The organism is Microbacterium natoriense (assembly GCF_030816295.1).
GTDB lineage: Bacteria > Actinomycetota > Actinomycetes > Actinomycetales > Microbacteriaceae > Microbacterium > Microbacterium natoriense_A.
Window position 1 is genome coordinate 903,648 of record NZ_JAUSXV010000001.1, and the last position, 56,850, is coordinate 960,497.

Annotated in this window: 48 protein-coding genes and 2 pseudogenes (2 of these 50 running past the window's edge); 29 read left to right on the top strand and 21 right to left on the bottom strand. The window is 68.2% G+C overall.

Annotation, left to right across the window (positions count from 1 at the left end; genetic code table 11):
• The 3 genes and pseudogenes from QFZ53_RS04320 to QFZ53_RS04330 form a co-directional block, all read left to right on the top strand.
• Window positions 1–814: the 3' portion of a FecCD family ABC transporter permease gene (locus tag QFZ53_RS04320; protein WP_373426316.1), read on the top strand. The gene continues 233 nt to the left of window position 1, outside the view; the window shows 814 of its 1,047 coding nt (coding positions 234–1,047); the start codon falls outside the window, past its left edge; it ends in the stop codon at window positions 812–814.
• Window positions 811–1,612: pseudogene (locus QFZ53_RS04325) on the top strand (ABC transporter ATP-binding protein). The gene QFZ53_RS04320 and the pseudogene QFZ53_RS04325 overlap by 4 nt, the downstream one beginning before the upstream one ends.
• Complete coding sequence (locus QFZ53_RS04330) at window positions 1,602–2,555, top strand: siderophore-interacting protein (RefSeq protein ID WP_307293949.1); 954 nt, start codon at window positions 1,602–1,604, stop codon at window positions 2,553–2,555. The pseudogene QFZ53_RS04325 and the gene QFZ53_RS04330 overlap by 11 nt, the downstream one beginning before the upstream one ends.
• 79 nt (window positions 2,556–2,634) lie before the next feature.
• Here QFZ53_RS04330 and QFZ53_RS04335 read toward each other — a convergent pair whose 3' ends face one another.
• Window positions 2,635–3,135, bottom strand: a complete 501-nt coding sequence (locus tag QFZ53_RS04335) for a MarR family winged helix-turn-helix transcriptional regulator (RefSeq protein ID WP_307293951.1) — start codon at window positions 3,133–3,135, stop codon at window positions 2,635–2,637.
• A 116-nt stretch (window positions 3,136–3,251) separates the two neighbouring features.
• On the opposite strand from QFZ53_RS04335, the gene QFZ53_RS04340 reads away from it, so the two are divergent.
• The gene (locus QFZ53_RS04340; protein ID WP_307293953.1) at window positions 3,252–4,043 is read left to right on the top strand and encodes an SDR family NAD(P)-dependent oxidoreductase; all 792 of its coding nucleotides are present in this window, start codon (window positions 3,252–3,254) and stop codon (window positions 4,041–4,043) included.
• 45 nt (window positions 4,044–4,088) lie between these two features.
• Here the strand turns inward: QFZ53_RS04340 and QFZ53_RS04345 are convergent, their stop codons facing one another.
• Window positions 4,089–5,096 (bottom strand): LacI family DNA-binding transcriptional regulator, encoded by a 1,008-nt coding sequence (locus tag QFZ53_RS04345; protein ID WP_307293955.1) that lies wholly within the window; start codon window positions 5,094–5,096, stop codon window positions 4,089–4,091.
• A gap of 201 nt (window positions 5,097–5,297) precedes the next feature.
• Between QFZ53_RS04345 and QFZ53_RS04350 the strand changes: the two genes are divergently transcribed.
• From QFZ53_RS04350 to QFZ53_RS04370, 5 genes are all read left to right on the top strand, one after another.
• Window positions 5,298–7,298, top strand: a complete 2,001-nt coding sequence (locus QFZ53_RS04350; RefSeq protein ID WP_307293958.1) for a beta-galactosidase — start codon at window positions 5,298–5,300, stop codon at window positions 7,296–7,298.
• A gap of 33 nt (window positions 7,299–7,331) precedes the next feature.
• Complete coding sequence (locus QFZ53_RS04355) at window positions 7,332–8,558, top strand: sugar ABC transporter substrate-binding protein (protein ID WP_307293960.1); 1,227 nt, start codon at window positions 7,332–7,334, stop codon at window positions 8,556–8,558.
• Window positions 8,559–8,688: 130 nt separating this feature from the next.
• Window positions 8,689–10,293, top strand: a complete 1,605-nt coding sequence (locus QFZ53_RS04360) for an ABC transporter permease subunit (RefSeq protein ID WP_307293963.1) — start codon at window positions 8,689–8,691, stop codon at window positions 10,291–10,293.
• On the top strand, window positions 10,293–11,198 hold the full coding sequence (locus QFZ53_RS04365) for a sugar ABC transporter permease (RefSeq protein WP_307293965.1): 906 nt from the start codon (window positions 10,293–10,295) through the stop codon (window positions 11,196–11,198). Before QFZ53_RS04360 ends, QFZ53_RS04365 begins: the two co-directional genes overlap by 1 nt.
• A gap of 100 nt (window positions 11,199–11,298) precedes the next feature.
• Window positions 11,299–13,611 (top strand): glycosyl hydrolase 53 family protein, encoded by a 2,313-nt coding sequence (locus QFZ53_RS04370; protein ID WP_307293967.1) that lies wholly within the window; start codon window positions 11,299–11,301, stop codon window positions 13,609–13,611.
• A 129-nt stretch (window positions 13,612–13,740) separates the two neighbouring features.
• Here QFZ53_RS04370 and QFZ53_RS04375 read toward each other — a convergent pair whose 3' ends face one another.
• Window positions 13,741–14,583, bottom strand: coding sequence for an alpha/beta fold hydrolase (locus QFZ53_RS04375; protein ID WP_307293969.1), 843 nt, complete (start codon window positions 14,581–14,583; stop codon window positions 13,741–13,743).
• Between the two features lie 96 nt (window positions 14,584–14,679).
• Here QFZ53_RS04375 and QFZ53_RS04380 point away from each other — a divergent pair, with 96 nt between their 5' ends.
• Entirely contained in the window at window positions 14,680–15,240 is a 561-nt protein-coding gene (locus QFZ53_RS04380) for a TetR/AcrR family transcriptional regulator (protein WP_307293970.1), read from the top strand.
• Between the two features lie 135 nt (window positions 15,241–15,375).
• On the opposite strand, the gene QFZ53_RS04385 is transcribed toward QFZ53_RS04380, so the two are convergent.
• The 9 genes and pseudogenes from QFZ53_RS04385 to QFZ53_RS04425 form a co-directional block, all read right to left on the bottom strand.
• Window positions 15,376–16,047 (bottom strand): response regulator, encoded by a 672-nt coding sequence (locus tag QFZ53_RS04385; protein WP_307293972.1) that lies wholly within the window; start codon window positions 16,045–16,047, stop codon window positions 15,376–15,378.
• Window positions 16,044–18,617: an ATP-binding protein gene (locus tag QFZ53_RS04390; RefSeq protein ID WP_307293974.1), complete on the bottom strand. Its 2,574-nt coding sequence runs from the start codon at window positions 18,615–18,617 to the stop codon at window positions 16,044–16,046. The genes QFZ53_RS04385 and QFZ53_RS04390 overlap by 4 nt, the downstream gene beginning before the upstream one ends.
• Complete coding sequence (gene kdpC, locus QFZ53_RS04395) at window positions 18,614–19,216, bottom strand: potassium-transporting ATPase subunit KdpC (RefSeq protein ID WP_307293975.1); 603 nt, start codon at window positions 19,214–19,216, stop codon at window positions 18,614–18,616. The genes QFZ53_RS04390 and kdpC overlap by 4 nt, the downstream gene beginning before the upstream one ends.
• A gap of 39 nt (window positions 19,217–19,255) precedes the next feature.
• Window positions 19,256–21,409: a potassium-transporting ATPase subunit KdpB gene (gene kdpB, locus QFZ53_RS04400; RefSeq protein ID WP_307293976.1), complete on the bottom strand. Its 2,154-nt coding sequence runs from the start codon at window positions 21,407–21,409 to the stop codon at window positions 19,256–19,258.
• Window position 21,410: 1 nt separating this feature from the next.
• Window positions 21,411–23,091 (bottom strand): annotated as a pseudogene (kdpA, locus tag QFZ53_RS04405) (potassium-transporting ATPase subunit KdpA).
• A complete protein-coding gene (locus tag QFZ53_RS04410) occupies window positions 23,091–23,177 on the bottom strand; it encodes a potassium-transporting ATPase subunit F (protein ID WP_292910737.1) in 87 nt (28 codons plus the stop codon). Before QFZ53_RS04410 ends, kdpA begins: the two are co-directional and overlap by 1 nt.
• Window positions 23,178–23,436: 259 nt before the next feature.
• The gene (locus QFZ53_RS04415; protein ID WP_292910673.1) at window positions 23,437–23,604 is read right to left on the bottom strand and encodes a hypothetical protein; all 168 of its coding nucleotides are present in this window, start codon (window positions 23,602–23,604) and stop codon (window positions 23,437–23,439) included.
• A 56-nt stretch (window positions 23,605–23,660) separates the two neighbouring features.
• A complete protein-coding gene (locus QFZ53_RS04420) occupies window positions 23,661–24,260 on the bottom strand; it encodes an FMN-binding negative transcriptional regulator (protein ID WP_307293979.1) in 600 nt (199 codons plus the stop codon).
• On the bottom strand, window positions 24,260–25,225 hold the full coding sequence (locus QFZ53_RS04425; protein ID WP_307293981.1) for a DMT family transporter: 966 nt from the start codon (window positions 25,223–25,225) through the stop codon (window positions 24,260–24,262). The genes QFZ53_RS04420 and QFZ53_RS04425 overlap by 1 nt, the downstream gene beginning before the upstream one ends.
• On the opposite strand from QFZ53_RS04425, the gene QFZ53_RS04430 reads away from it, so the two are divergent.
• Entirely contained in the window at window positions 25,224–26,630 is a 1,407-nt protein-coding gene (locus QFZ53_RS04430) for an aminotransferase-like domain-containing protein (RefSeq protein WP_307293983.1), read from the top strand. The genes QFZ53_RS04425 and QFZ53_RS04430 overlap by 2 nt on opposite strands.
• 98 nt (window positions 26,631–26,728) lie before the next feature.
• Here QFZ53_RS04430 and QFZ53_RS04435 read toward each other — a convergent pair whose 3' ends face one another.
• Complete coding sequence (locus QFZ53_RS04435; RefSeq protein WP_307299356.1) at window positions 26,729–28,696, bottom strand: APC family permease; 1,968 nt, start codon at window positions 28,694–28,696, stop codon at window positions 26,729–26,731.
• Between the two features lie 229 nt (window positions 28,697–28,925).
• Between QFZ53_RS04435 and QFZ53_RS04440 the strand changes: the two genes are divergently transcribed.
• Together QFZ53_RS04440 and QFZ53_RS04445 are read left to right on the top strand one after the other, a co-directional pair.
• Complete coding sequence (locus tag QFZ53_RS04440) at window positions 28,926–30,062, top strand: VanZ family protein (protein WP_307293985.1); 1,137 nt, start codon at window positions 28,926–28,928, stop codon at window positions 30,060–30,062.
• On the top strand, window positions 30,059–30,763 hold the full coding sequence (locus QFZ53_RS04445; RefSeq protein ID WP_307293988.1) for a GTP pyrophosphokinase: 705 nt from the start codon (window positions 30,059–30,061) through the stop codon (window positions 30,761–30,763). The genes QFZ53_RS04440 and QFZ53_RS04445 overlap by 4 nt, the downstream gene beginning before the upstream one ends.
• 19 nt (window positions 30,764–30,782) lie before the next feature.
• Here the strand turns inward: QFZ53_RS04445 and QFZ53_RS04450 are convergent, their stop codons facing one another.
• Complete coding sequence (locus QFZ53_RS04450; protein WP_307293989.1) at window positions 30,783–32,645, bottom strand: glycoside hydrolase family 2 TIM barrel-domain containing protein; 1,863 nt, start codon at window positions 32,643–32,645, stop codon at window positions 30,783–30,785.
• Between the two features lie 79 nt (window positions 32,646–32,724).
• A complete protein-coding gene (locus QFZ53_RS04455; protein ID WP_307293992.1) occupies window positions 32,725–33,759 on the bottom strand; it encodes a LacI family DNA-binding transcriptional regulator in 1,035 nt (344 codons plus the stop codon).
• Window positions 33,760–33,920: 161 nt separating this feature from the next.
• Here QFZ53_RS04455 and QFZ53_RS04460 point away from each other — a divergent pair, with 161 nt between their 5' ends.
• From QFZ53_RS04460 to QFZ53_RS04485, 6 genes are all read left to right on the top strand, one after another.
• Window positions 33,921–35,234 carry an ABC transporter substrate-binding protein gene (locus tag QFZ53_RS04460; RefSeq protein ID WP_307293995.1) on the top strand — a complete coding sequence of 438 codons (1,314 nt, stop codon included), beginning with the start codon at window positions 33,921–33,923 and terminating at the stop codon, window positions 35,232–35,234.
• A 69-nt stretch (window positions 35,235–35,303) separates the two neighbouring features.
• Window positions 35,304–36,209 carry a carbohydrate ABC transporter permease gene (locus QFZ53_RS04465; protein WP_307293998.1) on the top strand — a complete coding sequence of 302 codons (906 nt, stop codon included), beginning with the start codon at window positions 35,304–35,306 and terminating at the stop codon, window positions 36,207–36,209.
• Window positions 36,210–36,215: 6 nt separating this feature from the next.
• On the top strand, window positions 36,216–37,067 hold the full coding sequence (locus QFZ53_RS04470; RefSeq protein WP_307294002.1) for a carbohydrate ABC transporter permease: 852 nt from the start codon (window positions 36,216–36,218) through the stop codon (window positions 37,065–37,067).
• Entirely contained in the window at window positions 37,064–39,217 is a 2,154-nt protein-coding gene (locus QFZ53_RS04475; RefSeq protein ID WP_307294005.1) for a glycoside hydrolase family 43 protein, read from the top strand. Before QFZ53_RS04470 ends, QFZ53_RS04475 begins: the two co-directional genes overlap by 4 nt.
• Before the next feature lie 46 nt (window positions 39,218–39,263).
• A complete protein-coding gene (locus QFZ53_RS04480) occupies window positions 39,264–41,648 on the top strand; it encodes a family 16 glycoside hydrolase (protein ID WP_307294007.1) in 2,385 nt (794 codons plus the stop codon).
• A 215-nt stretch (window positions 41,649–41,863) separates the two neighbouring features.
• The gene (locus QFZ53_RS04485) at window positions 41,864–42,319 is read left to right on the top strand and encodes an RICIN domain-containing protein (protein ID WP_307294010.1); all 456 of its coding nucleotides are present in this window, start codon (window positions 41,864–41,866) and stop codon (window positions 42,317–42,319) included.
• A gap of 69 nt (window positions 42,320–42,388) precedes the next feature.
• Here QFZ53_RS04485 and QFZ53_RS04490 read toward each other — a convergent pair whose 3' ends face one another.
• Complete coding sequence (locus QFZ53_RS04490) at window positions 42,389–43,621, bottom strand: amidohydrolase (protein WP_307294011.1); 1,233 nt, start codon at window positions 43,619–43,621, stop codon at window positions 42,389–42,391.
• 33 nt (window positions 43,622–43,654) lie between these two features.
• Window positions 43,655–44,314 carry a TetR/AcrR family transcriptional regulator gene (locus QFZ53_RS04495; RefSeq protein ID WP_292910687.1) on the bottom strand — a complete coding sequence of 220 codons (660 nt, stop codon included), beginning with the start codon at window positions 44,312–44,314 and terminating at the stop codon, window positions 43,655–43,657.
• A gap of 142 nt (window positions 44,315–44,456) precedes the next feature.
• Here QFZ53_RS04495 and QFZ53_RS04500 point away from each other — a divergent pair, with 142 nt between their 5' ends.
• From QFZ53_RS04500 to QFZ53_RS04525, 6 genes are all read left to right on the top strand, one after another.
• A complete protein-coding gene (locus QFZ53_RS04500) occupies window positions 44,457–46,118 on the top strand; it encodes an ABC transporter substrate-binding protein (protein ID WP_292910689.1) in 1,662 nt (553 codons plus the stop codon).
• Between the two features lie 117 nt (window positions 46,119–46,235).
• On the top strand, window positions 46,236–47,060 hold the full coding sequence (locus QFZ53_RS04505; RefSeq protein ID WP_307294015.1) for an ABC transporter ATP-binding protein: 825 nt from the start codon (window positions 46,236–46,238) through the stop codon (window positions 47,058–47,060).
• Window positions 47,057–47,908 (top strand): ABC transporter ATP-binding protein, encoded by an 852-nt coding sequence (locus QFZ53_RS04510; protein WP_307294017.1) that lies wholly within the window; start codon window positions 47,057–47,059, stop codon window positions 47,906–47,908. Before QFZ53_RS04505 ends, QFZ53_RS04510 begins: the two co-directional genes overlap by 4 nt.
• A 5-nt stretch (window positions 47,909–47,913) precedes the next feature.
• The gene (locus QFZ53_RS04515; RefSeq protein ID WP_373426317.1) at window positions 47,914–48,984 is read left to right on the top strand and encodes an ABC transporter permease; all 1,071 of its coding nucleotides are present in this window, start codon (window positions 47,914–47,916) and stop codon (window positions 48,982–48,984) included.
• Between the two features lie 2 nt (window positions 48,985–48,986).
• Window positions 48,987–50,060 (top strand): ABC transporter permease, encoded by a 1,074-nt coding sequence (locus tag QFZ53_RS04520; protein ID WP_373426231.1) that lies wholly within the window; start codon window positions 48,987–48,989, stop codon window positions 50,058–50,060.
• On the top strand, window positions 50,057–52,285 hold the full coding sequence (locus QFZ53_RS04525; RefSeq protein ID WP_307294022.1) for an exo-beta-d-1,3/1,6-glucosidase: 2,229 nt from the start codon (window positions 50,057–50,059) through the stop codon (window positions 52,283–52,285). The genes QFZ53_RS04520 and QFZ53_RS04525 overlap by 4 nt, the downstream gene beginning before the upstream one ends.
• Before the next feature lie 28 nt (window positions 52,286–52,313).
• Here the strand turns inward: QFZ53_RS04525 and soxR are convergent, their stop codons facing one another.
• Complete coding sequence (gene soxR / locus QFZ53_RS04530) at window positions 52,314–52,784, bottom strand: redox-sensitive transcriptional activator SoxR (RefSeq protein ID WP_307294025.1); 471 nt, start codon at window positions 52,782–52,784, stop codon at window positions 52,314–52,316.
• A 120-nt stretch (window positions 52,785–52,904) separates the two neighbouring features.
• Here soxR and fdxA point away from each other — a divergent pair, with 120 nt between their 5' ends.
• The 3 genes from fdxA to QFZ53_RS04545 are packed head-to-tail and all read left to right on the top strand — an operon-like array spanning window position 52,905 to window position 54,397.
• Window positions 52,905–53,231 (top strand): ferredoxin, encoded by a 327-nt coding sequence (gene fdxA, locus QFZ53_RS04535; RefSeq protein WP_307294027.1) that lies wholly within the window; start codon window positions 52,905–52,907, stop codon window positions 53,229–53,231.
• Window positions 53,228–53,755, top strand: coding sequence for a flavin reductase family protein (locus QFZ53_RS04540; protein ID WP_307294028.1), 528 nt, complete (start codon window positions 53,228–53,230; stop codon window positions 53,753–53,755). The genes fdxA and QFZ53_RS04540 overlap by 4 nt, the downstream gene beginning before the upstream one ends.
• 12 nt (window positions 53,756–53,767) lie before the next feature.
• A complete protein-coding gene (locus tag QFZ53_RS04545; RefSeq protein WP_307294030.1) occupies window positions 53,768–54,397 on the top strand; it encodes a superoxide dismutase in 630 nt (209 codons plus the stop codon).
• 155 nt (window positions 54,398–54,552) lie between these two features.
• Here QFZ53_RS04545 and QFZ53_RS04550 read toward each other — a convergent pair whose 3' ends face one another.
• Complete coding sequence (locus QFZ53_RS04550; protein ID WP_307294031.1) at window positions 54,553–54,963, bottom strand: arsenate reductase ArsC; 411 nt, start codon at window positions 54,961–54,963, stop codon at window positions 54,553–54,555.
• Window positions 54,960–56,291, bottom strand: a complete 1,332-nt coding sequence (locus tag QFZ53_RS04555) for an FAD-dependent oxidoreductase (protein ID WP_307294034.1) — start codon at window positions 56,289–56,291, stop codon at window positions 54,960–54,962. The genes QFZ53_RS04550 and QFZ53_RS04555 overlap by 4 nt, the downstream gene beginning before the upstream one ends.
• An 83-nt stretch (window positions 56,292–56,374) precedes the next feature.
• On the opposite strand from QFZ53_RS04555, the gene QFZ53_RS04560 reads away from it, so the two are divergent.
• Window positions 56,375–56,722 carry an ArsR/SmtB family transcription factor gene (locus QFZ53_RS04560; RefSeq protein WP_307294035.1) on the top strand — a complete coding sequence of 116 codons (348 nt, stop codon included), beginning with the start codon at window positions 56,375–56,377 and terminating at the stop codon, window positions 56,720–56,722.
• 71 nt (window positions 56,723–56,793) lie between these two features.
• On the opposite strand, the gene QFZ53_RS04565 is transcribed toward QFZ53_RS04560, so the two are convergent.
• Window positions 56,794–56,850: the 3' end of a LacI family DNA-binding transcriptional regulator gene (locus tag QFZ53_RS04565; RefSeq protein WP_307294037.1), read on the bottom strand. It continues 951 nt past the right edge of the window; the window shows 57 of its 1,008 coding nt (coding positions 952–1,008); its start codon lies beyond the right edge, outside the window; the stop codon is at window positions 56,794–56,796.

The window sequence follows — 56,850 nt, forward strand, 5'->3', positions numbered from 1 at the left end:
AGCCGTGCTCGCCGTGCTCGCAGGCCTCGCGTTCGGCATCGCGGGTGTCTGCTTCCAGACGCTGCTGCGCAACCCGCTGGCCTCGCCTGACATCATCGGGATCTCCGACGGCGCGGGCGCCGCGGCCGTGATCGGCATCGTCGTGCTGTCGCTGAACGGCCCCGTCGTCTCTGCGCTCGCCCTGGTCGGCGCCCTGGTGACGGCCGCCCTCATCTACATCCTCTCGAGCAAGAACGGTTTCGCCGGCACGCGTCTGATCCTGATCGGCATCGGGATCGCGGCGATGCTGCAGAGCGTGATCTCCTACGTGCTCTCCCGCGCCGCGAACTGGGACATCCAGACGGCGATGCAGTGGCTCACCGGAAGCCTCAACAACGCGTCATGGGAGCGGGTGATCCCTCTCGCGATCGCGGCCGGGGTCGTCGTGCCCGTGATGCTGCTGCAGGGGCGAGGGCTCGGAGCCATGCAGCTCGGCGACGACTCGGCATCCGGTCTCGGGGTGCGGGTGAACCTCACCCGCATCCTGTTCATCCTGGGCGCCGTCGCGCTGCTCGCCTTCGCGACCGCCGCGACCGGACCGATCGCGTTCGTCGCCTTCATGGCGGGGCCCATCGCCGCCCGCCTCACCGGCCCCGGCGCGAACCTGCTGCTGCCGAGCGCCCTCGTCGGCGCGGTGCTCGTGCTCGGGGGCGACCTGATCGGCCAGTTCGCGTTCGGCGAGCGCTACCCGGTCGGCGTCATCACCGGCGTGCTCGGCGCTCCGTATCTCATCTACCTGCTCATCCGCACCAATCGCTCGGGAGGCTCTCTGTGACCGAGGCGCATACTCTGACGGCCGAGGCCGTCACTCTCGCCTACGGCGACGCGTACGGTCATCGACGGGCTCGACCTGAAGATCGCGCCCGGCCGCATCACGACGATCGTGGGTGCGAACGGGTGCGGCAAGTCGACGCTGCTGAGGTCGCTGGCTCGACTGCTGTCGCCGACCGCCGGTCAGATCGTGCTCGACGGCAAGTCGGTGCATGCGCGTCCGAGCAAGGAGGTCGCGCGCGTGCTCGGCCTGCTGCCGCAGTCGCCGGTCGCCCCGGAGGGCATCGCGGTCGCCGATCTGGTGGGCCGGGGGCGGCATCCGCACCAGAAGATGCTCTCGCGCTGGACGGCGCACGACTACGAGGTGGTCGCCGACGCACTCGCCGCGACCGGCACGACGGATCTGGCCGATCGCAGCGTCGACGAGCTCTCGGGAGGGCAGCGTCAGCGCGTCTGGATCGCGATGGCCCTGGCGCAGGAGACCGACATCCTGCTGCTCGACGAACCGACCACGTTCCTCGACGTCGCACACCAGGTCGAGGTCCTCGATCTTCTCACCGACCTCAGCGTCGCCCGCGGCACCACGATCGTGATGGTGCTGCACGATCTGAACCTGGCCGCGCGCTATGCCGACGAGATCGTCGCGATGAAGAACGGCCGGGTGCACGCCGCCGGCGCCCCGAGCGACGTCGTCACCGCAGAACTGGTCGAGGAGGTCTTCGGCCTCGCCAACCACGTCACCACAGACCCGGTCTCAGGAAAGCCGCTGGTCACACCTATCGGGAGGCACCATGTCCGCTGAGACCACCACCAAGGCCCGCCCGACCTACGTGCTCGCGCTCACCGAGGTCCGGGCCGTCGAGAGGCTGTCGCCGAACTTCGTCCGCGTCACTTTCGGCGGAGAAGACCTCGACGAGTTCGGCACTGTCGGCGACGTCTTCGATGCCCGCATCAAGATCGTCTTCCCGCCCGAGCCCTACGCGATCCCCGCGATCGACCGGGAGTCCGACGACTGGTGGGGCTCGTATCTCGCGGTGCCCGAGGAGGAGCGCGGATCGATGCGCACCTACTCGGTGCGCGAGCTCAGAACGGCGGATGCCGGCACCGAACTGGTCGTCGACTTCGTGCTGCACCTGCAGCCGGGCCTCACCGGACCCGCGTCGCTGTGGGCGAGCACCGCGCAGGTCGGCCAGCCCGTGTTCATCGTGGGACCTCGCCGAGGAGTCCCCGCCGCTGAGCACGGAGGCGCCGAGTACGCACCGGGCGCGGCCCGATCGGTGCTGCTCGCAGGAGACGAGACGGCGGCTCCGGCCATCGCCCGCATCCTCGAAGATGCTCCGCGTGACCTGCGCGGCACCGCGTTCATCGAGGTGCCGACAGCATCCGACGTCCTCGACATCGAGGCGCCCGCCGGGGTCGAGGTGACCTGGCTGCCGCGCCTCGCCGATGCCCCGCACGGCTCCGCCCTCATCCCGGCCGTGCTCGCCTACCTCGGTGACGTCGATGCGGCGATCGAGGTGCGCGATCTCGAGGGCGAGGATCTGCTCTGGGAGACTCCCGACTACTCGGGACTCGGCGAGGAGATCGCGCCCGCATCGGCGTCGGTGGAGCGGTACTTCTGGATCGCGGGGGAGAGCGGCGTCGTGACGACTCTGCGTCGGCACCTCGTGAAGGATCTCGGCATCGACCGCGCGCAGGTCGCGTTCATGGGGTACTGGCGCCGCGGCGTCGCCATGCGCGGCTGATCGCTCTGCGGTCGGGCGGGGGCTCTCACCTCGTGCCCGCATCGGCAGCAGGAGCTCCGTCAGCCGGCTCCCTTGACGATCAGTCCGTGGGCTGCGTCGCGGGTGCCCATCCCTCGTCCGCGCTGATCCTCGCTGAGATCCTCCGGCTGATGGTGGAGAGCTGGCGCGCCTGGGCGGTCGTCACGCTGCTGAAGACCAACTGGCGCACGAGTGCATGGTGTGCGGGCGTCGATTCCACGATCTTGTCGTGTCCGGCCGGAGTGAGCTCGCCCAAGGTGAATCGACCGTCGGTCGGATCGGTCCTCCGCTGCACCCATCCTTTCGCCTCGAGCCGGGAGACGGCACGCGACAGCCTGGAGAGAGTGCAGCTGGCATAGCCCGCGAGGATGCTGAGACGCAGGGAGCGATGCGGGGCAGAGTCGAGCGCGAACATGATGCCGTGCTCGAAATGGGTGAGTCCACTGTCGCGCTGCAATTGGGCGTCCAGCGCGGTCGGGAGCCGTTCGAGCAGCGTCGCCACCGAAGCCCACGTCTCCAGCTCGTCGGGGCTCAGAGGCTCGTCGATCGCGGACTCGGGCATGCCACCACTCTACCTCACGTCGCACGAACTTGACTTGCTCAGGAAAGTTGAATCTCGTAGTGTGACTTGCCTAAGCAAGTGAAACTGCGCTGAACAGGCGCCGGCGAGGAGTAGTAGTGGATCTGCAGTTGCAGGACAAGAGGGCGTTCATCAGCGGCTCGACTCAGGGAATCGGATACGCCATCGCGGCAGCGCTCGCCGCGGAGGGGGCGGCGGTGACGCTCAACGGGCGTGATGCGCGACGAGTCGAGGGTGCCGTCGAGCGCCTGCGATCGGAGTGCCCCGACGCTCGCGTATCGGGGTGCGCCGCCGACTTCTCGAAGGCAGCCGACGTCGAGGTCCTCGCGGAGGCGATCGGAGACATCGACATCCTCGTGAACAATGTCGGCCTCTTCGGTCTCGCCGAATTCGAATCGATCACGGATGACGACTGGGCGCGATACTTCGAGGTCAACGTGATGAGCGGTGTCCGCCTGTCCCGCGCGGTACTGACCGCGATGCGGGAGCGCGGCTGGGGCCGCATCGTCTTCATCAGCAGCGAGTCCGGCGTCAACGTGCCGGCAGACATGATCCACTACGGCATGACGAAGGCGGCGATGCTCGCGGTCGGCAACGGCTTGGCGAAGCTCACGCGGGGCACGGCGGTCACTGTCAACACTGTGCTCGGCGGGCCCACGTACTCGGACGGAGTGGCGGCTTCGATCGCCGCAGTCGCCGAATCTCAGTCCCTGCCTGCGGAGGCGATGAAGCAGGCCATCATCGGTCAGAACCAGACCACGTTGCTTGAGCGATTCATCGATCCGACCGAGATCGCCCACCTCGTCACGTACCTGGCGAGTCCGCTCTCCTCGGCGACGAACGGCGCTGCACTGCGCGCAGACGGGGGAGTGCTCACCGCGATCCTGTGAGTGCCGTGGGTGGCGGCGCCAGGTTCTCGGCGTGCACAGCGAGCGCTATGCGCTGTCGCGCACCACCAACTCGGTATCGAGGATGACCGAGCGAGGGGCGGCGCCGGCGATGACCTCGAGCAGCACCTCGACCATCTGCGCGCTGATCTGCTCCCAGGGCTGACGCATCGTCGTGATCGGCGGTTCGTGGGTCGCGGCGAGACCGGAGTCGTCGAAGCCGGCAACGGCGATGTCATCGGGCACGCGCAGTCCTGCGCGCCGCACGGCGGCGATCGCGCCGGCCGCCATCCGGTCGTTCGCGGCGAAGACCGCGTCGACGTCGTGACCCAGCATCCGCGTCATGGCCGCCTGGCCCGATTCGAAGGAGTAATCCCCGACTTCGACCAGTGACGGGTCGAACGATGAACCGAGCGCCTCGCGGAACCCGATCAGGCGGTATCGACCGCCCGGGGTGTCGTCGGGTCCGGTGATCATCCCGATTCGTTCGTGCCCCTGATCACGGAGATAGGCGGCGATCGAGCGCGCCGAGACGATCTCGTCGACGGAGATCGTCGACACCTCGCCTTCGTGCCCGAGCGGGATGCCGCAGCTCACGGTGGGGATTCCGGCATCGATCAACTGAGTGAGCAGAGGGTCCGCCTCGTGCGAGGAGATCAGCATCACTCCGTCGACGTGGCCTGCACTGAGGAAGTGCGTGACGCTCTCGCGTTCGGCCGGCGTGCTGGCGACGAGCAGCACGAGCGTCATCGACCGCTGGGCCAGCACGGCGGCGGCACCGCGCAGCAGCAGAGCGAACGTCGGGTCGTCGAAGAGGAGCTGGTGCGGCTCGGTGAGCAGGAAGGCAAGGGAGCCCGCCCGCCCGGTCGCGAGGCTGCGCGCGTGGTGGTTCGCGGTGTAGCCGCTGGCGGCGATCGCGTCCTCCACCGCCTTGCGGGCGTCAGGGGAGACCCAGTGCCCGCCGTTGATCACTCGCGAGACCGTGCTGCGGGATACGCCCGAGAGCGCGGCGATCTGGCGGATCGTCGGCTTGCGCTTCGCGGTGGCATCACTCATCGGAGCGACTCTACTCGACAGCGTCCGCTCAATGCATCAATAGCTGGGACCGGTCTCAGTTCGGTAACGGAGATTGCGTGGCCAGGAGTCTCTGAGGTAGAACTGAGACCGGTCCCAGGGTGTGTCAGAAAGCCCTGTTAAGACCGGTCCCAGTGCGAATGCGGCGAGGGACTGCACGATTCGACCCGATGGAGTGACGAGATGACGAACGCCTGGCCCGACCTCGAGGGCATCGCCTACGGCGGCGACTACAACCCCGAGCAGTGGTCGCGCGAGACCTGGCGCGAGGACGTCGCGCTGATGCGCGAGGCCGGCGTGAACCTCGTCAGCGTCGGCATCTTCTCGTGGGCGCTCATCGAGGTCGCCGAGGGCGAGTTCGACTTCTCCTGGCTCGACGAGCTGCTCGACCTGCTGAACGAGAACGGCATCCACGTCGACCTCGGCACTCCGACCGCATCGCCGCCCGCCTGGTTCTTCGCCGCCTACCCCGAGTCGCGCGTCATCGACCGCGAGGGCCGTGTGATGGGCTTCGGTTCGCGTGGCATGGTCTCGCACTCCTCGCCCGCATACCGGGAGGCGATCGTGCGGATCGCGGATGCTCTCGCGACCCGCTATGCGTCGCACCCCGCCGTGGTTCTCTGGCACATCCACAACGAGTACGGCGTGCCCGTGGGCGAGGACTACTCTCCGGCATCCGTCGCCGCCTTCCGCGACTGGCTTCAGGAGAAGTACGCGACCCTCGATGCGCTCAATGCCGCCTGGGGCACGGCCTTCTGGGGGCAGCACTACACCGCGTGGGAGCACATCGACGCCCCCGCGATCGCACCGAGCGTCGTGAACCCGGCGCAGCGTCTCGACTTCGCGCGCTTCACCGATCACCAGCTGCGCGAGTGCTTCATCGCCGAGCGCGAGGCCATCCGCGCGCATGCTGCGCAGCCCATCACCACGAACTTCATGGCGAACCAGAGCTGGACCACCGATCTGTGGGCCTGGGGCCGCGAGGTCGACATCGTCTCCGATGATCACTACCTGTGGGCCGCCGACGAGGACGCGCACATCGGGCTCGCGATCGCCGCCGACCTCAGTCGCTCGGTCGGCGGGGGCAAGCCGTGGATCCTCATGGAGCACTCCACGTCGGCCGTGAACTGGCAGCCTCGCAACATCGCCAAGCGCCGCGGCGAGATGAAGCGCAACTCGCTCACCCACCTCGGCCGTGGCGCCGACGGCATCCTGTTCTTCCAGTGGCGGGCCGGGCGCTCGGGCGCCGAGAAGTTCCACTCCGCGATGCTGCCGCACGCCGGCCGCGACTCCCGGGTGTTCCGAGAGGTCACCGCGCTCGGCGCCGACCTCTCGGCCCTCGCCGAAGTACAGGGCTCGACGGTCGAGGCCGAGGTCGCCGTGCTGTGGGACTTCGAGTCGTTCTGGGCGCAGGATCTCGAGTGGCGGCCCTCTGAGGACGTCTCGCACGCCGCTCAAGTCCGGCGCTTCTACGAGCAGCTCTGGCGCGACGGCATCACGGTGGACTTCGCACTCCCCGGCCACGACCTCTCGAAGTACAAGCTCGTGGTCGCTCCTGCGCAGTATCTGCTCACTCAGGCGGATGCCGCCAATCTCACCGCCTACGTCGAGAACGGCGGCACCCTGCTCGTCTCGTTCTTCTCGGCGATCGTCGATGAGAACGACGCCGTGCACGCGGGCGGATTCGCGGCTCCCCTGCGCGATGCGCTCGGCCTGACGGTCGAGGAGTTCCTGCCGCTGCGTGAGGGGGAGAGCCACAGGCTCGACTGGGACGGCCACGACGACGTCGTCAGCGACGTCTGGCAGGAGGACATCGCGCTCGCCGGAGCCGAGGTCGTCGCGAACTTCGGCGGAGGTCCCGGAGAGCGCGGGCCCGCCATCACCCGCCACCGCCACGGGGCCGGCACCGGCTGGTACGTCGGCACGCGACTGGATGCCGCTGGCATGCGCGGGCTGTTCCGCGAGGTCTACGCCGGCGCCGGCCTCACTGCATCCGGACTCCCCGAGGGCCTCGAGGTCATCACCCGCAAGGGTGACGGTGCGGTCTACCGCATCGCCGTCAACCACGGGACGGATGCTGTCGCCCTCCCCGCCGTCGGCACCGAACTGCTCTCCGGGGCGGCGGTCGACGGATCGTTCACCATCGCGGCTGGCGGCGTCGCCGTCATCCGCTCCACCGACTGACCCACCCCTCACCCCCAACAGAGAAGGAAACGCATGCGCAAGCACATCGGAGTCGGCGCACTCGCACTGACGGCAGCCGTCGTCCTGGCGGGCTGCTCCGCAGGCACCACTGAGAACGACAAGTCCGACGAGTCGGGCAGTGGTGCCGAACTCGTCATCTGGACCGACGCGGAACGCGAAGGCGCGATCACCGACGCGGCGGAGGCCTTCGAGGAGGAGACCGGCGCCAAGGTCACCCTCGTGCAGAAGAACTTCGAAGACCTGCGCAACGACTTCATCGCCCAGGTGCCCACAGGTGAGGGCCCCGACATCACCGTCGGCGCGCACGACTGGCTGGGAGCCCTCGTCGCCGCCGGCGTGGTCGACACGATCGACCTCGGCGACAAGGCGAGCGAGTTCGAGCAGGTCGCCCTCGACGCCATGACCTACGACGGCCAGCTGTACGCACTGCCGTACTCGCTCGAGACCATCGCGCTCGTGCAGAACGTCGACCTCGTCGGCGCCGAGGCGCCTGCGACGTGGGACGACATGATCGCCAAGGGTCTGGCTGCCGGCACCGAGCGCCCGTTCGTCATCAACACCGCCGGTGAGACCGGAGACGGGTACACGATGTACGGCCTGCAGACGTCGTTCGGCGCGCCGGTCTTCGTGCAGGACGACAGCGGTTCGTACACGACCGAGGTCGGCATGGGCGGGGCTGCAGGCGAGGCGTTCGCGAGCTGGCTCGGTGCGAACGGCGCCAACGGCACCGGCTACATCTCGACCACGATCGACTACGACATCAACAACGAGCTGTTCGCCTCGGGCAAGGCGCCGTACACGATCCAGGGGCCGTGGGCGATCAGCTCCTTCGAGGGCGTGAACGTCGCGGTCAACCCGATTCCGTCCGCCGGTGGTGAGACTGCGGCGCCGTTCGTGGGCGTGCAGGGCTTCTACCTCTCGAGCAAGAGCAAGAACGCACTGCTCGCGCAGGAGTTCCTGACGAACTACCTCGGCACGGAAGACGCGCAGCGCGCCCTCTACGAGGCCGACCCTCGCATTCCCGCGTGGAAGACGCTCGCCGAAGACGTCTCCTCAGACCCGGTCACCGCCGGTTTCGTCGCCTCGGCCAAGAACGGCGTGCCTATGCCGTCGATCCCCGAGATGGGTTCGGTGTGGGATCTGTGGAACGCCGCCCAGGCCCAGATCATCAGCGGCGCGGACCCGGTGTCGACATGGAACACCATGGTGGCCGACCTCGAGAAGACGCTCCAGGGCTGAGCCGACCTCGCACACCCGGCCGCCCCGCCACGGAAAGAAGCGACCGAGACGAAACGCGCACGCGCACGCGTTTCGTCTCGCTCGCTCAACGACCGCCGTTCGCTCAACGATCGGAACAGACAGGACTGAGATGTCGACGACAGCACCACCGGCGAAGAAGCCGACTCGGGAATCCCACGCCCGCAGCATCCGCGGGCTGGGCGGCGGATTCCTCCTCAAGCTCGCCCTGATGGCACTCGTGAACGCCTTCGGCATCATGACCGTGATCTCGGCGTGGAGCGCTCAGTCGTGGATTGTTCTCGGCGTCGTGGTGCTGCTGATCGTCATCGCCGACTGGGTGTACTTCACCCGCAGGGCGCTGCCGCTGAAGTACCTCCTTCCGGGGCTGATCTTCCTGCTCGTCTTCCAGGTGTTCATCTTCGGATACACCGCCTACATCGCTTTCACGAACTACGGCACCGGCCACGTCGGCACGCAGGAGCAGGCGGTCGAAGCCGCTCTGATCCAGGGCGAGCGGCGCATCGACGACTCGCCGGACTACCCGCTGGCGGTGGTCGAACGCGGCGACGAGCTCGGCTTCGCGATCGTCGACGAAGACGGCGATGTGCGAGTCGGATCCGCCACGCAGCCCCTGGCTCCGGCATCCGGCGCCGAAGTCGGCACGACGGGCGCTCCCAGCGAGGTGCCGGGGTGGACCGTCATCCCGCGCGCGACCGTGCTCACCGACGCCGCTCTCGGCGAGGAGATCAAGCAGCTGCGGGTGCCGGTCTCGGACGATCCGAACGACGGTTCGATCCGCACGCGCGAGGGGTCGACGGGCGCGGTCTACGAGCCGACTCTTGTGTGGGATGCCGAGGCGCAGACCATCACCGATACGCAGACCGGCATGGTCTACACCGCGACCGACCTCGGCGCGTTCGTCGCCGAGGACGGTACGGCGCTACCCACCGGCTGGGCGGTCAACGTCGGCTTCGCGAACTTCCTGAAGCTGTTCACCGACTCTTCGCTCGCAGGAACCCTGCTGAGTGTGACGGTCTGGACGTTCGCCTTCGCGATCCTGTCAGTCGTGCTGAGCTTCGCCGCGGGGCTCGGGCTCGCGATCGTCTACAACGATCCTCGGGTCAAGGGACGCCGCATCCTCCGGGCTCTGTTCATCCTGCCGTACGCCTTCCCGGCGTTCATGGCTGCCCTGCTGTTCCGCGGCATGTTCAACGCCGAGTTCGGGGTCATCAACGATCTCCTCTTCTTCGGGGCGCACGTGAACTGGCTCGGCGACCCGTGGCTGACCCGCGCGGCGGTGATCCTCGTCAACGTGTGGCTCAGCTACCCGTACTGGTGCCTGGTGTGCACGGGCGCACTGCAGTCGCTCCCGGGCGAGACCCTCGAGGCGGCCGAGATCGACGGCGCGAACAAATGGCAGCGCTTCCGTTCGATCTCGCTGCCCCTGCTGCTCGTATCGACCGCGCCGCTGCTGATCTCGTCGTTCGCGGTCGCGTTCAACAATTTCACCGTGATCTACACCTTCAACAACGGCGGCCCCGCGATCCAGGGTGCGCCCTATGCGCTGGGCTCGACCGACATCCTCGTGTCGGCGATCTACGACGTGTCGGGTGTCTCGGGAGGTGCGGCCGACTACGGCCTCGCCAGCGCGCTGTCGATCATCGCCTTCATCGTCGTCGGAGTCATCTCAGCGCTGAGCTTCCGACAGACCCGCAAGCTCGAGGAGTACCAGTGATGAGTGAGACCAGAGCAGTCGTGACGGCATCCGCCCCCGATCGTTCGCGGGCCGGCGCGCGCCGCCGTCGCTGGTGGGCCGATGTCGGCTGGAAGTACATCCTCGCGGTGGCCGTGCTATTCTTCGCGGCCTTCCCGCTCGTCTACGTTCTTTCGGCGTCGCTGAACCCGAACGGCAGCCTCGCGGCGTCCAACACTCTCTTCGGCGCGCTGGACCCGGCGAACTACATCGCGCTGGGCGAATCGCGCTACTGGGTGTGGTTCGGCAACACGTTGCTGATCGGCGGGGTCACTGCGATCGGCTCCGTGCTCATGGGCGCCTGTGGCGCCTACGCGTTCTCGCGGTTCCGCTTCACCGGGCGGCGGGCGAGTCTCACGACCCTGCTCGTGCTGCAGATGTTCCCGCAGGCGCTCGCCTTCATCGCGATCTTCCTCATGCTGCAGACGATCGGCGAGGTGGTGCCCGCGCTCGGCATCAACTCGAAGATCGCGCTGATCTGCGTGTATCTCGGCGGAGCGCTCGGGGCGAACACCTTCCTGATGTACGGCTTCTTCAACACGATCCCGGTCGAGATCGACGAGTCGGCGAAGATCGACGGCGCCACGCACGCGCAGATCTTCTGGCGGCTGATCATGCCCCTGGTCGTGCCGATCCTCGCGGTCGTCGCGTTGCTCGCGTTCCTCGCGGCCTTCGGCGACTTCATCCTGTCGAAGATCATCCTCACCAGCGAGGACAACTGGACCCTCGCGGTCGGCATGTATCAGTGGGTGTCGAACCAGCTCACGTCACGCTGGGGGCTCTTCGCGGCAGGCGTGGTCGTCGCCGCGATTCCCGTGCTCGCGCTGTTCTTCTTGCTGCAGAAGTACATCGTCGGCGGCCTCACCCAGGGCTCCGTCAAGGGTTGATCACTCTCTTTCGAATCGCGCAGATGACTTGCTCCTCAACGTGGGGCGGGTCAGTTGCGCGATTCGAAAGGGGATTCGTTCTGAAACAAGAAAGGCTGTCATGCACCGTCGCACACGCCCCATCCTGACCACAGCCCTCGCTGCAGCTCTCGCGCTGATCGCCGCGGCTCCGGCATCCGCCTTCGCCGTGCCGGCCGCAGCATCCGACCCTGTCGCCGCGACGATCACCGTGCCCCGAGTCAAGAACCTGCCCGACGACTTCATCGGCGGAGTCGACGTCTCCTCGGTGCTGTCCCTCGAAGCGTCGGGCGTCGTCTTCCGCCACGCCGACGGAACGCCGGACGACCTGTTCGCGATCCTCGCCGGGTCGGGTGTCACCGATGTGCGCGTACGCGTCTGGAACAACCCGTTCGACGCGAACGGCAACGGATACGGGGGCGGCGATGTCGATGTCTCTCGCGCGATCGAGATCGCGAAGAGGGCGACGGATGCCGGGCTCGGCGTTCTCGTCGACTTCCAGTACTCCGACTTCTGGGCCGACCCCGCGAAGCAGCAGGCACCCAAGGCCTGGGCCGGTCTGACCGCCGACGAGACGGCCGCGATCGCAGGCGAGTTCACACGCGACGCCGTGCATCGGCTCGTGGAGGCAGGCGTCGACCTGAAGATGGTGCAGATCGGCAACGAGACCAACAACGGCATCGCCGGAGTCACCGGGTGGGAGGACATGGCGAAGGTCTTCTCCGCGGGATCCGCCGCGGTGCGCGCCGAGTCGCCGGGAACCCTCGTGGCGGTTCACTTCACGAACCCCGAGCGGGCCGGCTTCTACGCGGACGTCGCCGCGCAGCTGAACACCCGCGGTGTGGACTACGACGTGTTCGCCTCGTCGTACTACCCGTTCTGGCACGGCACGCCCGCGAACCTCACGAACGTGCTCTCGCAGATCGCGGAGACCTATGGCAAGAAGGTGATGGTCGCCGAGACCTCGTGGGCCTACACGCTGGAGGATGGCGACGGGCATGGCAACGTGATCGACCTGCCGGGCGAGGCGACGCAGTACCCGGTCAGCGTGCAGGGGCAGGCCAGCGCTGTGCGCGACGTCGTGCAGGCGGTGGCGGACGTGGGGGATGCGGGTATAGGCGTGTTCTACTGGGAGCCGGCCTGGCTGCCGGTCGGTGCCCCGACCCAGATCGAGCAGAACAAGCTGCTGTGGGAGCGCGATGGTTCCGGCTGGGCATCGAGTTTCGCGGGCGAGTACGACCCGGACGACGCCGGACGGTGGTTCGGTGGCTCGGCGTGGGACAACCAGGCGTTGTTCTCCTTTGACGGCACCGCCTCAGCCGCGCTGAACATCTTCCGCTACGTGCACACCGGCGCGATCGCTCCCCGCGAGGTCGAGGCGGTTCAGCCGGTCACGCTGCAGCTCGTCGAGGGTGATGCGGTGAAGCTGCCCTCCGAGGTCACGGTGAGCTACACCGACGGAACTTCCGAGCAGCAGGTGGTCACCTGGTCGGAGGCCGCGCAGTACATCGATGGCATCGGGGTGTACTCGGTGCCGGGAATCACGAGCGCTGGGCTCACGGCATCCGCCAGCGTCACGATCACCGCGCGCAACTTCCTGCAGAACCCCGGATTCGAGTCCGCTGACACGAGCTTCTGGTCCGGCGTCGGCACCGGTCTGACGCTGCGCGCGTGGGACGATCCGCGCAGCGGCTCGAACTCCGCGCACTTCTATGCGGCGTCCGCGTTCTCGTTCTCGCTGTCGCAGACCGTGACCGGCCTGCCAGCCGGGTCATATGCGGCCCGAGGCGCACTGCAGGGCGACGGCGAGGGTACGGGTGGTGCGGTGACTCTGGCGCTCTCCGGCGGCGATCCGGTCGCGTTCGCTCTCGATGGATGGCGGGCCTGGTCGATGCCGACGACCGCTCCCATCGAGGTCGATGCAGGAGAGTCGCTCACGTTGACCGTGACGGCCGCGTTGCCAGGCGGGGCGTGGGGAACGCTGGACGACTTCGAGCTGGTGCGGGTGGCGGATGCCGGTGTCGACACCGCCGCCCTGCGGATGTTGCGCGATCAGGCGGCCGCGGTCGATCAGTCGCTGTACGCGCCCGCGTCTCTCGGCGGTCTCGCTCCCGCGATCGCCAGGGCCGACATCGTGCTGCAGGCGGCGGCCCCCGCAGCGGATGCCGTTGACGGCGCCCTGTCGCAGCTGACCGACGCGCTCGACTCGCTCGTGCTGCTGACCGCTTCGGTGATCGAGCCCGCCGTCGCGACCGGGGGTGGGGCCACGGAGGCCGGATCCGCCGGGCTCCTCGCCACGACGGGCGCCCAGGGAGCACCGGTCGCGATGCTCGCAGCACTGCTCTGCGCGCTCGGTGCCGCCCTCGTCGCTCTCCGTCGCCCCGCCGAGCGGTAGCGGCCGGGAGCCGCCCTACGGCATCCGCTCTACCTGAGAACAGGTCAACCGCACGAGATCAGGACGGAATCCGCAGATTCATCCTGATCTCGCGCGGTTGACCTGTTCTCGCGACGTGATGTCAGCGTGTCAGCGGGCGAGGAACCCCGTCAGCGCGGCGTTGACCTCGTCGGCGTGCGTCCAGAGGAGACCGTGCGGCGCGCCCTCGACCTCGACGTACTCGGCATCCGGAACCGCCTGGTGGAACCGGCGGGCGGTCGCGTCGATCGGCAGGATGTTGTCCTTCGTGCCGTGCAGGATGAGGGTCGGCTTGCCGGCGGCGCGCACGGCCTCGACGTCGCCGCGGAAGTCTTCGATCCAGGAGGGGACGACGGCGTAGGCGGCGACCGGCGCGCTGGTGACCGAGAGGTTCCAGTTCGCGGCGACGACCTCCGGGCTGATGCGCGTTCCGAGGTTCTCGTCGAGGTTGTAGAAGTCCTTGTAGAACTGCGTGAACCAGGCGTAGCGATCGCCCTTCGCGGCTGCTTCGATGCCGTCGAAGACCTCCTGGGGCACCCCCTCGGGGTTGTCGTCGCGCTGCACGAGGAACGGCTCGAGCGACGCGAGGAACGCGAGCTTCGCAACCCGGTCGTGGCCGTAGCGGGCGACGTAGCGGGCGAGCTCGCCCGTGCCCATCGAGAATCCGACGAGCACGACGTCGCGCAGGTCGAGCGTCTCGAGCACCGTGTTCAGGTCGGCGGCGAAGGTGTCGTAGTCGTATCCGCCGTTCACCTTCGAGGACTGGCCGAACCCGCGGCGGTCGTACGTGATGACGCGATAACCCTGGGCGAGCAGCTCGCGGGTCTGGCGCTCCCAGCTGTGGCCGTTGAGCGGGTAGCCGTGGATCAGCACGACGGGCTGGCCGGCGCCCTGGTCTTCGTAGTACAGCTCGATGGCGGTGCTGTTCTCGTTTCCGACGGTGATGTAACCCATGATCCCGATCCTCTCGATTCGGCGAGAACGATCGTTCTCGCTGCGATGGATCCCAATCTAGAGAACGATCGTTCTCATGTCAAGTACACTGATGACATGACCGAGGAAGATGCACGGGAGCGGGTGCTCGCCGCCGCCGAGGAGCTCTACTACCGCAAGGGTTTCGCGGCCGTGGGCATGGATGAGCTGCGGACGGCCGCCGGCGTGTCGCTGCGCAGGCTGTACGCCCTGTTCCCCGCGAAGAACGACATCGTGGCCGCCGTGCTGCAGCGCAGGCACCAGCAGTGGGAGTCTGCACTGTCGGCAGCGGTGGCGGATGCCGGAGCCGATCCCCGCGACCGGCTGCTGGCCGTGTACCGCTACCTCGAGGACTGGTTCTGCGCCGGCGACTTCCGCGGCTGCGCCTTCATCAACGCGTTCGGCGAGCTCGGCGGCACGAACCCCGAGGTCGCGGCGATCGTGCGCGAGCACAAGGCGTCTTTCCAGAAGTACATGGCGGTCCTCGTCGCCGAGATCGGAGCGCCGGCGTCGCTCGCCGCGCAGCTCTCGATCCTCGCGGAGGGAGCGCAGAGCACAGCAGCCATCTCCGCCGACCCGCAGGTCGCGGTGCAGGCGCGCAGCGCCGCCGAGGTGCTCATCGACGCTGCGATGGCGTAGCCGAGGCATCCGCTCGCGGCATCCGCCCCGCTCCCTCTCAGCGCGAGAACAGGTCAACCGCGCCAGGTCAGGACGATTCGGCGGGTTCCCTCCTGCTCTCGCGTGGTTGACCTATCGCGAGGAGGGCGGAACGGCTCAGAGGACGAGCCGGTAACCCATCCCCGACTCGGTGAGCAGGTGAACCGGTTCGCTCGGCGACTGTTCGAGCTTCTTCCGCAGCTGCGACATGTACAGCCGCAGGTAACCCGAGTCCGACACCTGCTCGCTGCCCCAGATCTCCTTCAGCAGGTCCTGCCGGGTGACCAGGGCGCCGGGATGCCGTGAGAGATGCTCGAGCATGCGCCACTCCGTCGGAGTCAGATGAACCCGTGATCCGCCGCGCGTCACGGTCTTCGCGGCCAGATCGACGAGCACGTCGCCGAAGGCGACGGTCGACTCTCCTCCCACCGGCACGGAACGACGCGACAGGGCGCGGAGGCGTGCGAGCAGCTCGTCGACCTGGAAGGGCTTCGTGACGAAGTCGTCGGCGCCGGCATCCAGCGCTTCGACCTTGTCTGCCGACCCCGTGCGACCGGAGACCACGATGATCGGCACGGTGGTCCATCCGCGCAGGGCCTGGATCACCTCGATGCCGTCGAGTCGGGGCATTCCGAGGTCGAGCATGATGATGTCGGGATGGGTCTGCGCGGCTGTCGCGATGGCCGCCGCGCCATCCGGCGCGACCACGACGTCGTAGCCGTGCGCCGACAGGGTGATGCGCAGGGCGCGCACCATCTGAGGATCGTCGTCGGCGATCAGGAGCTTCATTCCGCCTCCGGCTCGGTGGACCCTGTGGCAAGGGGCAGGGATATGACCATCGTGAGTCCGCCGCCAGGCGTGTCCTCGGGTGTCAGGCTACCGCCCATGCCGACGGTGAACCCGCGCGACAGAGCCAGCCCCAGTCCCAGACCGGTCGTGTTGTCGGTGTCGCCGTACCGCTGGAAGGGCTGGAACATCTCGTCGTGCCGCTCCACAGGAACGCCTTCGCCTCGGTCGATGATCCTGATCTCCGCGTGGTCGCCGAGCGCGCTCGTCGAGATGATCACGCGCGATCCTTCAGGCGCGTGCCGGTGGGCGTTGGCCAGCACGTTCACGATCACCCGCTGCAGCAGGACCGGGTCGGCGTGGACGGAGGGCAGATCGGGATCGAACACGAGATCGACGTCCGCCGGGCCGAGACCCAGCTCGTCGACGGCTGCGAGGATCGTGCCCGCGGCATCCATCCGCACGGCCGACACCGCGAGCACGCCGGCCTGCACGCGACTGACGTCGAGCAGATCCGTGACCAGGGTCGACAGGGTGGCCAGGCTCTCGTCGGCGGTCGCGAGGAGTTCGTCGCGGTCGGATGCCGACAGCCCGTGCGCGGCGCGCAGCCCGCCGATCGCCGCGACGGCCGAGGCCAGAGGGCGACGCAGGTCGTGACTGACAGCCGAGAGGAGGGCGCTGCGCACCTGATCGGTCTCGGCCAGCGCTTCGGCTTCGAGCGCCGTCGCGCGCAGATCGGTGTGCTCCAGCGCGGCGGAGAGCTGCGCGACGATCGCGTCGAGCAGGCGGCGTTCCGGGCCGTCGAGAGGTTCGCCGTTCAGCTCGAGCAGGGCGCGGGGAGCGCCGGTGAGCGAGACGCCGACCGGCACAGTGGTGGCGCGCCCGTCGGCGACGGGTTCGCCGTCGCTCGCGAGCAGCTCTCCTTCCGGCGACAGCAGGCGAACGCCGCTGAGGCCGAACGCCTCGCGCGTGCGACTGACCAGGGCCAGCACGGCGTTGTCGCCTCGCAGAACGTTGCCGGCCACCGCGGCCAGCAGCTCGGCCTCCGCCGCCGCTCTCTGCGCTGTGCGGGCCCTGCGGGCCGCCTGGTCGACGATGAGGCTCACGAGGATCGCGATGACGACGTAGAGCGCGAGCGCGAGGGCGTGCAGCGGGTGAGCCACGGTGATCGTGAACAGCGGAGCGACGAAGAGGAAATCCAGCGTGATGCCCGAGAGCACCGCGGCGAACACGGCAGGGCGCAGTCCGCCGACCAGCGACACGACGACCACGAGCAGCTGGTACGCGAGCACCTCTGCGGTGATGGACTCCGGACTGCGGTATGTGAACATCAGCCACGACAGGAGCGGCCCGAAGATCAGCGCGGTCGCGAACCCGAGGACTTCGCGCCGCCATCCGAGCGCGCCCCCCTTGAGGCGGGGCAGGACGACGCGTCCGCCTGCGGCCGCGTGCGTCACGATGTGCACGTCGATGTCGCCAGAGCGTCGGATGATCTCCGAGCCGATGCCGGGACCGGTGAGGGCGGCGGTGAGGCGGCTGCGGCGGCTCACTCCGATCACGAGCTGGGTGGCGTCTGCCCCCTGCGCGAATTCGACCAGGGTGCCCGGGATGTCGTCGCCGATGATCTGGTGGAAACTGCCGCCGAGCGACTCTACGAGCGATCGCTGAGCCGCGAGGGCTCCCGGTGTCTCATCGCGCAGACCGTCCTGCGCGCTGACGTGCACGGCGAGCAGTTCGCCGCCCGCCGATCGGGCGGCGATCCGCGCTCCGCGGCGCAGCAGCGTCTCGCCCTCCGGACCGCCGGTGAGCGCGACGACCACGCGCTCGCGCGCCTGCCAGGTTCCTTCGATGCCCTGTTCCGCCCGGTAGGTGCGCAGGGCGCTGTCGACCTCGTCGGCGAGCCAGAGCAGGGCGAGCTCGCGGAGGGCGGTGAGGTTTCCCAGACGGAAGTAGTTCGACAGCGCCGCGTCGATGCGCTCGGCCGGGTACACGAGACCCGCGGAGAGGCGGTCTCTGAGCGACTGCGGAGCGAGATCGACCACCTCGATCTCGTCGGCGCCTCTGACCACGGCATCCGGCAGCGTCTCCTGCTGTGCGATGCCGGTGATCTTCTCGACGACGGCGTGCAGCGACTCGATGTGCTGCACGTTCACGGTCGTGATGACGTCGATGCCCGCCTCGAGGAGCTCGTCGACGTCCTGCCAGCGCTTCGGATGCCGTGAGCCGGGGATGTTGGTGTGGGCGAGCTCGTCGACGAGGGCGATCTCGGGCGATCGCTCGAGCACGGCGTCCGGGTCGAGCTCGCTCAACTCGACGCCCCTGTGCACGGAGAGGCGTCGAGGGACCTCGGGAATGCCGATCGTCTCAGCCAGGGTCGCGGCGCGGCCGTGCGTCTCGACGACGGCGATCACGACGTCGCGGCCCTCCTGCAGCAGTCGGCGGCCCTCTGCGAGCATCTCGAAGGTCTTGCCGACTCCCGGCGCCGCCCCGAGCAGCACACGCAGGCGCCCGCGGCGCCTGGGTCCCTGAGCCGATCGAAGGGTCTGCTCCTGGCCCGTCCGCTCTGGGGTCATTCGCCCTCCCGGTCATCGAGTGCGAGGTTGAGCTCGGCGACGTTGATGCGCTCCTCGCCGAGGAATCCCAGATCCCGCCCTTGAATCCTAGACTCCACCAGGTCGCGCACCTCCTGCTCCGGCAGGCCTCGGGCCTCGGCGACGCGCGGCACCTGCAGCAGCGCGTAGGCGACGCTGATGTGCGGGTCGAGGCCGGAGGCGGATGCCGTCACGGCATCGGCAGGCACCTGCGAGGGGTCGACGCCCTCTCGCTCGGCGATGGCCGTCTTGCGCTCCTGGATCGCGGTGATGAGGTCAGGGTTCTCGGGACCCAGGTTGCTGCCGCCCGAGCTCGTACCGTCGTAGCCGTCTCCGGCCGCCGACGGGCGGGACTGGAAGTACTGCGGCAACGCGTTCCCGTCGGCATCCGTGAACGACTGCCCGATAAGAGAGCTTCCCTTCTCGTCGGCCAGAGGCGATCCGTTCGCCTGCCACGGCAGCAGCAGCTGGCCGATGCCGGTGACGAGCAGCGTGTAGCCGACCCCCAGGACGAGCGTGAGCACGAGCATCGCGCGGATCGCGACACCCGTGGTGCGAAGTGTGGTGCGGGTGGAGGACATCGTGATTCTTCTTTCTGGGTCGCTGAGCTCGTCGAAGCGTCAGAAGCCCGGGATGAGGGTGACGACGAGATCGATGATCTTGATGCCGATGAACGGCGCGATCACTCCGCCGAGACCGTAGATCAGCAGGTTGCGCTGCAATATCTGCGACGCGCTCGCCGGCCGGTACGTCACGCCGCGGAGGGCGAGCGGGATGAGGAACACGATCACGATGGCGTTGAACACGATCGCGCTGGTCACGGCCGAGGCCGGCGAGTGCAGCTGCATGACGTTGAGGACCGCGAGTCCGGGGAAGACGCCCATGAACATCGCCGGAATGATGGCGAAGTACTTCGCGATGTCGTTCGCGAGCGAGAAGGTCGTGAGCGCTCCTCGAGTGATGAGCAGCTGCTTGCCGATGCGCACGATGTCGATGAGCTTGGTCGGATCCGAGTCGAGGTCGACCATGTTGCCGGCCTCCTTCGCGGCCGACGTGCCCGTGTTCATCGCGACGCCGACGTCCGCCTGTGCGAGCGCCGGAGCATCGTTGGTGCCGTCGCCGGTCATGGCGACGAGGCGTCCGCCCTCCTGCTCCTTGCGGATGAGTTCGAGCTTGTCCTCGGGCGTGGCCTCGGCGAGGAAATCGTCGACGCCCGCCTCCTTCGCGATGGCCGCCGCGGTGAGCGGGTTGTCTCCGGTGATCATGACCGTGCGGATTCCCATGCTGCGCAGTTCGTCGAAGCGCTCGCGGAGTCCGTCCTTCACGATGTCCTTCAGATGCACGACGCCGAGGATGCGGCCGGCGCCGTCGGCGTCCTTGATCGCGACCACGAGGGGCGTGCCGCCGCTGCGGGCGACCGCGTCCGTGCGGGTGGTGAGTTCGGCATCCGAGGGTCCGAGCGCGAGCCACGCGCTCACGGCGGAGCCCGCTCCCTTGCGGATCTGCGAGCCGTCGGCGAGGTCGAGCCCCGACATGCGCGTCTGCGCCGTGAACGGCACGACCACGGCATCCGCCGGTTCCGCGACGCGGATGCCGGCCGAAGCCGCCAGCTCGACGATCGATGCGCCCTCGGGTGTGGGGTCGGCGAGAGAGGAGAGCGCCGCGATGCGCAGCAGCTCGTCGCCGTCGACACCCGGCAGAGGCAGCACTTCGTGCGCACGGCGGTTGCCGTAGGTGATGGTGCCGGTCTTGTCGAGCAGCAGGGTCGTGACGTCTCCGGCGGCCTCGACCGCGCGCCCCGACATCGCCAGCACGTTTCGCTGCACCAGGCGGTCCATGCCCGCGATGCCGATCGCCGAGAGCAGGGCGCCGATCGTGGTCGGGATGAGGCAGACCAGCAGGGCGATCAGCACCGGGATGCTGACGGGCGACGCCGCGTACGAGGCGATCGGGTTGAGCGCCAGCACGACCACGACGAACACGATCGACAGGCTCGCGAGCAGGATGTTCAGGGCGATCTCGTTGGGCGTGCGCTGGCGGCTGGCGCCCTCGACGAGCGCGATCATGCGGTCGACGAAGGTCTCGCCCGGCTTCGACGTGATGCGCACCACGATGCGGTCCGAGAGCACGCGCGTGCCGCCGGTGACGGCGCTGCGGTCGCCCCCCGATTCGCGGATGACGGGGGCGCTCTCACCGGTGATGGCCGACTCGTCCACGGTCGCGATGCCGGCGACGATGTCTCCGTCGCCGGGGATGAGCTCTCCGGCCGTGACGATGACGACGTCGTCGCGCTGCAGCCCGGCAGACGACACGTCGACGGTCTCGGCGCGCTCGGCCGCGGCATCCGCCGTCTGGTCGTAGCCGACCACCTTGCGGGCCATCGTGCTCGTGCGGGTCTTGCGCAGGCTGGCGGCCTGTGCCTTGCCGCGTCCCTCCGCGATCGATTCCGCGACGTTCGCGAAAAGCACGGTGAACCACAGCCAGATGGCGATGCCCCACGTGAAGATCGGCGGGACAGCCGTGCCGCCGGACTCGGCGGGGCCGCCGAGGAACGGCTCGGCGATCGCCAGCGCGGTCGTGAACGCCGCGCCGACCCAGACGAGCAGCATCACGGGATTGCGGACGAGGGTCGCGGGGTTCAGCTTGCGCAGAGCGCCCGGCATCGCCTCCACGAGCTGCGACCAGCCGAAGGAACGCGGCGACGGAGACACCGAGGACCCTTCGACGGGCTCGGGGACCGAGGGGTCAGAAGTGCGAGTGGTCGTGATGGTCATGTCAGAAGAGTCCTTCGGCGAGCGGGCCCAGGGTGAGCACCGGGAAGTAGGTGAGCGCGGTGACGACGACCGTCACGGCGATGAGGAGGCCGACGAACTGCGGACGGTGGGTGGGCAGGGTGCCCGAGGTCTGCGGTACGTGCTGCTGCGCGGCGAACGAACCGGCCAGAGCCAGCACGAGCACGATCGGCAGGAACCGGCCGAGCAGCATCGCGATGCCCAGTGCGGTGTTGAACCATGGGGTGTTCGCGGTGAGTCCGGCGAACGCCGAGCCGTTGTTGTTCGCGGCCGAAGTGAAGGCGTAGAGCACCTCGCTCATGCCGTGCACACCGGGGTTCAGGATGCTGGTCGACTCCACGTCCTCGCGCACGCCGGGGATCGCGAAGCTCAGAGCCGTGCCGGTCAGCACCAGGATCGGGGTGACCAGGATGTACAGGCTGGCGAGCTTGATCTCCCCTGGGGCCGATCCGCTTGCCGAGGTACTCCGGGGTGCGGCCGACGAGCAGGCCGCCGACGAACACGGCGATGATGGCGAGCACGAGCATTCCGTACAATCCGGAGCCGACCCCGCCTGGTGCGACCTCGCCCAGCATCATGTTGAGCATCGGCATCATGCCGCCGAGAGCCGTGTACGAGTCGTGCATCGAATTGACGGCGCCGGTCGACGTGAGGGTGCTCGAGGTTGCGAACAAGGTGGATCCGAGGATGCCGAACCGCTGCTCCTTGCCCTCCATGGCGCCGCCCGCGAGCTGTGGCGCCGTGCCCCGGCCGGCCAGCTCCAGTGCCGAGAGAGCGAGGAGCGAGACGAGGAAGATCGTGCCCATGACGGCGACGATCGCGTAGCCCTGGCGATCGTCGCCGACGAGCCGGCCGAAGGTGCGGGGAAGGGCGAACGGGATGGCGAGGATGAGCAGGATCTGCAGCAGATTCGTCCATCCGGTCGGGTTCTCGAACGGGTGCGCGGAGTTCGCGTTGAAGAAGCCGCCGCCGTTCGTTCCGAGGAGCTTGATCGCCTCCTGCGAGGCGACGGGGCCGCCCGGGATCGACTGGGTGCCGCCCGCCACGGTGGTGATGTCGGTGAAGCCGGCGAAGTTCTGAATGACGCCGCCGGCGATCAGGGCGATAGCGCTGAGCACGGCGATCGGCAGCAGGATGCGGCCGAGCCCGCGGATCAGGTCGACCCAGAAGTTGCCGAGCGTCGTCGATCCGCGGCGCGCGAAGCCGCGGATGAGGGCGACGGCCACGGCGAGACCGACCGCTGCGGAGACGAAGTTCTGCACGGTGAGGCCGGCGAGCTGCACGATGTAGCCCATGGTCTGCTCGGGCGAGTACGACTGCCAGTTCGTGTTCGCCACGAACGAGGCGGCGGTGTTGAACGCCAGGCCCTCCGGGACCGCGGGCAGGCCGAGCGACTCGGGCAGGAAAGCCTGCAGGCGCTGCAGGCCGTAGACGAGCAGGAGCCCGACGACCGAGAACGCGAGGATGCTGCGGGCGTAGGCGCGTGAAGTCTGCTCGGATGCGGGGTCGACCCCGATGACGCGGTAGAGGGCGCGTTCGGCGCGCAGGTCCTTGGGCGTGCTGAACACGTGCGCCATGTAGTCGCCGAGCGGTCGGTACACGAGCACGAGGACGACGATCACGGCGACCGCCTGCAGGACGCCGAACCAGATCTCGGCGCCCATCAGAACTTCTCCGGGGCGACGAGGGCGACGACGAGGTAGACGACGGCCGCCACGGCGAGAGCTGCGGCGGCGATCTCGAAGACCATCAAAGCCGTTCCACCCCCTTGGCCACGAAGGAGACCAGGGCGAAGAGCGCGAGAGTCAGCGCGATGTAGATGATGTCGAGCACGGAGTCGATCAAACTCCGGTCATCACCGTCCGATGGTGATCCTCACGGTTCCCCTACGGCGGGGACCGCGACACATGCGCGATGCTCACGGACGCGGACCGAGGAGGCGTTCTCGTACGGATCCGCACCGGACCGGTGCGGATCCGATCGCGAGGCCGCTGCGTCCGGCCTACGGTTCACACATGCCGCAGTGCCTTCGGCGTGAAGTAGGTCACCTCGCCGTCCGCGTCTTCGACACCGAAGATGAACTGCCCCGAGGGCGTGGCGGCGATGTCGATGATCACCCCGCGGGTGCGGGTGGTCTGGACTTCGTCGCCGGGCCTGAACGTCTCCTTCTTCACCATGGCCAGAACGTACACCCTCGAAGAGGCCTCCTGAAGCGTGGCGGTGGGGGCGCGCCTCATCCCTCTACGCGGCGCATCTCCTCGGCCAGCGGCGCGTTGGTCTGCGCGAACCGGTGCGTGATCGCCTCGCGCACCTCGGGCGTCTTGTTCTGGCTGAGCTTCGCTCTGGCGTCGAAGCGGGCGATGCGGATGCGCAGGCCGATCGTCCCCTTCGCGGCGCGACGGGTGCCCTCCTCGTCTTCTGCGAGGCTGCGCCCGTGCTCCTGATGCGCTTCGAAGTGGTCGGTGAGTCGCGAGAGCATGGCGTAGTTCTCCTGCTCGTCGAGTATCTCGGGGGTGCCGTACAGGTGAGCCGTGACGTGGTTCCAGGTCGGCACGAGATCGCCGGGCGCGTACAGCGACGGCGAGACGTAGTCGTGCGGGCCCTGGACGATCACGAGGACCTCATGAGCGCCGAGTTCGTGCAGCTGCTCGTCGGGTCTGCCGAAGTGGCTCACGATGACGATGCCGTCGTCGTCCTCCTCGAGCAACACCGGATAGTGCGAGGCGACGAGCCCCGTGCTCGCGGGGGACACGAACGTCGCCCAGGGGTTCTGCCGGATGAGGCGCTTGACCTCGTCGGCGTCGGTCATCAGGTAACGGGGCGTGTGTCGCATCAGGGCTCCTCGGGGGTGCGGATGGGGGTCGTGGTCTTCGGGGCGGTGGTCGTGCGGGTCAGGCGAGTGCGTACGGCGAGGGCCGCGAAGGCGATCACGGCGAGGCCGCCGAGAACGGTCGGGACCCCGATCTGCTCGTGCAGCAGGAGGCTGGCCCAGAGGATCGTGATCACCGGCTGCACGAGCTGGACCTGACTGACCTGGGCCATCGGGCCGATGGCGAGTCCTCGATACCAGGCGAAGAAGCCGAGGAACATGCTGACCACGGCGAGGTAGCCGAAGGCCAGCCACTCGACGGGCGACGCCGCGGGCGGCTCGATCGACACCGACACCAGGGTCAGCGCGAGCATGACGGGGGCCGCGACGACAAGTGCCCACGAGACGGTCTGCCATGCTCCGAGCTCGCGTGCGAGCAGTCCTCCCTCGGCATAGCCGGCGGCTGCGGCGAGCACGGCGCAGAACAGCAGCAGATCTGACCAGTGCAGCGTGGCGAGGCCGCCGTTCTGCAGCGCCGCGAACATGATCGCCGCGGCGGCTCCGAGACCAGCGAACACCCAGAACGATGCCGCGGGCCTCTCCCTCGTGCGCAGGACGACCGCGACGGCGGTCGCTGCGGGGAGCAGCCCGATCACGACCGCGCTGTGCCCGGCGGGCGCCGTGGTCAGTGCGAAGGAGGTGAGCAGGGGGAAGCCGGCGACGACACCGGCGGCGACGACCGCCAGGCGGACCCACTGCGCGCGGGAGGGCGGATGCTGGCGGGTCGCCGTGAGGGCGATTGTCGCGAGTGCCGCGGCGATGACCGCGCGCCCGGCGCCGATGAAGAGAGGCGAGAGTCCGCTGACCGCGATACGGGTGAACGGAACCGTGAACGAGAATGCGACGATGCCCAGCAGGCCCCACCAGAGCCCCGCACGAGGGGATAGCGCTTTCGATCCTTCGAGGATAACGCTACTCTGTTCTTTCATGAGTCAGGATAGCACTGAGCGGATCATCGCGGGACTGCGCGGGTGGATCGCATCCGCTCCTGCCGGAGCCCGCGTGCCCTCGAATCGCGCGCTGACCGCTGAGTACGGCGCGAGTCCGGTCACCGTGCAGAAGGCCATGCGCCGACTCGTCGCCTTGGGCCTCATCGAGTCCCGCCCCGGAGTCGGCACGTTCGTCCGCGCCGTGCGCGTGGCCGGCCCCGTCGACTACGGATGGCAGACCGGGGCGCTGGGGGCGCCGCCGACCCGCACCTCGGTGCTCTCCTCGACTCAGCGCACCGTGGCGCCCGACGCCATCGGACTGCACTCCGGCTATCCCGCCGTCGAGATGCTGCCCGAGCGGCTCGTGCGGCAGGCGCTCGCTCGCGCCGCCCGCACGGAGATCGCGTTGACCAGGGCGCCGGCGGCGGGGATGCCGGAGCTGCAGGCCTGGTTCGCCGCCGAGCTCGGTGCGTCATCCCCTGCCGGCGTGGTTCCCGCGAGCGCGAGGGACGCCCTGATCATCTCCGGAAGTCAGAGCGGGCTGAGCTCGATCTTCCGCGCCGTCGTCGGGCAGGGGCGTCCGCTGCTCATCGAGTCGCCGACCTACTGGGGTGCGATGCTGGCCGCGGAGCAAGCGGGGGTCGTGCTCGTGCCGATCCCCTCGGGCTCGCGAGGCCCCGACCCCGACGATGTCGAGCGCGCCTTCGCGCAGACCGGAGCCCGCGCGTTCTACGCGCAGCCGACCTTCGCGAACCCGACTGGGGCGCAGTGGCCCGCATCCACCTCGCACGCCGTACTCGAGACCGTGCGCCGCCACGGCGCCTTCCTGATCGAGGACGACTGGGCGCACGATCTCGGGATCGACGGAGAACCGCATCCGATCGCCGCCGTCGACGACGACGGGCACGTGGTGTATCTGCGCTCGCTGACCAAGAGCGTGTCGCCGGCGCTGCGGGTCGCCGCGGTGATCGCCAGGGGTCCGGCCCGTGAGCGGATCCTCGCCGATCGCGCCGCGGAGTCGATGTACGTGAGCGGCCTGCTGCAGGCGGCTGCGCTCGACGTGGTGACCCAACCAGGGTGGCGAACGCATCTGCGCGGATTCCGCGAGCAACTGCGATCTCGCCGCGACCTCATGGTGTCGTGCCTGGCGCGGAGCGCCCCGCTCACGACGCTCGAGACCATGCCGGCCGGCGGCCTGAACCTGTGGGTGCGCCTCCCCGAGGGGGTCGACGTCGTGCAGGTGGTCCGGGACTGCGAACTGAGAGGGCTGATCGTCGCGCCGGGTTCGGAGTGGTTCCCTGCGGAGCCGTCTGGCCCGTACCTGCGACTCAACTACGCGAGCGCCGATCCGTCGCGCTTCGCCGAGGCCGCAGGCATCCTGGGCAGCGTGCTGGAAGCATCCTGACCGCCGCTCCGCAACCCGGCCCCCGGCCTTCGTGCGGCACCTGGTGTCGCTTTCGGCCGCGTATTCCGGCGCGGGGAGGTCACGCCCGCCGGCGCGGTTCAGTCCTCGGTCGGCGGGCCCTCGGGACGGTGCGCGCGGCGTCCGTTCACGACGACGGGGCGCCCGGCGCGCTCCTGACCGGGCAGCGGGCGCGAGCGGCGGCCGTAGATGAGCTCCGACGAATCGAGCAGCCACGGCACGAGCGTGATCGACACTCCGTGCACGAGCATGAGCTGGTTCGCCATCCGGCGGGCGCGACGGTTGTGCAGGAAGGTCTCCCACCAGTGTCCGACGATGTACTGCGGCAGGTAGACGGTGACGACCGACGAACCGTGCTTCTCGCGGTACTGCTTGATGAACTGCGCCACCGGCTGCGCGAAGGACCGGTATGGCGATTCGATGATCACCAAGGGGATCGGCATCAGATGATCGGCCCATTCCTTCTGCAGGTCCTCGGCTTCCTCGGCTGAGACGCCGACATGCACTGCCAAGGTCTTTCCGTGCTTCGCCGCGACGGCGTATTCGACAGCCTTCACGACCGGCTTCTGCAGCCGGTTCACGAGCACCAGGGCGATGTCGCCCTTCGCGCCGAAGTGCGTGGTGTCGTCGATTGCGATCTCGTGCTCGACATCGCGGTAGTACCGCTTCACACCCATCATCAGGAACGCAAGGACCGGGATCGCGAAGAACACGAGATAGGCCCCGTGCGTGAACTTCGTGATCGTCACGATCAGCAGCACCAGCACAGTGAAGACCGCGCCGATGGCGTTGATGATCAGACCCACCTTGGCCGAACGGCGGTCGGATGCCGAGGCGCCGTCGATCCCGGCATCCGCGCTGTTCTCGGCGGGCCCGCGAAGAACTCGCCTCCAGTGCCTGACCATGCCGATCTGGCCGAGCGAGAACGACACGAAGACGCCGATGATGTAGAGCTGGATGAGTGTTGTCAGTTTGGCCTGGAACACGACCAGCACGATGATCGCGGCGATGCCCAGCGCGATCATCCCGTTGGAGAACACGAGACGATCTCCGCGCGTGTTGAGCGACTTCGGCGCGTAGCCGTCGCGGGCGAGCACCGAGCCGAGCAGCGGAAAGCCGTTGAAGGCCGTGTTCGCAGCGAGCAACAGCACGCAGGCGGTTGCTGCCTGCACGATGAAGAACAGGATGCTGCCGCCGCCGAAGGTCGCGGCGGCCACCTGGGCCATGAGGCTCGGTTGCGGGTTCGTGCAGTCGAAGCCGACGAGATCGCAGGGGTTCTCGGCGTAGTGCACCCCGGTGATGAGGGCGAGCGCAGTGAGGCCGGCGAACAGGCAGATCGCTATCGAGCCCATCAGCACGAGGGTCGATTGGGCGTTACGGATCTTCGGGGTGCGGAACGCGGGCACGCCGTTCGAGACGGCTTCGACGCCGGTGAGGGCGGAGCATCCGCTGGAGAAGGCACGCAGCACGAGAAGGATGACGGCGGCCTGTCCGAGATCTTCAGCGTGCACGGCGAACTCGGCGCTCGAGGCGACCGGCGCGTCGCCGAGGAACGTCCGGATGAGGCCGGTCACGATCATGAACCCGACCGAACCGATGAAGACGTAGGTCGGGATGGCGAAGACGAGGGAGGCCTCGCGCACGCCGCGGAGGTTCACGATGATGATGAGGATCACGAAGCCCACCGCGAGCTCGACCCGGAACGGATCGAGTCCTGGTACTGCGGAGATGATGTTGTCCACGCCGGAGGCGACTGACACTGCGACCGTGAGGACGTAGTCGACGAGGAGCGCAGCGGCCACGATGACGCCAGGTATCTCGCCGAGATTCTTGAAGGCGACCTCATAGTCGCCGCCACCGGACGGATACGCCTTGATGAGCTGTCGATAGCTGAGCACCACCACGATGAGCAGCACGACCACCGCGACCGCGACCATGGGGGTGAAGGACAGGAAGGTGAGCCCGCCGATCAGGAGGATCATCACCAGCTCCTGCGGTGCGTACGCCACCGAGCTCAGCGCGTCCGAGGCGAAGATGGGCAGCGCCATCTTCTTCGGGAGCAATTGATCCTCGACCTGCTCGCTGGTCAGCGGGTCGCCGATGAGGATGCGCTTGGCGATCTGCGGTGCGTCGGGACTGTCCCCGTATTGGTCTGACACGAGCCGCGAGCCTACGCCCGCGGGAGCGCTCCTCACAACATCCTCACGGAATCCCTACACTCGCCTCGCACCGCCCTAACGGAATCCTTACGGCCGCGAAGGAATAAACTGGGATCCCGTGGGGGAACAGGTCATTCTGGCGTTCATCGCGATCGCGATCGGCATCGGTGCCGGCATCCTGCTGTTCGTCCCGTTCGTCGCCGTCAGCTATCGCCGTCGTGGCGGGCTGAGCCTCGGCCGAGCTCTGCTGTGGTTCGCCGCCCTCGTGTACTTCTGGGCGATCTGGACGTACACGCTCCTGCCGCTGCCCGATCCCGACAGCATCCGCTGCGTGGGCGTGATCACCGATCCGACCGAGATCGTCCGCGATCTGCAGAAGGCGTTCTCCGAGTCGGGGAACCCGCTCCGCCACCCCGCGCTCCTGCAGCTCGTCTTCAACGTCCTGCTGTTCGTGCCGCTCGGCGTGTTCCTGCGGGTGCTCGGCGCCCGCGGAATCGTCACGGCGCTCGTGGTGGGCTTCGGCCTCTCGCTCCTGATCGAGACCACTCAGCTCACCGGCGTGTGGGGTCTGTATCCCTGCGCCTATCGCTTCTTCGACGTCGGCGACCTCATGACCAACACGACCGGCGCCGTGCTGGGGTCGATCTTCGGCCTCGTCGTTCCGCGCGCGAAGCGCGGTATGGCCGCGCGGACGGATGCCGACGAGCCGCGACCCGTCACCAGGGGACGGCGTGCTGTCGCGATGGTTTGCGACGCTCTGGCCTACGGTTTCGTGATGTACGGCGCGGGCATCGTCACGCAGCTGTGGTTCGAGTACGTCGTGCGCGAGCGTGAGATCGTCCTCGACGGGCGGCTCGCCGAGGTGGTCGGCATCGCGACGGCATCCGGCCTGTGGCTGCTGGTCGTGCTTCTCACCGGTCGCTCGGTAGGCGATATCGCGGTGCAGCTGCGCTACGCCGGGGCGCGGATGCCGGTTCCCGTCGTGCGCGTGCTGCGCTGGGCCGCCGGCATCGGGGGAATCGGCGCCCTGCCGCTGCTCGGCGAGGTGTTCGACGGGATCCTCCTCGTTGCTGATCCTGGCGTCGGTCGTGCTGCTGTTCACGACCAGGCTCGGACGAGGCCTGCCCGGACTCGTCACGGGTCAGGAGCTGGTCGACGCCAGAGCGGATGCTGCGGCGGGGCGCCGCGTCTGAGCATCGTCCATCGGAGATGCACAGGCGATTCAGATCGTGAATCGATAGCGTCGAAGTCATGAGCACGGTGTCGGTCGATGAGAACGCGATCAGCGAGGCGAAGGAGCTCCGCGATCGGTTCCAGCGATTCCTGCACGAGTACGAGTTCGGCATGCGCGAGGTCGAGACGAAGATCTCGATCCTGAAGGACGAATTCACTCACCACCACGCGTACAACCCGATCGAGCACGTGAAGAGTCGGGTGAAGTCGCCGGACAGCATCGTCGAGAAGATCGCTCGCAAGGGCATCGAAGATCCCGACTTCGATCGCATCCGCGAGGAGATCACCGACATCGCGGGCGTCCGCGTGACCTGCAGCTTCACCGCCGACGTGTACCGGCTGTTCGATCTGCTCACCGCGCAGGATGACATCACCGTGCGGGTCGTGAAGGACTACATCAAGAACCCGAAGCCCAACGGCTACAAGAGCCTGCACGCGATCCTCGAGGTGCCGGTGTTCCTGTCGACCGGAGCGCTCTCGGTGCCGGTCGAGGTGCAGTTCCGCACGATCGCGATGGACTTCTGGGCGAGTCTCGAGCACAAGATCTACTACAAGTTCGCCAATCAGGTGCCGGCGCACCTCGTCGACAGTCTGACGGATGCGGCCGAGGCCGCCGCCGAGCTCGACCTGCGCATGGAGCGATTGCACCGCGAGGCGCACGGGGTTCCGCAGCGCGAGCTCGCGCCCCCGCCCCCGCCCCCTCCGCACATCATCGGGGTGTAGGCGGCGGTCGGCTGCACCGCTAACGCGATGGCTCCGCGTGGAAGACCGGCGCGGCGGCGGGGATGCCGTCGTCGTCGGCGATCATCCGCCGCAGTCGGCCGAGCGGGATCTTCGGCACGCGGTTCTCGTCGGTGAGGCCGTTGGTCTCCTGTGCGGTGTCGGTTAGCTGCGTGTAGCACCATCCGGCCAGCGGGGCGCAGTCCCCGACCGCCGAGAACAGCGTCGAGAGATGCGTCTCCAGGGCCTCGTCCGAGGAGACCGTTCGGTATCCCCAGGTGCCGTCCGCGGCGCGGTCGACGCTCACGCCCCCGAACTCGCTGAGCAGCACGGGGCGTCCCGCGGTGTCGGCCGACTCCTCCGGTGAGCCTACGAGCATGCGCCGGCCGTTCGGCGCGATGCCGTCGAGCGTCTGTCGTACGGCCTCAGGTGTGCCGTAGCGCGCGCGAAGCACGGCGGCGTCGTTCTCGTAGTCGTGCACGGTGAAGAGGTCGGACCGGGTGTGCTCCCAGCCGTCGTTCGACACGACCAGACGCGAGCTGTCGAGGGCCTTGGTCAGGTGGTAGAGCGATCGGGCGAGCTCGCGCTCCTCGCCATTCTGGGCGATCCGGTCGACGCCCCAGCTCTCGTTGAGCGGCACCCACACGACGATGCTGGGGTGCGAGGAGTCGCGTCTGACCACGGCCGCCCACTCCCGTACCAGGCGCTCGGCCGCCAGCGCGGAAAACTCGTAGACGCTTGGCATCTCGGCCCAAACGAGGAGGCCGAGGCGGTCGGTCCAGTAGAGGAAGCGCGGGTCCTCGACCTTCTGGTGCACGCGCACCGAGGTGAACCCGAGGTCCTTGATGAGCTGCGCCTCGTGGCGTAGGGCGTCGGCGTCGGGCGCGGCGAGGTGCGACTGCGGCCAGTAGCCCTGCGAAAGGACCGCGCGCACGGCGGTCGGCCGGTCGTTGACGAGCACCCGACCGCCGCCGGTCCCCACCGAGCGGATGCCGAGGTACGAGCCTATCCGGTCGGACTCGCCGTTTGGCGGAAGCAGTTCCACCACCGCGTCGAGCAGCAGCGGATGCTCGGGGGTCCACAGCCAGGCGTCCCGTGCCTGGCTGTTGCGCAAGACGGGGAGGGAGAGCGTGAGCGTCTGGTGGGGTTCGGTCAGCTCCGCAACGTGGGCTGCAAGCGTCTCCTCTCCGCGGGCGATGCGCACCGAGAGCCGGGTGCCCGCAGCCGGACGGCCGTCGAGCTCGACCGAGAGGTGCACGACGGCGGCATCCGGATCGGTGCGCCACGTGAGCGCCTGCACATATCGGGCGGGCACCGACTCTAGCCACACGGGCTGCCAGATGCCACTGGTGCGGTCGTACCAGACGACGTGGCGCCGCTCCTCCCAGTCCTGCTTTCCTCGGGGCTGTGCAAGGTCTTGGGGGTCGTCTTCCGCGCGCACGACGAGGTCGAAGCCGTCTGCGGCGCTCTGTGGAACCACCACGGTGAACGGGGTGTGACCTCCTTCGTGCGCCCCGACGTGGGCGCCGTCGATCCAGACATCTGCCCGGTAGTCCACTGCGCCGAAGTGCAGCAGCAGCGTTCGTCCGCCGTCGTGACCGGCCTCGGCCACCTCGGCGGCGGCGACCGTGCGGCGGTACCAGAGCACGCGCTGGTACCCGGTGTCGCCGATGCCCGACGCGGGCGACTCCGGTGGGAACGGCACGATGATCTCGCCCGCGATCTCCGCCGGATTCCCCGCCCACCCGTCTGTGACTCCGCGGTCATCGGGGTCGAGGGCGAACCGCCAGGGTCCGGAGAGATCGGCCCATGAGGCGCGGAGGAGCTGCGGGCGGGGGTACCGGCCGTCCTGGCTGCTGGCCGACGCGAGGCTTTCCTGTGACATGGCAGGAAGCATATCCAAAACTTGCAGCGCTAGAAAGATGCAATCTGAGAACGGGCGTCCTGCGTCGTGCGCGAGGCCCTCAGCGGACCAGTCGAGCTACGGTGCCGCGGTCGGCGATCGTGTAGGGGGCGAGGAGATGGCGCCCGATGCCGTCGTAGCCGTTCATGCGGTCCTCGAGCAGATCGAGCGCGGAGGTCGCGATCGCACGCTTATCGGGCGACACGGATGACAGGGCCGGTGTCGCGTACCTCGCCAGTGATGTGTCGTCCCAGCCGAGCACCGAGACGTCCTCCGGGACGCGCAGTCCGGCGCTGCTCAGCGCCCTCATTGCGGCGAGGCCGAAGAGGTCGTCGCGGCAGAGCACGGCCTCGGGGGCGAGGCCCCTGTCGAGGGCGGCCGTCAGGGCGCGCACGCCGTCGTCGATCCCGAAGCCCTCGCTCTCGATCACCAGCGTCGGGTCGAGGGGGATGTCCGCCCCGACCATGGCCTCCTGGTAGCCGAGTAGCCGCAGGTGGGTCGACTCGGCGATCTCGGTGCGCACCGACGCGAGGAACGCGATGCGGCGGCGGCCTGTCGCGAGCAGCAGCTCGGTGGCCTCGCGGGCGGCCCGCACGTTGTCGATCATCACGTGATCGGTGGTGAGCGGGCGTGCGGCCTCGCCGAGCAGCACGAGCGGGGTGTCGGGGCGCAGGCGCGCGATCTCGAGTGTGTCGATGCGGGCGGGGTGGAAGATCACCCCGTCGACCAGACCCTCCTCGCGGTCGCGGATCACGGCGCGCTCGGCCTCGACGTCGTTCAGCGTCTGCTCCACGATGATCCGGTAGCCGCGGCGGCCGGCCTCCTCGCCGACGCAGCGCGCGATCTCGGCGAAGTACGGCTGGTCCATCTCCGGGATAGCGAGCGCGAGCATCCCCGTGCGGCCGGTCGCGAGGCGTCGTGCAGTGAGGTTGGGGCGGTACCCGAGTTCGTCGATCGCCGCCTGCACGCGCTCGCGCATCCGCTCCGACACATGCTCGTAGTCGTGGACGACGTTCGACACAGTCTTCATCGAGACGCCGGCGAGGGTCGCCACGTCCTGCAATCGCACCCGCCCGCCGGACCTGCCTGTCGCCATTCCGCCATCTTAGGGCCGAACTGCGAGAAGAATCCTTTGACATTTACAGCGCTATACATTAGCGTCCGAGCAGAGCAGTTCCCGCCGGTCCTCATAGACCGGACACCGCGCAGCGCCGCGGTCGAGGAAGACCGGCGGCTCCTCACATTCAGGAGAGGCAGATGAGAACACGCACCGCAGCAGTCGCTCTGGTCGCGGCCACCGCCCTGGTTCTGGCCGGATGCTCCGGCGGGGGCTCGGGAGAGCAGTCCGACGACCGCACAGTCACCTTCATGGGATGGGGATCCCCGCAGGAGGTCGACGTCTTCAAGGACATGATCGCGCAGTACGAGAAGAAGTATCCGGGGGTGAAGGTCGACTACATCAGCGTGCCCGCGGCCGACTTCCAGACCAAGCTGCAGACCATGATCGCCGCCAAGAAGACGCCGGATGTCTTCTACATGGTGGGCGAAAACCTGCAGCCTCTCGTGAAGAACGGGGTGATCGCCGACCTCAGCGACTACGTCGCGGACAACGAGATCTTCGACGCCGACAACGTGTGGAAGAACGCGATCGACCTCTGGAAGTTCGACGGCACGACGCCCGGCCAGGGATCGATCTACGCACTCCCCAAGGACATCGGCCCCTTCGCGCTCGCCTACAACAAGGAGCTCTTCGCGGCAGCCGGCATCCCCGACCCCGACCCCGAGGTCCCCTGGACCTGGGACGAGTTCGTGGCCAATGCCAAGAAGCTGACCTCGGGAGACGGTGCGGACAAGACCTACGGCACCGCTCCGTACTCGCTCGAGTCCGCGGTGTGGTCCAACGACGCCGACTGGCTGAACGCGGACCACACGAAGGTTGCCGTGACCGACCCGAAGTTCGTCGAGGCGCTGCAGTGGGTCGCCGACCTCTCCCTCAAGGAAGGGGTGGCGCCGAGCTCGGAGGAGGAGAGTTCGCTGGGCAGCTTCCAGCGTTTCATCGACGGCAAGGTCGGCATGATGGGCATCGGCCCGTGGAGCCAGGGGCAGTTCTGGGACGAAGTGAAGTTCGACTGGGACCTCATGCCGTGGCCGGTTCCGACGCCCACCTCGTCGGAGGCGACCTGGTACGGCGGCGTCGGCTTCGCGGTGTCGAAGTCGAGCAAGAACCCTACCGATGCCGAGAACCTCGCCGCCTTCCTCGCCTTCAACGAAGACGCGCAGCGTACGAACATGGAGAAGGGGCAGGCTGTCCCCAATCTCGTCGACATGACGAACGACGAATACCTGAAGATGGACACCCCGCCTGCCAACAAGCAGCAGTTCATCCGCATCATCGAGGAGGTCGGGCACCGGCCGACCCAGACCTTCACCTACAACAGCGACTGGTGGAACGTGTTCTCGACGAACGTCGCGAGCGTCTACCGGGGTGAGGTGACCGCCGCCGAGTACACGAAGTCGGTGGAGGAGGAGATGCAGACCGCACTCGACGACGCGATCGCGACGGCGAAGTAGCACCAGAGGCACAGGGTCGTCCGGGCCGCGCACCGGCCCGGACGACCCCTCACGAGAGAGGTCCGCCCCATGACGGCACCCAGGAGAGCATCCCGCCAGGCGCGACACGAACGCACTTGGAGCTACGTCTTCGTCGCGCCGATCACCGCGCAGCTGCTGCTGTTCTTCGTCCTCCCGGTCTCGGTCGCGGTCTACGCCGGCTTCACCGACTGGAACGTGTTGAGCGGCGAGCAGCACTTCGTCGGAGCCGACAACTTCACAGCGTTCCTCTCTGACCGCAAGTTCTGGATCGCCTCGGGCAACACTCTCTTCATGCTCCTGCCGATCCCGTTCTACCTCGCTTTCGGGCTGTTCTTCGCGATCGCCAGTCATCGCCGCACCCCGGGCAACAAGGTCTTCCGGGTGCTCTACTTCCTCCCGTACGTGTCGTCGATCGTCGCTCTCGTGGTGATGTGGAAATGGCTGTTCAACTATCAGTTCGGCCCCGTCAACCAGGGGCTGAGCGACTGGTTCGGCATCCGAGGACCGGATTGGCTGGGGGATCCGGCGTGGATCAAGGTCACTATCGTGATCATGATCGTCTGGAAGATGATCGGCATCACATCGATCTACTACCTGGCCGCCCTCAACAACATCCCGGACAGCTACTACGAGGCGGCACGGCTCGACGGTGCGTCCGGCATCCGGATGTTCTTCTCGATTACCCTGCCGATGCTCTCGCCCGTCACCTTCTTCCTGGTCGTGGTCGGCATCGTCGGCTCGCTGCAGACCTTCGTCGAGGTGCAGCTGTTCACCAAGAACGGCGGCCCGAACTACAGCGCCGCCACCGTCACCTACTACATCTGGGAGAAGGCCTTCGCGTCGAACCAGATGGGGTACGCCTCGGCGGTCGCGGTGTTCTTCGCGCTCGTCATCCTCGTCATCACACTGATCCAGTTCCGGGTGTCCCGGCGCTGGGTGCACACGGAGGACTGAACCGACATGGCCACTCTGCGAACCCTCACGGCGCGGCGCCGCGCGACGACCGTCGTCTTCTTCGTGCTCGTGCTGCTCGGCGCCCTCACGATGGTGCTGCCGTTCCTGTGGATGGTGTCGACCTCGCTCAAGCAGTCGAAGATGGTCTTCGAATTCCCCCCGCAGTGGATCCCCGATCCGTTCGACTTCTCGCACTACGTCGATGTCTGGAACGTCGTGCCGCTCGCCTCCGGTCTGCTCAACAGTGCGATCGTGACCCTGTTGGTGGTGGTGATCGGCACCTTCTCGACCACCATGGCGGCGTTCGCCTTCGCGAAGCTCGCCTTCCCGCTCAAGGGGCTGCTGTTCACGCTGCTGCTGGCTACGATGATGGTGCCGGGCATCGTCACGCTCATCCCGCAGTTCCTCGTCTACGCCGAGGCTGGCTGGATCGACACGCTGCTGCCGCTGATCGTCCCCGGCCTCCTCGGCAACGTACTCATGCTGTTCTTCCTGCGGCAGTACATGATGGGCCTCTCCACCGAGCTGCTCGATGCCGCCAAGCTCGACGGCGCGGGATACTTCCGCATCTACTGGAGCGTTTTCCTGCCGCTATGTCGGCCGGCGATCGCGGCCAACGTGATCATCGTCTTCATGGCGACCTGGAACGACTACCTCGGCCCGCTCATCTTCACCAACTCGCCGGACAAGTCGACCGTGCAGCTGGTCGTCGCCTCGCTCACGGGCTATTACGCCGAGCAGACTGACTTCCCGATGGTGATGGCGGCATCCGTCATCGCCGTGCTCCCGGTGGTCGTGCTGTTCAGCCTCATGCAGCGGCACTTCGTCGACTCCTTCGCGATCAGCGGGATCAAGTGACCGTGGACGTCTACGAGAACCCTGTCGCCCGCGACGGCGACTACGCCGACCCGTTCGTGCTCCGCCACGACGGCCGCTACTACCTCTACTCGACGACTCCGCTGGTTGACTGCTGGAGCTCGGACGACCTCCTCGACTGGCGGTCCGAGGGGCCCACGATCGCGTCGGACGCCTTCCCCGGGCTGGTCCCGTTCGCGCCCGAAGTGGTCTACGCCGACGGGGCGTTCCACATGTACACCTCGCCGTCGGGGCACGGGCACCACGTGCTGCGCAGCGAGAGCCCCACCGGTCCATTCGTCGACGTGAGTGGGAACGTCGGGCACGCGATCGACGGCAACGTGCTCATCGACGATGACGGCCGCTGGTACTTCTACTGGGCGGGAGACCAGGGGATCTGGGGATGCGAGATGCCCTCGCCGACCGAGTTTGGGGAGCCCGTACTCACCGGCATCCACATGAATGGCTGGACTGAGGGCCCCTTTGTGGTGAAGCACGGAGGCAGATACCATATGACGCTCACGGGCAACCATTACCTCAGCGCAGGCTACCGGATCGACGCAGCGGTGAGCGATCACCCGCTTACCGGATGGACGCCGGGACCTCTGAATCCGCTCGTGGTCAGCACAGCCCCGGACTACACCGGCCTGGGGCACAGCAGCAGCGTGGTCGGTCCCGACTTGGTCTCGACCTATCTCGTCTTCCACAACATGAACCCCGACCTGACTCGGCACCTGAACATCGACCGGCAGGTGTGGAGCGGCGGCAGGCTGCTGGTGCTCGGTCCGTCCCGCGAGGCGCCCGCACCCGCCCCGCCGAGGCATCGCTGCACCTGGGTCGCCGCCGACCCGACGTCCTGGGAGGTCGAGCGAGGGATGCTGACCGCCGGTGATCGCTCGGCCGTGCTGTCGGGCGCGCAGGGTGCCGCGGCGCTCTGGAGCATCGGCGCGGTGCCCGCGCTCACCGTCGAGGTCTCGCTGACGGCTCTCGACGCCGCCGAGCACGGGGTGATGCTCGTGGCGGAAGACGGTCGTCGGGTCGTCGTCGTGGTTGATCGCGATGCGCACCGCGTGATCGCGACCGACCGTGGGGAGCCGGCAGGGAGCGTGCCACTTCCGCCCGGGTTCGCGCAGGCGGCGCTGCACACGTGGGGGATGGTCGCCGACCGCGACCGCATCGAGGTCTTCCTCGACGGTCGGCATCAGGCGCTGGAGATCCCGCCGCTCTCCGCACCCGCCGGCGTGGGCGTGCACGCGCGCGGCGGCGGAGTGCGTATCGGCCACGTCGCGCTCACTGACACCACCCCCGACGATGCCGACCGCCGAGCGGTCGCCCCGGTACCGGGGAGGCTCTGGGCCGCACTCACGCCCGATGCGCCCTCGACGCAGGGCGAGAGCCTCGCGCTCGCCGCAGGGGAGTCCGCCGCGTACCGCCTGCACGCCGCGCGCGGGGGGCTCTTCTCCCTGCAGCTCGCCGGCGTGTTCTCCGCCGGAGACGCGATCCAGGTGGATGCCGGGGGAGAGAGCGCCCGCATCCCGGTGCGCCACGACGGTCACGTCGTGACCGCGGAGATCCGCCTGAGCCGTGGGGAGAATCCCCTGTATATCACCGCAGAGGCCGGCACGCCTGAGTTCGAGTTGATCACGGTGTCAGAGGCCACCGGCGACGGCATCACGGGTCCGCTCGATGGCGCGCTATCCGGCTACGGGAAGACGCTTCTCGACCGGACACTTCGCGCGGACGCCGATATCGAGGCGACGCTCTCGTTCATGGCCTTCGAGGATGGCGGGCACGGGGATCTCCTCGTGAGGGCGAGCGCCCTCTCCGAGGGAGGAGAGGGTGCAGACACCCGACTCGGCGTGAACTTCGTGCTCGGGTACTCCGTGCAGGTGCACGCTGATCGGGTGGTGCTCGCCCGGCACGACTACGACGAGCGCATCCTGGCTTCGGCCGCAGCGGACGCCGCATCGGCGGTGGCTCACCGCGTGGTCGTGCGGCTGCGCGGAGAGCGCATCGCCGTCGAACTCGACGGCGTGCCGATCATCGACGTCGCGGACGTCCTCCCTCACGCGACGGGCGCCACCGGCATCCGCGCGGTGGGCGGGGATATCCGCGTGGAAGAGCTCGTGGTGCGCGGGATCGCGCACACCTAGACCGGGGCGGCGAACGTCCGTCTCGACGAAGAGAAGGAGCAGCGTCATGCAGAGAACATCCACGGGGCGGCGACGGCCCTCCCGTCTGACGGCCGTCCTCGCGGCGGCGGTGCTGGGGGCGGCCGGCCTGGTGGCCCTCCCCACGGCGGCTTCGGCCTCACCGGGTTCGGTGGTCGCGGCGCCCTCGTCGCCGAGCGGCGCGGAGAACAACGACTACCCGCGCATCATCCGGCTGGGCGCCAGCGCGGACCAGAGCCGGCGGGGCGACCTGCTGGTGATGTACAGCGTCAACGACACCGGCGTGCGCACGCACTCGGTGGTCAAGCGCAGCACCGACGGAGGCCAGACCTGGTCGGCGCTGAGCACCCTCTACTCGCCCACCCCGGGGTGGGGCATCTATTTCGGATCGATGTACGAGCTGCCGCAGGCGGCCGGAGGCCTGCCCGCCGGCACGCTCATCGCAGCGGGCAACGCCTGGGACAACGTGAGTTGGTCGAATCAGGAGGTGCAGACCTTCATCAGCACCGACTACGGGGCCACCTGGACACGCCGCGGCAACTGCGTGACGAAGTCGGGTGCGCCCAACCAGGTGTCCACGGGCCTGTGGGAGCCGGAGATCGTGCTGAACGCGAACGGCGACCTCGCCTGCCACTTCTCGGACGAGCGGCTGCGCTCCTCCGGTTACAGCCAGAAGCTCGTGATGACGACCTCTTCCGACGGCGGAGCGACCTGGGGCAGCCAGACAGACGTCGTCGCGGTGGGCGACAGCAGCTCGCGCCCCGGCATGCCGATCGTGCGGAAGCTGCCCAACGGCACCTACGCGCTAGGCTACGAGCTGTGCCGCGACTCGGTGGGCAACGCCGACCAGACCTGTCGCGTCTACCTCAAGACCTCGCCGGACGGAGCCTCGTGGGGGTCGGCGACCGACCTCGGTACACTCGTGCAGACGGCGGACGGCCGTCAGCTGCTGCACACGCCCGCACTGGCGTGGAGTCCGGCCGGAGGCCCGAACGGCACCCTCATCATGTCCGGCCAGCGGGTCGTCACAGGAGCCGACGGTCCGACGACGGTCGTCAAGCCCGAGTCGGGACGTGTGGTGTTCACCAACACCAACCTCGGCGCTGGCGCCTGGCAAGCCGTATCAGCGCCGATGACGATCGACCCCACCGGCGACTACAACAACGGGCCGGGCAAGCACTGCGCCAACTACAGCCCGAGCATTGTGCCGACGGCATCCGGGTCCGCGATCATGATGGTCTCGCCCAAGTTCGTAGCGGGGTCCACGGCCCGGTGCGACGTGCGGTTCGGCACGGGTCCCGTGGGAACCCTTCCCCTCTATGCGCCGTTCGACTCCGGCAACGACATGGGCTGGTCCACGTACGGCGGCACCTGGTCGGTGAGCGGCGGGGTGTACTCCCAGGCCGGAGCCTCCAGCGGGCCGAAGTCCCTGGTGGGCTCGACGGGATGGACCGACGTGACGCTCGACACCGACATCCGCCTCGACACGACCGGCCAGGCCGGCGTGCTGCTGCGCACCCGCGCGCCCGGGGTCGGCGCCGACGCGCACGCCGGGTACTACGTCGGCGTCGAGACCAACGGCACGATCTTCATCGGCAAGCAGAACAACAACTGGACCTCGCTCGCCCTGCAGAACGTGACCGGCGGCGTGAGCGCCGGCGCCTGGTACCACCTCACGGCGAGCATCGTCGGGTGCACGATCACGGCCACGATCAAGCCGGACAACGCCACGACGTCCACAACGGCGACGGCCACCGATGCCGGATGCTTCGCCTCCGGTCAGGCGGGAGTGCGCACGCACTTGAACTCGGCGTCGTTCCGTAACCTTCAGGTCACCCCAGCGGGCGGCTCGACCGCGGCGTCCTACGCCGACTCGTGGGCGTCGGGCGCATCGACCGGGTGGACGGGGTATGGCGGCAGCTGGTCGACCATCGCCGGGGGCATCGAGCGTCAGTCGGCATCCGCGACTGACGGCCCGAAGCTGGCGTCGCCGATCGCCGGGGATGCGTACACGGTGTCGTCGGACGTTCGTCTCACCTCGCTGACCGCACCGAGCGGCAACGCGGGCGTGCTCGCACGGGTTACGTCTCCCGGCGTCGGCCCCGATGCCTACACCGGCTACTTCGCCGGCATCGACGGCAGCACTGGGCGTCTGTCGCTCGGTACCGCGAACGGATCGTGGACGCCCCTCGCCGACACCGGGGTGCCCGGCGGCGTACAGGTGAACTCCTGGTACCGAGTCACACTCCGCGCCTCGGGCTGCACGATCACGGCGACGGGGCAGCGCACCTCGTCGTGGGATCAGGCCAGGGTGACGACGACGGTTCCGTCGTGCACGGCGAGCGGCTCCGCCGGCATCCGGGCGATGCTCGCAGCCGCCGACTTCAGAGAGTTCCTCGTTTCGAAAGGATGATGTCAGGGCGTCCGTTCTTCGGATGATCCCCGTTTCTCGGACGGTCCACGCAGGATCGTCCGAGAAACGGGCATCCATCCGCCCGCCCCGCGCATCGGCGGGGTCTGGGCGGCCGCCCACATCGTCACCACGGCCGGAACTCCGGACTTTCGTACATGTCGGCGGTAGTTCCGCGGGTTCGCGGACACATCCCCCGTGGTTCCGGCGGTGGACCGGTGGGGCGTCGTCGCTTCATCCTCACCGAGATCGGCTGGTCCAGCACCCTCGACGGCGTGCGCACGGTGAGCGCCGGGGGCAGGTCGATCGACAATCCGAACCACAGCACGACGGCCGGCACGCAGCTCGTGATCTGGACGAGCAACACCGGAAGCAACCAGAGATGGCAGTTCACGAGGCAGAGCGACGGCTCATACGAGCTGAAGAACGCGGAATCCGGTCTCTGCGCCGACGTCGAGGGAGGATCTCTTGTCGCGGGAGCGAAGGTCATCCAATGGACGTGCACCGGTGGAGCCAACCAGCGCTGGACCGCCGTGGCTCGGGCTGACGGCACGTACACGATTGCGTCGGTGAAGAGCGGTCTACTGCTCACGGCGACGGCATCGCCGAACGGCACCGGGCTCACCCAGCAGGCCGCGTCGGCGACAGCTGTTCAGAAGTGGCAGGTCCAGTAGGACCGATCCCGTAGACCGCGGGATGCGCCCCGGAATCCGTGCGGGTCCCGGGGCGCATCTGCAACAGGCTCAGGCGAGGAACTCCCGCGCAGCCGTCTCCATCGCGGTCACGCCGACCTCGATGGTCGGGTGGATCTCTGGCGCGAAGTACGGCGAGTGGTTCGTCGGGATGTCGCTCTCGACGCGGCCCTTCGCCACGGCCTCCGCGAAAACCGCGGGATCGAAGCCGCCCCAGAACCAGAACACCAGAGGCGCTCCCGCATCCCGAGCGAACCACGAGACGTCCTCGCTGCCGGTGAACAGGCCGGGGTCGATCACGGCCTCGTCGCCGAGCTTCGCACGCAGCGCGGCGGCCACGCGGGTGGTCGCCTCCTCGTCGTTGATGGTCGCGGGCAGCGTGTGCAGGGTCTCGATGTCGGGCTCGCGCTCGGCTCCTGACGCGAGAGCCTCGGCCTTCACGATCCGCTCGACGCTCGCGAGCACCTTGTCGCGCATCGTGTCGGTGGGGTAGCGCAGGCTGAGCTCGAGCGTGGCCTCGGTGGGGATGATGTTGTTCTTGAGACCGGCGTGGATCGAGCCGACCGTGACGACCGCGACGTCCTTCGGGTCGATCTCGCGCGAGGTGATCGTCTGCAGCCGCATCACCGTGGCGGCCGCCATCACGACGGGGTCGATGGTCGTGTGGGGGCGCGAACCATGCCCGCCGCGACCGTGCATGGTCACGGTCAGCCCGTCGGATGCCGACATCTGCGTGCCGCTGCGTACGCCGATGATCCCGGCGGGGAAGGGGGTGACGTGCTGCCCGAGCACGATGTCGGGCCGGGGGTAGCGGTCGAGGATGCCGGCGTCGAGCATCGCTCTGGCTCCGGCGCCGAACTCCTCAGCGGGCTGGATCAGCACCACGACCGTTCCCGACCACTCGTCGCGCGTCGCGAGCAGCCTCTCGACGGCGCCGATCATCGCGGTCACGTGCATGTCGTGGCCGCATGCGTGCATCACCGGCACGTCGTGCCCTGCCGGATCGACACCGCGGGCGGTGCTGGCGTACGGCAGGCCGGTCGCCTCCTCGACGGGCAGGCCGTCCATGTCTGCGCGCAGCCAGACGACAGGACCCTCAGTCCCTGAGTCGGTCGACGGGTTGGAGAGCAGAGCGACGACTCCTGTGCCTCCGACGCCCTCCTCGACCTCGAGCCCGAGATCCCGGAGGTGGCCGGCGGCGATCGCGGCCGTGCGGTGCTCCTGGAATGACAGCTCGGGATGCTGGTGCAGGTCGATGTAGAGCGCTTCGAGATCGATCGTCATGGCCTGAGCCTACCCGCGGGAGCGGGCGCGGAATCAGGAATCGTGCACGTACGACGCGAGCTCGGGGCCCGGGTGCAGCACGGCGTTCACGATCGCACGGATCGCGAATTCGCTGGCGTGCGCCAGCTCGACGACGTCAGGGTGCAGCAGCCACTGCAGCTGCAGGCCGTCCATCACCGCAAGGATGGCGGCGGATGCCGCGGCGACGGTCGCGGGTTCGGTCACGCCCTCCTGCGCGCAGAGATCGGCGAAGGCGTCCGACACGTCTTTGCGCAGCACCGTGTAGCGGTGCTCGAAGTACGCGCGCCCGGGATGATCGTCGGTGACCGACTCGGCCGACAGCACGGTGTACGCCTGCACGATGCCCGGCCGCTTCTCGTTCACGAACGCGGTCTTCACCAGATGGACGAAGAGTTCGGGGCCGTACGGGATTCGCTTGCTCTCGAGATCCTGGACGTCGGCCTGATCGCGGTAGTCGAGGACTTCGAGCAGCAGCTTCTGCTTGGAGCCGAAATGGTGGAGCACCCCCGCGTGGGTGATGCCGACCTGCTCGGCGACGTCGGCGAGCGTGCCGTTGGCGAATCCCTTGTTGCCGAAGATCTCGACCGCGGCCTTGAGGATCTGCTCGCGCTTCGCGCGGGTCGCCGGACGCACGCGGGACGACTCTGGTGCGGAGCCTGCGCCGTTGCTCATCGCGCTTCCTTCGTTTACTCGATCGTGACTTGATCGTACTTGCGATCACGCTTACCAGTCGGTAACCTCACCAACAACTTACTTTCTCGACAGTAAGTAAAGCAATCGCCCTCGCACAACGTCCTGTGTTCAAGGAGAAGCAATGAAGCTCAACAGATCACTGATCGCGTTCACCGCGATCACCGCCCTCGGAATCTCGGCGCTCGCCGGATGCTCCGCCGGTGGTTCCGGCGGCGACAAGCCCGCCGCCGGTGCGGCCCTCACGATCGCCAAGCCAGACGGCGCGATCACGACCGAGTCGCACAACCCCTACCTCGGCGACTCCTCCGCCTCGAAGTACGGCTACGGCAAGGTCATCTTCGAGCCTCTCGCGCTCGTGAACCCGACCGGCGACCTGAAGACCACACCGTGGCTGGCCGAGTCGGTCGAGTGGAACGACGACTACACCGAGGTGACCGTCGTGCCCCGCAAGGGCGTGAAGTGGAGCGACGGCGAAGACTTCACGGGCGACGACATCGTCTTCACGTTCGACCAGTACCTGAGCGGCAAGCTCAGCGACACCTCTGGACTCAACTACCAGGGCGCGACCGTCGACGGCGACGCGATCACCCTGAAGTTCGGCGACTCGAAGTACACCGCGCAGGCCCGAGTGCTGCACACCCCGATCGTCCCGAAGCACGTCTGGGAGGGCATCGCCGACCCCAACACCGATCCGCTCACCGACGACGGCCTCGCCGTCGGCACCGGACCCTACGTTCTGGACAGCTGGACCACCGAGTCGGTCACTCTGACGGCGAACGACGACTACTGGGGCGGCGAGCTCGCGGTACCCGAACTGCATTACGTCTCCTACGGAGACAACGCGGCCCTGACCACGGCACTCGTCTCAGGCGAGGCCGACTGGGCACAGGCGTTCATCCCGCAGATCGAGGACAGCTACCTCGCCGCCGATGAGGACAACCACTTCCTCGTCTCGCCCACCGCGGGGTCGGGAACGCTGTTCATGAACCTGCAGACCAAGCCGTTCAACGACGTGGCTCTGCGGGAGGCGCTGGCCTGGACGATCGACCGTCAGGCGTACGTCGACATCGCCCGCGAGGGCGCGAGCGAGCCGATCTGGAACAAGACCGGGCTCAGCGAGCTGCTCGCCGACGAGATCATCCCCGAATACCAGGACGACGTCTACTCGGTCGACATCGACAAGGCGCGCAGCATCCTCACGGAGGCCGGGTACACCTGGAAGGACGAGAAGCTCACCGACCCCGACGGCGAGCAGGTGACCTTCTCGATCTCGGTCCCTGCCGGCTGGAGCGACTGGAACACCGAGCAGGCCCTTCTGGCCGAAGAGCTCGACGAGGGCCTGGGCATCGAGGTCAAGGTCGATCAGCCCGACTGGGGCGGCTGGGACGCCGCGCGTCAGGAAGGGTCGTTCCAGGCCATCATCCACTGGCTCGAGGACACCGGCAACGCCTACGGTCTGTACACCTCGACCATGGACCCGAAGTGGATCGTCGACGGCAAGGCTCAGTTCAACTTCGGCCGTTTCGACGACCCGAAGGTGACCGAGGCGCTGCGCACGTATCAGAACGCCGCATCGCAGGATGAGCGCGACGCCGCCGCCGCAGTGCTCGAGACCGCGTTCGTCGAGAACGTGCCGGCGATCCCTCTCGGCGCGCATCCGCTGCTGGGCGAGTACAACACCCGCAGCTACACCGGCTTCCCGACCGAGGACGACCAGTACGCGTCCGCAGACCCGACCCAGCCCGGCGTCGTGCAGATCCTGTCGCAGCTGAAGGCCAAGTAGTCCGCATCCGAGGGCGTTTCGTCTCGCTTCGCTCGCTCAACGACCGGGTACGACCTGCCCGGTCGTTGAGCGAGGAGCGGAGCGACGAGACGAAACGCCCCATACGAAAGACACCTCATGCCTGATCCTCTCCTCAGCGTGCGCGACTTCTCTGTCGTGTACGACGTCGATCCTCCCGTCGAGGCGGTGAAGAACGTCAGCCTCGAACTCGCACGCGGCGAGATCCTCGGACTCGCCGGCGAATCGGGATGCGGCAAGACCACGCTCGCCTACGGCATCCAGCGCCTGCTCAAAGCTCCCGCGGTGATCACGAGCGGCGACGTGACCTTTCACGACGCCGGCGGGACCGACATCGACATCAACGTCCTCGACGCCGAGCAGATGCGGCGCTTCCGCTGGGACAAGATCTCGATGGTGTTCCAGGGCGCGATGAACGCTCTCAACCCGGTCGCGACCATCGGCTCGCAGCTCGAGGACGTCTTCGAGATCCACCGCCCCGATTTCGGTCGTCGCCGTCGGCGGGCAGAAGTGGATGATCTGCTCGAGATCGTCAAGGTCGGCGCCGATCGCGCCCGGTCGTACCCGCACGAGCTTTCGGGCGGCATGCGGCAGCGCGTGATGATCGCGATGGCGCTCGCCCTGCGGCCGCAGCTCATGGTGATGGACGAGCCGACCACGGCGCTCGACGTGCTCGTGCAGCGCGAGATCCTCAAGCAGATCTCGCAGCTGCGCCACGAGTTCGGCTTCTCGGTCATCTTCATCACCCATGACCTTCCGCTGCTGCTCGAGATCAGCGACCGCATCGCGATCATGCGCGAGGGGGAGATCGTGGAGCTCGACTCGGCGGAGGGCATCTGGACCCGCCCGCAGAACGACTACACCCGCACACTGCTGTCGTCGTTCCCGCGGCTCACCGGAGAGAAGGGGGTGGTGACGCGATGACCGTTCTCGACTTCTCCCACGTCACCAAGATCTACAACGTCCGCGGCGCAGGTCAGATCAAGGCGCTCGACGACGTCGACTTCACGCTCGAGTCGGGGCAGACGATCGGCCTCGTCGGCCAGTCCGGCAGCGGCAAATCGACGATCGCGAAGATCCTCACGCAGCTCGAGAGCCCCACGACGGGCGAGGTGCTGCTCGACGGCAAGCCCGTCCCGCGTCGCGGTCGGGGGCTTCGCGATTACCGTCAACGCCTGCGCATGGTGTTCCAGGACCCGTTCGCCTCGCTCAACCCGTACCACTCGATCGGCTACCACGTCGAACGACCGCTGCGCCTGGACGGCGTGGTGCCCAAAGACGAGATCAACGCAGAGGTGCGCCGCCTGCTCGAACGGGTGCAGCTGAAGGCGGATGCCGTGATCGATCGCCGTCCGCATGAGCTCTCCGGAGGGCAGCGTCAGCGGGTCGCGATCGCCCGTGCGCTGGCATCGCGTCCGAGTCTGCTGGTGGCCGACGAGCCGGTCTCGATGCTCGACGTCTCGATCCGTCTCGGGGTGCTGAACCTGCTCGCCGACCTCCAGCGCGAAGAGGGCCTGGGCGTGCTCTACATCACGCACGACCTCGCCACCGCTCGACATTTCAGCGACGAGATCATCGTGCTGAACCAGGGACGCATCGTCGAACGCGGAACCGCGGACGACGTCATCCTGCGACCGCAGGACCCCTACACGCAGCAGTTGCGCGCCGCATCCCCTGATCCAGAGAAGCACTTCGCACTCGACTCCGCCGCCTGGTCACCGAGCGAGCCGAGCGAGTCGAAGAGCACGAACGCACGTGGAGGTGCGCTGTGAGCGTCATGACTCCAGAGCTCGGCACACCGCAGCCCGACGCCCTCGCGGCGGGCACGACGGCGACCCGCGCGGTCAAGGGGCGGGGGCGTGTGCCCTGGCGGTTCCTCGGCAGCCGCGCGCTGTTCTACCTCTTCACGCTGTGGGCGGCGCTCACGATCAATTTCTTCCTGCCCCGCATGATGAAGGGCGACGCGGTCGACCAGTACCTCGCCCGCAATCGCAACGTGACGCCCGAGGCGGCCGAGGCGTTGCGCGCGCTGCTCGGCCTCGACACCGACAAGTCGCTCCTGCAGCAGTACCTCGACTACTGGGGCCTGCTGCTCCGAGGCGATCTCGGCATCTCGCTGCTGCACGGCCTGCGCCCGGTCACAGAAGTGATCGCGCAGGCGCTGCCGTGGACGATCGGCCTCGTCGGATTCGCGACCATCGTCTCCTTCGCGATCGGCACCATCGGCGGCGCGGTCGTCGGCTGGCGACGCGGCAGCAGGCTCGACGTGCTCGTGCCGATCACGACGTTCCTCGGCACGATCCCCTATTTCTGGCTGGGCCTGCTCGCGATCGCCGTCTTCTCGGTGAACCTCGGCTGGTTCCCCATCGGCAAGGCCTACGGCGTCGGCGTCACTCCGGAGTGGTCCTTCGAGTTCGTCGGCGAGGTCCTCGTGCACGGCACGCTCCCGGCCCTCACGATCATCATCGCCTCGCTCGGGGGATGGATGCTGGGCATGCGCAACATGATGCTCACAGTCCTCGACGAGGACTACATCACCGTCGCGCAGGCGAAGGGCATGCCGAACCGCCGCGTGCTCTGGGGTTATGCCGCGCGCAACGCCGTGCTGCCGCAGATCCAGAGCTTCGCGCTCTCGATCGGCTTCATCGTGGGCGGCACGATCGTCATGGAGATGGTGTTCAGCTACCCGGGCGTCGGCAAGCTCCTCCTCGACGCGACCAACGCAAAGGACTATGCGCTCATGCAGGGCGTGTTCCTGATCCTCACGGTGTCGGTCCTCGTGGCGAACATCATCGCCGACATCGCCTACGCATTCCTCGACCCGCGCACACGCCAGACGGAGGCCTGATCATGAACACCCCCGCCCCCGAGTCCTCGACCGTGTCCGGTGTCGGCTCTCCCGAGACGCTCGTGGTCCGCACGCGCGTCCCGGCCGCGGCATCCGCGCATGCGCCCACGTTCTGGAGCCGGCTGGGAAGCGCCTTCGCGATGTTCCGCAACGGCAAATCCATCACCGGGCTCGTGATCATCGGCGTCTTCGTGCTGATCGCGATCTTCGCCGATCTCCTCGCTCCCTACCCGCCGACCAAGGTCGACAACACACGCCGTTTCGAGCCGCCCTCGGCGGACCACTGGCTGGGGACCACGCACATCGGCGAGGACGTGCTGAGTCAGGTGATCCACGGCACGCGAGGCGTGATCGTCGTCGGCTTCCTCGCCGCCGCGATCGCGACCGTCATCGCGATCGCGGTCGGCGTCATCGCCGGGTACCTGCGCGGTTGGAAGAGCGAATCGCTCTCGGCGCTGACGAACGTGTTCCTCGTGATCCCGGGACTGCCGCTGATCATAATCGTGGCGTCGATGTTCGAGGAGCCGCCGCTGTGGGTGATCGCCGCCGTCCTCGGCATCACCGGCTGGGCGTGGGGCGCCCGGGTGCTGCGCGCCCAGACGATGTCGCTGCGCAACCGCGACTTCATCCAGGCAGCCCGGGCCAACGGCGAGCCGCTGCGGCGGATCATCGCGATCGAGATGCTGCCGAACCTGATGGCCCTGATCGCCGCGAGTTTCGTCGGCACCGTGACGGCCGCCATCCTCGGCCTCACCACGCTGTCGTACATCGGCGTGATCCCGGTGACGACCTACAACTGGGGGACGATCCTGAACTGGGCTTCGGCGCAGGGTGCGTTCCGGCAGAATCAGTGGTGGTGGTACCTGCCCCCTGGGCTCTGCATCGCCCTGATCGGCGTCGCTCTCGCCCTCGTGAACTTCGGCATCGACGAGTACGTGAATCCGCGCCTGCGCTCGGCCGGCGAGCGTGCACGAGCCATGCGCAAGAAGGGACTCGACGTGAACGACGCGGTCACGGCCGTCCGCAGCATCCGCACCACGACCACCGACGACACCGCAGCGAACCAGGAACGATGACACTCGCGACCACCCTTCCCTTCCAGGACTCCGCCCTCTCGATCCCCGAGCGGGTCGCCGACCTGCTCTCGCGTATGACCGTCGAGGAGAAGGTCGGGCAGATGCTGCAGCTCGACGCCCGTGACGACCTCGACGACCACATCATGCGGCGCATGGCGGGCTCGATCCTGCACACCTCTCCCGAGCGGCTGATCAGGGCGAACGAGCTCACCGCGCAGACCCGACTGCGGATTCCGCTGATCGTCGGCGAGGACTGCATCCACGGGCACTCGTTCTGGCCCGGCGCGACGATCTACCCGACCCAGCTCGGGATGGCGGCGTCGTGGGATGCCGAGCTGGTCGAGAGGGTGGCGCGCGCCACCGCCGAGGAGGTCGCCGTCACCGGCATCCACTGGACCTTCTCGCCCGTGCTGTGCATCGCCCGCGACCTGCGCTGGGGGCGCATCAGCGAGACCTTCGGCGAAGACCCCTTCCTGATCGGAGAGCTCGCCTCGGCGATGGTGCGCGGCTATCAGGGCGACGGCCTCGCCGACCCCACCGCGATCCTTGCGACGGCGAAGCACTTCGCCGGCTACTCCGAGACACAGGGCGGACGCGATGCCAGTGAGGCCGACATCTCCCGCCGCAAGCTCCGCTCGTGGTTCCTGCCGCCGTTCGAGCGGGTCGCCCGCGAGGGATGCCGCACCTTCATGCTGGGCTACCAGACCACCGACGGCGTGCCGATCACGGTGAACGACTGGTTGCTCAGCGATGTGCTGCGCGGCGAGTGGGGGTACACAGGCACCCTCATCACCGACTGGGACAACATCGGCCGCATGGTGTGGGAGCAGCACGTCCAGCCCGACTACACGCACGCGGCGGCCGCCGCCGTGAGGGCCGGCAACGACATGGTCATGAACACCCCGCTCTTCTTCGAGGGGGCGTTGGACGCGGTCGAGAAGGGCATGCTGTCGTCGGCGGACTTCGACGCTGCGGTCGCCCGCATCCTCACCCTGAAGTTCGAGCTGGGACTGTTCGAGAATCCTCGGCTGCCGATGGACCAGGTGGATGCCGTGGTCGGCAGCGCCGCGCACGCCGAACTCAACCTCGAGATCGCGCGGCGATCGATCGTGCTGCTCGAGAACGACGGGACATTGCCTCTTCGGCCGGACGCACCGCTGCGGATCGCCGTCGTGGGGCCGCTGGCCGACGACGCGCAGACGCAGCTCGGTGACTGGGCGGGAGGCTCGGGTCAGGCCGGGTGGCTCGACGCGCAGCCGCGCGAGATGATCACGACCGTGCTCGACGGGCTGAAGGCCGTCGACCGCTGGTCGGTGCGCTCTGCCGCCGGAGCCGACATTCTCACGTTCGAGAACGGCCCCGACGACCTCGACCCCGTCCCGTGGGATCGGAAGTTCGTTCCGGCAGAGCCGGACCCCGAGCAGATCGCCGATGCGGTCGCGCTCGCCGCGGCGTCCGACGTCGTCGTGGCCGTGGTGGGCGACCGCATCGAGCTCAACGGCGAGGGTCGCTCGACCGCGACGCTCGAGCTCCTCGGAGGGCAGAACGCTCTGCTCGACGCGGTGATCGCGACCGGCACGCCCGTCGTCGTGGTGCTGCTGGCCTCGAAGCCGCTCGTGCTGCCGGCATCCGTCTCGAAGGCGGCCGCCGTGATCTGGGCCGCGAACCCCGGGATGCAGGGGGGCCGCGCGCTGGCCGAGATCATCTCCGGCGCGGTCGAGCCGTCGGGACGGCTGCCGATCTCGTTCGCACGTCACGTCGGCCAGCAGCCGACCTATTACAACCAGATCCGAGGGCAGCACGGCGATCGCTATGCCGACCTCACGCAGTCTCCGGCCTGGGCGTTCGGCGAGGGGCTGTCGTACACGACGGTCGCGTACTCCGAGCTGGCGCTGGAGTCGACCGCGCTCGGCCGCGGCGATTCGGTGGTCGCGCACGTGACGGTGACGAACACCGGTGCGCGCGCGGTGCGCGAGACCGTGCAGGTCTACGTGCGGGATTCCGTGACGAGCGTCAGCTGGACCGACAAGGAGCTCAAGGCGTACCGCCAGGTCGACCTCGCCCCCGGCGAATCGGCGCGGGTGCGCGTCGACCTTCCCGTCGCCGAGTGCACGATCGTGGATGCGGCGGGCGTACGCCTCGTGGAGGCAGGGGAGTTCGAGCTCCTCGTGGGCCCGAGCTCGCGCGACGACGTGCTGCTGAGCGCGGGGTTCGCGGTGTCCTGACGCCGTTTCGTCGCCGGGAAGGGCAGGCTCAGTCCTCGCGCAGCCGCTGCGGGCCGACGCCCTGACTGCCGAGCGCATCATCGGGGTTCAGCAACCCGCACGCCTTCATCGACAGGCAGCCGCAGCCGATGCATCCGGTCAGCTCGCGCTCGAGCCGCTCGATGCCCTCGCGGCGCTTCTCGAGCTCGCGCTTCCAGCGGCGCGACGCGCGCTGCCAATCGGCATGGCTCGGAGTCTGGGTGAGCGGAACGTCGGCGAAGGCGTCCTGCACATCGGCCAGCGGGATGCCGAGGCGCTTCGCGACCGTGATGAGCGAGACCCGGCGCAGCATGTGCCGGGCGTACCGCCGCTGATTCCCGGGGGTGCGGGTCGACGCGATGAGGCCGAGATTCTCGTAGAAGTGCAGAGCAGATGCGGCGACGCCCGTGCGCCGGGTCATCTCTCCGATCGTGAGCGGCTCGTCGGGGCCGTGCGCGGCGTGATCGGAGGCGTCATCCATCTGGCATCCTTCCCTCGATTTGATCTCAAGTGTACTTGAGGTTTTACGGTAGTAATGCGGCCCCGATGCGGGCCGCTCGATCCGAACGAGGAACAGCGTGACCCGAACGAAGACCCCGCGATGACATATGTGATCGCTCTGCCGTGCGTCGATGTGAAGGACAAGGCCTGCATCGACGAATGTCCCGTCGACTGCATCTACGAGGGTGAGAGGTCGCTCTACATCCACCCCGACGAATGCGTGGACTGCGGCGCCTGCGAGCCGGTGTGCCCGGTCGAGGCGATCTACTACGAAGACGATCTGCCCGCCGAATGGCAGGACTACTACAAGGCCAACGTCGAGTTCTTCGACGAGATCGGCTCCCCGGGCGGTGCTGCCAAGACCGGGATGCTCGCCTTCGACCACCCCATCGTCGCGGCGCTCGCGCCGCAGGGAGAACACGCATGACCGTCGACGAACGGCTGACCGCGAAGCCCGTAGCCACCCCTGTCGGCGAAGGACTCAAGGCCGCTTTCCGCACGCACCCGGCCGGTGTCGCGATCATCACCGCGAGCACCCCGGAGGGGCCGGTCGGGCTCACCGCATCGAGCGTCGCCTCGGTGGCGGTCGACCCCGCCGCGATCGTGTTCTCGGTGACCAGGGCCACGGGGTCGGCGGGGGCGATCCTCGGCGCCGAGACCTTCGTGGTGCACCTGGTCGACGACGAGCACGCCACCCTGGCACAGAGCTTCGCGATCAGCGGCTCCGAGCGCTTCACTCCGGAACAGGGGTGGGCGACGCTGCCGACCGGCGAGCCGCACTTGCCCGAGGCCAGGGCGGCCCTGCGCTGCCGACCGATCCAGACCGTGGCGGTCGGCTCGTCGACCGTGGTGATCGCCGAGGTCGTCGAGGTGCTGTCGGGCGTATCCAGCCGCCCGCTCGTCTATCTCGACCGCCGCTTCCACGCACTTCCGACCGACACCGACCACTGAAAGGAAGACGCCATGTCCACGCCTTACACCCTCCCCGAGCTGCCCTACGACTACTCGGCACTCGCCCCGCACATCTCCGGCACGATCATGGAGCTGCACCACTCCAAGCACCATCAGGCCTACGTCACAGGAGCCAACACCGCCCTCGAGCAGCTCGCCGCGGCCCGCAGTGCCGGTGACCTCGTCAACGTGAACAAGCTCGAGAAGGATCTCGCCTTCAACCTGGGAGGCCACATCAACCATTCGGTGTTCTGGGAGAACCTCTCGCCCGACGGCGGTGGCAACCCGGAGGGTGAGCTCGAGGCGTCACTCGCCGACGAGTTCGGCTCGATCGACGCGTTCCGCGCGCACTTCACCGCCACCGCTCTCGGCGTGCAGGGCTCCGGCTGGGCCGTACTCGCGTGGGACGCTGTGGGTGCGCGGCCGGTCGTCTTCCAACTGTTCGATCAGCAGGGCAATGCGCCGCTCGGCGTCACGCCGCTGCTGCAGCTCGACGTGTGGGAGCACGCGTACTACCTCGACTACCTCAACGTGCGCGCCGACTACGTGAAGGCGTTCTGGGAGATCGTGAACTGGCCCGATGTGCAGCGCCGGTTCCTGGCCGCGCAGGAGGCGACGAAGGGGCTCATCGTCGCGCGCTGACGGATTCCGCCTGAGCCTGTTGTCGGCGCTCTCGCGTTCCGGTCGCAGTTCGTGCCGTTTCCCTCATCCGTCCCGCGTTCCGGTCGCAGTTCGTGCCGCTTCGAAGCCGAAGAGACGGCACGAATCGCGACCGGAAGGCGCGCTCCCGCGGTCGCTCAGGGCAGCAGCTCGCTCGTGAGCTGCTCGATCCGGCGGCGGATCTCGTCGCGGATCGGGCGCACGGCCTCGATGCCCTGGCCTGCCGGGTCGTCGAGCTTCCAGTCCTCGTAGCGCTTGCCGGGGAAGAACGGGCAGGCGTCGCCGCAGCCCATCGTGATGACCACGTCGGACGCCTGCACGGCCTCGGTCGTGAGCACCTTGGGCTGCTCTGCGGTGATGTCGATGCCGAGTTCGCCCATCGCCTCGACAGCGATCGGGTTGATCTGCTCGGCGGGCATCGACCCCGCCGAGCGGACCTCGATGCGGTCGCCGGCGATGTCGCGCAGGAACCCAGCGGCCATCTGCGAACGACCCGCGTTGTGCACGCAGACGAACAGGACGGAGGGCGTGGTGGTCGTGTCGGTCATCGTGACTCCAGGGTAAGGGCGGATGCTGCGGAAGCGCCGAGCGTCCGCGAGCCGATCTGCAGCACGGCGGGGGCGGCGCAGCATCCGCTCGCCGATTCGTCGAAGTCGCCCGCGCCGCCGCAGACGCCGGTGTCGGGGAGGGTGAGCTCGTTGCGTGCTGCTGCCTCGTGATCGCCCGCGAGGTGCGCGACGACACTGCGCACCTGCTCGTATCCGGTCAGGGCGAGGAAGGTCGGAGCGCGGCCGTACGACTTCGCGCCGACGATGAACAGTCCCTGCTCGGGCTGAGCGAGCTGCCGCGCGCCGGTCGCTGCGACCGACCCGCAGGAGTGGATGTTCGGATCGATGTCTGCGGCGATCCCCGCGACGGCCTCGAGCGTCGCGTCGAGGTCGATCCGCACCTCGCGCAGGATCTCGGTGTCGGGACGGAACCCCGTGAGCGCGAAGACCTGCGCGACCCCTGTCACCTCGCGGCCGTCTTCGGCGCGGATCGTCAGCAGACCGGACAGCCTGTCGACCGCGTCGACGCGGAACCCGGTCACCACGTCGACGACGCCCGACTCGATCACCTTGCGGGCACGGGTTCCCAGCGCGGCGCGCTCGGGAAGGCCATCTCCCGTTCCTCCACCGAACACGTTCGACACGCTGCCGCGACGCAGCAGCCAGGTGACGCGCGTGCCGGGCGCTCTGCGGGCCAGCTCGTTCAGACGAAGGACGGCGTGGGTCGCCGAGTGTCCCGCGCCGACGACCACGACGTGGGCGCCTGCGAGCTCGGCGACGTCGTCGGGGATCCGATAGGAGATGTGATCGGATGCTGCGGCTTCGCCGATCGCCGGGAAACCGTCGGCGCCGGCCGGGTTGGGGAGAGTCCAGGTTCCGCTCGCGTCGATGACGGCACGAGCGAGCATGCGGCCCTCGCCGCCGTCACTGTCGTGGGTGTGCACGACGAAGGGCTGGCTCTTCCGGCCGGCATCCACCACCTTGTCCCGCCCCTGGCGGGCGATGCCCGTGACCGTCGTGCCGTAGCGGATGCGGTCGCCCAGAGCATCCGCGAGCGGGGTCAGGTAGTCGCGCACCCACTCGGCCCCGGTCGGGTATCCGGCGGCGGGTGCGCTCCATCCGGTCTGCTCGAGAATGCGGCGGGCGGCGGTGTCTGTCAGCTCGGGCCATGCCGAGAAGAGACGGACGTGTCCCCATTCCGCGATCGCTGCTCCGGCGCGCTCGCCCTTCTCGAGCACGATCGTGTCGAGACCCCGCTCGGTGAGATGCGCCGCGGCGGCGAGTCCCTGGGGTCCTGCGCCGACGACCACGACCGGCAGTTGCGACATCACCATTCCTCAAATCGAAAGGCTTCAATATGAGAAGCGTTGCGCACGTATCGAAGATTGTCAATACGTGTCATGATGTGAGTATGACCCTGCCGGTGACCATTCGCGAGACGTCGTCGTGCTGCACGCCGCCGCTGTCGTCATCGGTGACGAGCGAAGACGCCGAGCGCATCGCGCACGTCTTCAAAGCGCTGGCAGACCCGACGCGGGTGCGGCTGATGTCGCTGATCGCCGCGGCCGAGGGCGGCGAGGCGTGCATCTGCGACCTCATCGACCCGGTCGGACTCTCGCAGGGCACGGTGTCGCACCACATGAAGCTCCTCGCCGAGGCCGGTCTCGTCACGCGCGAGCAGCGCGGCAAGTGGGCGTACTTCGCCCTTGCGGACGGTGCTCTCGACGCAGTAGCGGCCTCGCTTCGCGCACTGCGCTGACCGCGGGCTGGGCTGCTCCCCACAGCCGCAGACGGGTGATCGTCTGGACGCGGCCGCCCAGGCGGAACCCGCTACTGGAGTCGCGCGGTCGTGCCCCGGACGTTCAGTTCGTACGGCAGCGCCCCGGG

Coding starts and splice junctions, on each gene's coding strand:
- QFZ53_RS04470 (WP_307294002.1), top strand. CDS start 36,216: ATGGCCACTCTGCGAACCCTCACGGCGCGGCGCCGCGCGACGACCGTC.
- QFZ53_RS04545 (WP_307294030.1), top strand. CDS start 53,768: ATGTCCACGCCTTACACCCTCCCCGAGCTGCCCTACGACTACTCGGCA.
- QFZ53_RS04330 (WP_307293949.1), top strand. CDS start 1,602: ATGTCCGCTGAGACCACCACCAAGGCCCGCCCGACCTACGTGCTCGCG.
- QFZ53_RS04500 (WP_292910689.1), top strand. CDS start 44,457: ATGAAGCTCAACAGATCACTGATCGCGTTCACCGCGATCACCGCCCTC.
- QFZ53_RS04345 (WP_307293955.1), bottom strand. CDS start 5,096: ATGAGTGATGCCACCGCGAAGCGCAAGCCGACGATCCGCCAGATCGCC.
- kdpC (WP_307293975.1), bottom strand. CDS start 19,216: ATGTCCTCCACCCGCACCACACTTCGCACCACGGGTGTCGCGATCCGC.
- QFZ53_RS04370 (WP_307293967.1), top strand. CDS start 11,299: ATGCACCGTCGCACACGCCCCATCCTGACCACAGCCCTCGCTGCAGCT.
- QFZ53_RS04495 (WP_292910687.1), bottom strand. CDS start 44,314: ATGAGCAACGGCGCAGGCTCCGCACCAGAGTCGTCCCGCGTGCGTCCG.
- QFZ53_RS04525 (WP_307294022.1), top strand. CDS start 50,057: ATGACACTCGCGACCACCCTTCCCTTCCAGGACTCCGCCCTCTCGATC.
- QFZ53_RS04375 (WP_307293969.1), bottom strand. CDS start 14,583: ATGGGTTACATCACCGTCGGAAACGAGAACAGCACCGCCATCGAGCTG.
- QFZ53_RS04435 (WP_307299356.1), bottom strand. CDS start 28,696: ATGGCGCTGCCCATCTTCGCCTCGGACGCGCTGAGCTCGGTGGCGTAC.
- soxR (WP_307294025.1), bottom strand. CDS start 52,784: ATGGATGACGCCTCCGATCACGCCGCGCACGGCCCCGACGAGCCGCTC.
- QFZ53_RS04425 (WP_307293981.1), bottom strand. CDS start 25,225: ATGAAAGAACAGAGTAGCGTTATCCTCGAAGGATCGAAAGCGCTATCC.
- QFZ53_RS04540 (WP_307294028.1), top strand. CDS start 53,228: ATGACCGTCGACGAACGGCTGACCGCGAAGCCCGTAGCCACCCCTGTC.
- QFZ53_RS04355 (WP_307293960.1), top strand. CDS start 7,332: ATGCGCAAGCACATCGGAGTCGGCGCACTCGCACTGACGGCAGCCGTC.
- QFZ53_RS04335 (WP_307293951.1), bottom strand. CDS start 3,135: ATGCCCGAGTCCGCGATCGACGAGCCTCTGAGCCCCGACGAGCTGGAG.
- QFZ53_RS04465 (WP_307293998.1), top strand. CDS start 35,304: ATGACGGCACCCAGGAGAGCATCCCGCCAGGCGCGACACGAACGCACT.
- QFZ53_RS04415 (WP_292910673.1), bottom strand. CDS start 23,604: ATGGTGAAGAAGGAGACGTTCAGGCCCGGCGACGAAGTCCAGACCACC.
- QFZ53_RS04555 (WP_307294034.1), bottom strand. CDS start 56,291: ATGTCGCAACTGCCGGTCGTGGTCGTCGGCGCAGGACCCCAGGGACTC.
- QFZ53_RS04515 (WP_373426317.1), top strand. CDS start 47,914: ATGACTCCAGAGCTCGGCACACCGCAGCCCGACGCCCTCGCGGCGGGC.
- QFZ53_RS04505 (WP_307294015.1), top strand. CDS start 46,236: ATGCCTGATCCTCTCCTCAGCGTGCGCGACTTCTCTGTCGTGTACGAC.
- fdxA (WP_307294027.1), top strand. CDS start 52,905: ATGACATATGTGATCGCTCTGCCGTGCGTCGATGTGAAGGACAAGGCC.
- QFZ53_RS04560 (WP_307294035.1), top strand. CDS start 56,375: ATGACCCTGCCGGTGACCATTCGCGAGACGTCGTCGTGCTGCACGCCG.
- QFZ53_RS04380 (WP_307293970.1), top strand. CDS start 14,680: ATGACCGAGGAAGATGCACGGGAGCGGGTGCTCGCCGCCGCCGAGGAG.
- QFZ53_RS04490 (WP_307294011.1), bottom strand. CDS start 43,621: ATGACGATCGATCTCGAAGCGCTCTACATCGACCTGCACCAGCATCCC.
- QFZ53_RS04445 (WP_307293988.1), top strand. CDS start 30,059: ATGAGCACGGTGTCGGTCGATGAGAACGCGATCAGCGAGGCGAAGGAG.
- QFZ53_RS04410 (WP_292910737.1), bottom strand. CDS start 23,177: ATGGTCTTCGAGATCGCCGCCGCAGCTCTCGCCGTGGCGGCCGTCGTC.
- QFZ53_RS04350 (WP_307293958.1), top strand. CDS start 5,298: ATGACGAACGCCTGGCCCGACCTCGAGGGCATCGCCTACGGCGGCGAC.
- QFZ53_RS04385 (WP_307293972.1), bottom strand. CDS start 16,047: ATGAAGCTCCTGATCGCCGACGACGATCCTCAGATGGTGCGCGCCCTG.
- QFZ53_RS04455 (WP_307293992.1), bottom strand. CDS start 33,759: ATGGCGACAGGCAGGTCCGGCGGGCGGGTGCGATTGCAGGACGTGGCG.
- QFZ53_RS04510 (WP_307294017.1), top strand. CDS start 47,057: ATGACCGTTCTCGACTTCTCCCACGTCACCAAGATCTACAACGTCCGC.
- QFZ53_RS04420 (WP_307293979.1), bottom strand. CDS start 24,260: ATGCGACACACGCCCCGTTACCTGATGACCGACGCCGACGAGGTCAAG.
- QFZ53_RS04365 (WP_307293965.1), top strand. CDS start 10,293: ATGAGTGAGACCAGAGCAGTCGTGACGGCATCCGCCCCCGATCGTTCG.
- QFZ53_RS04460 (WP_307293995.1), top strand. CDS start 33,921: ATGAGAACACGCACCGCAGCAGTCGCTCTGGTCGCGGCCACCGCCCTG.
- QFZ53_RS04550 (WP_307294031.1), bottom strand. CDS start 54,963: ATGACCGACACGACCACCACGCCCTCCGTCCTGTTCGTCTGCGTGCAC.
- QFZ53_RS04360 (WP_307293963.1), top strand. CDS start 8,689: ATGTCGACGACAGCACCACCGGCGAAGAAGCCGACTCGGGAATCCCAC.
- QFZ53_RS04450 (WP_307293989.1), bottom strand. CDS start 32,645: ATGTCACAGGAAAGCCTCGCGTCGGCCAGCAGCCAGGACGGCCGGTAC.
- QFZ53_RS04480 (WP_307294007.1), top strand. CDS start 39,264: ATGCAGAGAACATCCACGGGGCGGCGACGGCCCTCCCGTCTGACGGCC.
- QFZ53_RS04430 (WP_307293983.1), top strand. CDS start 25,224: ATGAGTCAGGATAGCACTGAGCGGATCATCGCGGGACTGCGCGGGTGG.
- kdpB (WP_307293976.1), bottom strand. CDS start 21,409: ATGACCATCACGACCACTCGCACTTCTGACCCCTCGGTCCCCGAGCCC.
- QFZ53_RS04520 (WP_373426231.1), top strand. CDS start 48,987: ATGAACACCCCCGCCCCCGAGTCCTCGACCGTGTCCGGTGTCGGCTCT.
- QFZ53_RS04390 (WP_307293974.1), bottom strand. CDS start 18,617: ATGACCCCAGAGCGGACGGGCCAGGAGCAGACCCTTCGATCGGCTCAG.